60 protein-coding genes, 1 pseudogene and 2 other annotated features (1 of these 63 running past the window's edge) are annotated in these 57,671 nt (G+C 35.4%); of the genes and pseudogenes, 53 read left to right on the top strand and 8 right to left on the bottom strand.

What is annotated here, in order from left to right; all coding sequences use genetic code 11:
• The 5 genes from GYV61_RS08455 to pnuC all read left to right on the top strand — a co-directional run.
• Window positions 1-35: the 3' end of a carboxymuconolactone decarboxylase family protein gene (locus GYV61_RS08455; RefSeq protein ID WP_174795484.1), read on the top strand. 373 nt of this gene lie to the left of the window's left edge; 35 of the gene's 408 nt are visible here — the last part of the coding sequence; its start codon lies beyond the left edge, outside the window; it ends in the stop codon at window positions 33-35.
• Between the two features lie 156 nt (window positions 36-191).
• Window positions 192-899, top strand: a complete 708-nt coding sequence (locus GYV61_RS08450) for an AzlC family ABC transporter permease (RefSeq protein ID WP_174795483.1) — start codon at window positions 192-194, stop codon at window positions 897-899.
• Complete coding sequence (locus GYV61_RS08445; protein ID WP_174795482.1) at window positions 886-1,209, top strand: AzlD domain-containing protein; 324 nt, start codon at window positions 886-888, stop codon at window positions 1,207-1,209. The genes GYV61_RS08450 and GYV61_RS08445 overlap by 14 nt, the downstream gene beginning before the upstream one ends.
• 141 nt (window positions 1,210-1,350) lie before the next feature.
• Window positions 1,351-2,511 (top strand): cation:proton antiporter, encoded by a 1,161-nt coding sequence (locus tag GYV61_RS08440; protein WP_174795481.1) that lies wholly within the window; start codon window positions 1,351-1,353, stop codon window positions 2,509-2,511.
• A 144-nt stretch (window positions 2,512-2,655) separates the two neighbouring features.
• On the top strand, window positions 2,656-3,369 hold the full coding sequence (gene pnuC, locus GYV61_RS08435) for a nicotinamide riboside transporter PnuC (RefSeq protein ID WP_122026136.1): 714 nt from the start codon (window positions 2,656-2,658) through the stop codon (window positions 3,367-3,369).
• A 33-nt stretch (window positions 3,370-3,402) separates the two neighbouring features.
• On the opposite strand, the gene GYV61_RS08430 is transcribed toward pnuC, so the two are convergent.
• Entirely contained in the window at window positions 3,403-3,723 is a 321-nt protein-coding gene (locus tag GYV61_RS08430; RefSeq protein WP_255525005.1) for a TipAS antibiotic-recognition domain-containing protein, read from the bottom strand.
• A gap of 151 nt (window positions 3,724-3,874) precedes the next feature.
• Here GYV61_RS08430 and GYV61_RS08425 point away from each other — a divergent pair, with 151 nt between their 5' ends.
• The 5 genes from GYV61_RS08425 (at window position 3,875) to GYV61_RS08405 (ending at window position 7,545) form a co-directional block, all read left to right on the top strand.
• Window positions 3,875-4,384 (top strand): dihydrofolate reductase, encoded by a 510-nt coding sequence (locus GYV61_RS08425; protein ID WP_174795480.1) that lies wholly within the window; start codon window positions 3,875-3,877, stop codon window positions 4,382-4,384.
• Between the two features lies 1 nt (window position 4,385).
• A complete protein-coding gene (locus GYV61_RS08420; protein WP_046324926.1) occupies window positions 4,386-4,574 on the top strand; it encodes a hypothetical protein in 189 nt (62 codons plus the stop codon).
• 60 nt (window positions 4,575-4,634) lie between these two features.
• Window positions 4,635-4,873: a binding site (T-box leader), on the top strand.
• Between the two features lie 45 nt (window positions 4,874-4,918).
• Window positions 4,919-5,767: a MetQ/NlpA family ABC transporter substrate-binding protein gene (locus tag GYV61_RS08415; protein ID WP_174795479.1), complete on the top strand. Its 849-nt coding sequence runs from the start codon at window positions 4,919-4,921 to the stop codon at window positions 5,765-5,767.
• A 19-nt stretch (window positions 5,768-5,786) separates the two neighbouring features.
• On the top strand, window positions 5,787-6,851 hold the full coding sequence (locus tag GYV61_RS08410; protein ID WP_174795478.1) for a methionine ABC transporter ATP-binding protein: 1,065 nt from the start codon (window positions 5,787-5,789) through the stop codon (window positions 6,849-6,851).
• Window positions 6,844-7,545, top strand: coding sequence for a methionine ABC transporter permease (locus tag GYV61_RS08405; protein WP_046324923.1), 702 nt, complete (start codon window positions 6,844-6,846; stop codon window positions 7,543-7,545). Before GYV61_RS08410 ends, GYV61_RS08405 begins: the two co-directional genes overlap by 8 nt.
• Window positions 7,546-7,607: 62 nt before the next feature.
• Here GYV61_RS08405 and GYV61_RS08400 read toward each other — a convergent pair whose 3' ends face one another.
• A complete protein-coding gene (locus GYV61_RS08400) occupies window positions 7,608-7,889 on the bottom strand; it encodes an HU family DNA-binding protein (RefSeq protein WP_046324922.1) in 282 nt (93 codons plus the stop codon).
• 160 nt (window positions 7,890-8,049) lie between these two features.
• Window positions 8,050-8,910 carry a glycosyltransferase family 8 protein gene (locus GYV61_RS08395; RefSeq protein ID WP_174795477.1) on the bottom strand — a complete coding sequence of 287 codons (861 nt, stop codon included), beginning with the start codon at window positions 8,908-8,910 and terminating at the stop codon, window positions 8,050-8,052.
• 208 nt (window positions 8,911-9,118) lie between these two features.
• Between GYV61_RS08395 and GYV61_RS08390 the strand changes: the two genes are divergently transcribed.
• From GYV61_RS08390 to citX, 21 genes are all read left to right on the top strand, one after another.
• On the top strand, window positions 9,119-9,763 hold the full coding sequence (locus GYV61_RS08390) for an SLAP domain-containing protein (RefSeq protein WP_174795476.1): 645 nt from the start codon (window positions 9,119-9,121) through the stop codon (window positions 9,761-9,763).
• Window positions 9,764-9,815: 52 nt separating this feature from the next.
• Window positions 9,816-10,298 carry a nitroreductase family protein gene (locus GYV61_RS08385; protein WP_174795475.1) on the top strand — a complete coding sequence of 161 codons (483 nt, stop codon included), beginning with the start codon at window positions 9,816-9,818 and terminating at the stop codon, window positions 10,296-10,298.
• Between the two features lie 169 nt (window positions 10,299-10,467).
• Window positions 10,468-11,463, top strand: a complete 996-nt coding sequence (dhaK, locus tag GYV61_RS08380) for a dihydroxyacetone kinase subunit DhaK (protein ID WP_174795474.1) — start codon at window positions 10,468-10,470, stop codon at window positions 11,461-11,463.
• A 14-nt stretch (window positions 11,464-11,477) separates the two neighbouring features.
• Window positions 11,478-12,062 (top strand): dihydroxyacetone kinase subunit DhaL, encoded by a 585-nt coding sequence (dhaL, locus tag GYV61_RS08375; RefSeq protein ID WP_110446154.1) that lies wholly within the window; start codon window positions 11,478-11,480, stop codon window positions 12,060-12,062.
• Window positions 12,059-12,430 carry a dihydroxyacetone kinase phosphoryl donor subunit DhaM gene (dhaM, locus tag GYV61_RS08370; protein WP_174795473.1) on the top strand — a complete coding sequence of 124 codons (372 nt, stop codon included), beginning with the start codon at window positions 12,059-12,061 and terminating at the stop codon, window positions 12,428-12,430. The genes dhaL and dhaM overlap by 4 nt, the downstream gene beginning before the upstream one ends.
• A 258-nt stretch (window positions 12,431-12,688) precedes the next feature.
• Window positions 12,689-13,408 carry an MIP/aquaporin family protein gene (locus GYV61_RS08365; protein ID WP_110446153.1) on the top strand — a complete coding sequence of 240 codons (720 nt, stop codon included), beginning with the start codon at window positions 12,689-12,691 and terminating at the stop codon, window positions 13,406-13,408.
• 352 nt (window positions 13,409-13,760) lie between these two features.
• Window positions 13,761-14,717: a glycosylasparaginase gene (locus GYV61_RS08360; protein WP_174795472.1), complete on the top strand. Its 957-nt coding sequence runs from the start codon at window positions 13,761-13,763 to the stop codon at window positions 14,715-14,717.
• 27 nt (window positions 14,718-14,744) lie between these two features.
• Window positions 14,745-15,383, top strand: coding sequence for a copper homeostasis protein CutC (locus GYV61_RS08355; RefSeq protein ID WP_174795471.1), 639 nt, complete (start codon window positions 14,745-14,747; stop codon window positions 15,381-15,383).
• 198 nt (window positions 15,384-15,581) lie between these two features.
• Window positions 15,582-15,831 (top strand) — a binding site (T-box leader).
• A gap of 92 nt (window positions 15,832-15,923) precedes the next feature.
• Entirely contained in the window at window positions 15,924-17,297 is a 1,374-nt protein-coding gene (gene brnQ / locus GYV61_RS08350) for a branched-chain amino acid transport system II carrier protein (RefSeq protein WP_174795470.1), read from the top strand.
• Window positions 17,298-17,421: 124 nt separating this feature from the next.
• Window positions 17,422-19,449: a copper-translocating P-type ATPase gene (locus GYV61_RS08345; RefSeq protein ID WP_238786770.1), complete on the top strand. Its 2,028-nt coding sequence runs from the start codon at window positions 17,422-17,424 to the stop codon at window positions 19,447-19,449.
• Between the two features lie 185 nt (window positions 19,450-19,634).
• Window positions 19,635-21,038: a class II fumarate hydratase gene (locus GYV61_RS08340; RefSeq protein ID WP_174795469.1), complete on the top strand. Its 1,404-nt coding sequence runs from the start codon at window positions 19,635-19,637 to the stop codon at window positions 21,036-21,038.
• A gap of 30 nt (window positions 21,039-21,068) precedes the next feature.
• Window positions 21,069-22,463, top strand: a complete 1,395-nt coding sequence (locus GYV61_RS08335) for a flavocytochrome c (RefSeq protein ID WP_174795468.1) — start codon at window positions 21,069-21,071, stop codon at window positions 22,461-22,463.
• 404 nt (window positions 22,464-22,867) lie between these two features.
• Window positions 22,868-23,797 carry an L-lactate dehydrogenase gene (locus GYV61_RS08330; protein ID WP_174795467.1) on the top strand — a complete coding sequence of 310 codons (930 nt, stop codon included), beginning with the start codon at window positions 22,868-22,870 and terminating at the stop codon, window positions 23,795-23,797.
• A gap of 20 nt (window positions 23,798-23,817) precedes the next feature.
• Window positions 23,818-24,528, top strand: coding sequence for an RraA family protein (locus GYV61_RS08325; RefSeq protein WP_174795466.1), 711 nt, complete (start codon window positions 23,818-23,820; stop codon window positions 24,526-24,528).
• A 5-nt stretch (window positions 24,529-24,533) separates the two neighbouring features.
• Window positions 24,534-26,000: a DASS family sodium-coupled anion symporter gene (locus GYV61_RS08320; protein WP_174795465.1), complete on the top strand. Its 1,467-nt coding sequence runs from the start codon at window positions 24,534-24,536 to the stop codon at window positions 25,998-26,000.
• The gene (locus tag GYV61_RS08315) at window positions 26,001-26,795 is read left to right on the top strand and encodes an alpha/beta fold hydrolase (RefSeq protein WP_174795464.1); all 795 of its coding nucleotides are present in this window, start codon (window positions 26,001-26,003) and stop codon (window positions 26,793-26,795) included. It abuts the gene before it with no gap.
• A gap of 20 nt (window positions 26,796-26,815) precedes the next feature.
• Window positions 26,816-27,871 carry a [citrate (pro-3S)-lyase] ligase gene (gene citC, locus GYV61_RS08310; RefSeq protein ID WP_174795463.1) on the top strand — a complete coding sequence of 352 codons (1,056 nt, stop codon included), beginning with the start codon at window positions 26,816-26,818 and terminating at the stop codon, window positions 27,869-27,871.
• Window positions 27,861-28,157 (top strand): citrate lyase acyl carrier protein, encoded by a 297-nt coding sequence (citD, locus tag GYV61_RS08305; protein WP_174795462.1) that lies wholly within the window; start codon window positions 27,861-27,863, stop codon window positions 28,155-28,157. The genes citC and citD overlap by 11 nt, the downstream gene beginning before the upstream one ends.
• Complete coding sequence (locus tag GYV61_RS08300; protein WP_174795461.1) at window positions 28,158-29,072, top strand: aldolase/citrate lyase family protein; 915 nt, start codon at window positions 28,158-28,160, stop codon at window positions 29,070-29,072.
• Entirely contained in the window at window positions 29,062-30,600 is a 1,539-nt protein-coding gene (citF, locus tag GYV61_RS08295) for a citrate lyase subunit alpha (RefSeq protein ID WP_143444014.1), read from the top strand. Before GYV61_RS08300 ends, citF begins: the two co-directional genes overlap by 11 nt.
• Before the next feature lie 89 nt (window positions 30,601-30,689).
• On the top strand, window positions 30,690-31,247 hold the full coding sequence (citX, locus tag GYV61_RS08290; protein WP_174795460.1) for a citrate lyase holo-[acyl-carrier protein] synthase: 558 nt from the start codon (window positions 30,690-30,692) through the stop codon (window positions 31,245-31,247).
• On the opposite strand, the gene GYV61_RS08285 is transcribed toward citX, so the two are convergent.
• Both GYV61_RS08285 and ybaK read right to left on the bottom strand, forming a co-directional pair.
• Window positions 31,244-32,188, bottom strand: coding sequence for a sugar-binding transcriptional regulator (locus GYV61_RS08285; RefSeq protein WP_046324900.1), 945 nt, complete (start codon window positions 32,186-32,188; stop codon window positions 31,244-31,246). The genes citX and GYV61_RS08285 overlap by 4 nt on opposite strands.
• 132 nt (window positions 32,189-32,320) lie before the next feature.
• Window positions 32,321-32,821, bottom strand: a complete 501-nt coding sequence (gene ybaK / locus GYV61_RS08280) for a Cys-tRNA(Pro) deacylase (RefSeq protein ID WP_046324899.1) — start codon at window positions 32,819-32,821, stop codon at window positions 32,321-32,323.
• Between the two features lie 63 nt (window positions 32,822-32,884).
• Between ybaK and prmA the strand changes: the two genes are divergently transcribed.
• The 16 genes from prmA to GYV61_RS08200 all read left to right on the top strand — a co-directional run bounded on the left by prmA (window position 32,885) and on the right by GYV61_RS08200 (window position 49,093).
• Window positions 32,885-33,841 (top strand): 50S ribosomal protein L11 methyltransferase, encoded by a 957-nt coding sequence (gene prmA, locus GYV61_RS08275; RefSeq protein WP_174795459.1) that lies wholly within the window; start codon window positions 32,885-32,887, stop codon window positions 33,839-33,841.
• Window positions 33,842-33,872: 31 nt separating this feature from the next.
• Window positions 33,873-34,226 carry a hypothetical protein gene (locus GYV61_RS08270; RefSeq protein WP_194240838.1) on the top strand — a complete coding sequence of 118 codons (354 nt, stop codon included), beginning with the start codon at window positions 33,873-33,875 and terminating at the stop codon, window positions 34,224-34,226.
• A 20-nt stretch (window positions 34,227-34,246) separates the two neighbouring features.
• Entirely contained in the window at window positions 34,247-36,487 is a 2,241-nt protein-coding gene (locus GYV61_RS08265) for a RelA/SpoT family protein (RefSeq protein WP_110446137.1), read from the top strand.
• Window positions 36,487-36,924, top strand: coding sequence for a D-aminoacyl-tRNA deacylase (dtd, locus tag GYV61_RS08260; RefSeq protein WP_174795458.1), 438 nt, complete (start codon window positions 36,487-36,489; stop codon window positions 36,922-36,924). Before GYV61_RS08265 ends, dtd begins: the two co-directional genes overlap by 1 nt.
• Before the next feature lie 270 nt (window positions 36,925-37,194).
• Window positions 37,195-38,481, top strand: a complete 1,287-nt coding sequence (gene hisS / locus GYV61_RS08255; RefSeq protein WP_174795457.1) for a histidine--tRNA ligase — start codon at window positions 37,195-37,197, stop codon at window positions 38,479-38,481.
• A 2-nt stretch (window positions 38,482-38,483) separates the two neighbouring features.
• Entirely contained in the window at window positions 38,484-40,334 is a 1,851-nt protein-coding gene (gene aspS / locus GYV61_RS08250) for an aspartate--tRNA ligase (RefSeq protein ID WP_174795456.1), read from the top strand.
• A gap of 166 nt (window positions 40,335-40,500) precedes the next feature.
• Complete coding sequence (locus tag GYV61_RS08245; protein ID WP_174795455.1) at window positions 40,501-41,985, top strand: BglG family transcription antiterminator; 1,485 nt, start codon at window positions 40,501-40,503, stop codon at window positions 41,983-41,985.
• Window positions 41,945-42,409, top strand: coding sequence for a PTS sugar transporter subunit IIA (locus GYV61_RS08240; RefSeq protein WP_174795454.1), 465 nt, complete (start codon window positions 41,945-41,947; stop codon window positions 42,407-42,409). Before GYV61_RS08245 ends, GYV61_RS08240 begins: the two co-directional genes overlap by 41 nt.
• Before the next feature lie 78 nt (window positions 42,410-42,487).
• Complete coding sequence (locus GYV61_RS08235) at window positions 42,488-43,432, top strand: ketose-bisphosphate aldolase (RefSeq protein ID WP_110446131.1); 945 nt, start codon at window positions 42,488-42,490, stop codon at window positions 43,430-43,432.
• An 18-nt stretch (window positions 43,433-43,450) separates the two neighbouring features.
• Window positions 43,451-43,903: a PTS sugar transporter subunit IIA gene (locus GYV61_RS08230; protein ID WP_174795453.1), complete on the top strand. Its 453-nt coding sequence runs from the start codon at window positions 43,451-43,453 to the stop codon at window positions 43,901-43,903.
• Between the two features lie 18 nt (window positions 43,904-43,921).
• Window positions 43,922-44,236, top strand: a complete 315-nt coding sequence (locus tag GYV61_RS08225; RefSeq protein ID WP_110446130.1) for a PTS fructose transporter subunit IIB — start codon at window positions 43,922-43,924, stop codon at window positions 44,234-44,236.
• Window positions 44,237-44,246: 10 nt separating this feature from the next.
• The gene (locus GYV61_RS08220; protein WP_174795452.1) at window positions 44,247-45,335 is read left to right on the top strand and encodes a PTS fructose transporter subunit IIC; all 1,089 of its coding nucleotides are present in this window, start codon (window positions 44,247-44,249) and stop codon (window positions 45,333-45,335) included.
• Window positions 45,336-46,322 (top strand): aldose 1-epimerase family protein, encoded by a 987-nt coding sequence (locus tag GYV61_RS08215; RefSeq protein WP_174795451.1) that lies wholly within the window; start codon window positions 45,336-45,338, stop codon window positions 46,320-46,322.
• Entirely contained in the window at window positions 46,303-47,028 is a 726-nt protein-coding gene (locus tag GYV61_RS08210; protein ID WP_174795450.1) for a D-lyxose/D-mannose family sugar isomerase, read from the top strand. The genes GYV61_RS08215 and GYV61_RS08210 overlap by 20 nt, the downstream gene beginning before the upstream one ends.
• The gene (gene xylB, locus GYV61_RS08205) at window positions 47,028-48,518 is read left to right on the top strand and encodes a xylulokinase (RefSeq protein ID WP_174795449.1); all 1,491 of its coding nucleotides are present in this window, start codon (window positions 47,028-47,030) and stop codon (window positions 48,516-48,518) included. Before GYV61_RS08210 ends, xylB begins: the two co-directional genes overlap by 1 nt.
• A gap of 74 nt (window positions 48,519-48,592) precedes the next feature.
• Window positions 48,593-49,093, top strand: a complete 501-nt coding sequence (locus GYV61_RS08200) for an NUDIX hydrolase (RefSeq protein WP_174795448.1) — start codon at window positions 48,593-48,595, stop codon at window positions 49,091-49,093.
• 52 nt (window positions 49,094-49,145) lie between these two features.
• On the opposite strand, the gene tpx is transcribed toward GYV61_RS08200, so the two are convergent.
• Entirely contained in the window at window positions 49,146-49,640 is a 495-nt protein-coding gene (tpx, locus tag GYV61_RS08195; protein WP_174795486.1) for a thiol peroxidase, read from the bottom strand.
• A gap of 84 nt (window positions 49,641-49,724) precedes the next feature.
• Window positions 49,725-50,909 (bottom strand): aminotransferase class I/II-fold pyridoxal phosphate-dependent enzyme, encoded by a 1,185-nt coding sequence (locus GYV61_RS08190; RefSeq protein WP_174795447.1) that lies wholly within the window; start codon window positions 50,907-50,909, stop codon window positions 49,725-49,727.
• A 144-nt stretch (window positions 50,910-51,053) separates the two neighbouring features.
• Between GYV61_RS08190 and msrB the strand changes: the two genes are divergently transcribed.
• Window positions 51,054-51,485: a peptide-methionine (R)-S-oxide reductase MsrB gene (gene msrB, locus GYV61_RS08185; RefSeq protein WP_046324884.1), complete on the top strand. Its 432-nt coding sequence runs from the start codon at window positions 51,054-51,056 to the stop codon at window positions 51,483-51,485.
• A 35-nt stretch (window positions 51,486-51,520) separates the two neighbouring features.
• Here the strand turns inward: msrB and GYV61_RS08180 are convergent.
• Window positions 51,521-52,541: pseudogene (locus GYV61_RS08180) on the bottom strand (IS30 family transposase).
• A gap of 586 nt (window positions 52,542-53,127) precedes the next feature.
• On the opposite strand from GYV61_RS08180, the gene GYV61_RS08175 reads away from it, so the two are divergent.
• From GYV61_RS08175 to GYV61_RS08155, 5 genes are all read left to right on the top strand, one after another.
• Complete coding sequence (locus GYV61_RS08175; RefSeq protein WP_174795446.1) at window positions 53,128-53,277, top strand: hypothetical protein; 150 nt, start codon at window positions 53,128-53,130, stop codon at window positions 53,275-53,277.
• 1,149 nt (window positions 53,278-54,426) lie between these two features.
• Window positions 54,427-54,567: a hypothetical protein gene (locus GYV61_RS08170; RefSeq protein ID WP_174795445.1), complete on the top strand. Its 141-nt coding sequence runs from the start codon at window positions 54,427-54,429 to the stop codon at window positions 54,565-54,567.
• A complete protein-coding gene (locus GYV61_RS08165) occupies window positions 54,564-54,713 on the top strand; it encodes a hypothetical protein (RefSeq protein WP_174795444.1) in 150 nt (49 codons plus the stop codon). The genes GYV61_RS08170 and GYV61_RS08165 overlap by 4 nt, the downstream gene beginning before the upstream one ends.
• A gap of 56 nt (window positions 54,714-54,769) precedes the next feature.
• Window positions 54,770-56,185: a glucuronate isomerase gene (uxaC, locus tag GYV61_RS08160; protein ID WP_174795443.1), complete on the top strand. Its 1,416-nt coding sequence runs from the start codon at window positions 54,770-54,772 to the stop codon at window positions 56,183-56,185.
• A gap of 48 nt (window positions 56,186-56,233) precedes the next feature.
• Entirely contained in the window at window positions 56,234-57,529 is a 1,296-nt protein-coding gene (locus tag GYV61_RS08155) for an MFS transporter (RefSeq protein ID WP_174795442.1), read from the top strand.
• Window positions 57,530-57,671 lie beyond the last annotated feature (142 nt).

Raw genomic sequence — 57,671 nt, 5'->3', positions numbered from 1 at the left:
GAATTGATTTCACTAAGTCTCATAAGAGTGAATAAAGTTATGATAAAAACTAGTTGCTGTTAACAAGTACACTAGTTTTTTAATTTCAGACCTTTAAAATGTAAACGAATGGGCTTTTTTAGCATTAAAGACCAGAATATTTGAATTTAGGTTAATTAATATTTTGTATTAATGATTAAAGAAAGTGTTATATGGGAAGTTCATTATCAAAACGTGCTGCTGTGTCTGATACTATTCCAACTGTTTGTGGTTATCTGGGAATTGCAACTGCTTTTGGCGTGATCGGTCGAGCCACTGGTTTTTCGACTATTACTGTAATTTTAATGTCGCTTATTATGTACGCTGGCTCGGCGGAATTTACTACTGTTAGTATGCTGGCGGTGGGTAGTCCAATAGGTTCAATTATTTTTGCCGCATTTATGGTCAACTCAAGAATGATTTTAATGAGTACGACTGTTGTGCCCTATTTTAAAAAAGATAGTTTGGGTAAGGGCGTTTTAATTGGTACGCTTTTAACTGATGAAAGCTTTGCTTTAGCTATGAATAAAATTAATTATACAAACGGGAAAATGAATTTTACCTGGTTTAATACCGAAAATATCATTTCTTATGCAGCCTGGGTTAGTGCAACAATGATCGGTGCGGTGCTGGGCAATTTTATTAAAAATCCCCAAAAATTAGGACTAGATTTTGCAAATGTGGCAATGTTTATTGGGTTATTATATTTGCAAATAAAGGGTGATAAAAATCTAGATAAGCTGCTGCAAGCAATAGTAGTTTTATTGACATTGGCGTTAACATACGGTTTAACGATATTTTTGCCCGCCAATTTAGTTATTATTGTTGTTACGCTTATCGGATGTACATTAGGGATGGTAATAAAACGTGTCTTCTTCTAACTATATATATTTAACAATTATCGGTTGTGGAATTGCAACTTGGTTATCCCGGGTACTGCCTTTTTTTCTATTAAAAAAATTTTCTTTACCAAAAGTGGTAGTTGAGTTTTTATCATTTGTGCCAATTGTCATAATGTCAACTATGTGGTTTTGCAATTTATTCATAGCTCAACCAGGACAATTACCCAAGGTAAGAGTAGATTTTTTAATTGCTTCGGTACCAACTGTGGTAGCAGCAATTATTAGTAAATCTTTGCTAGTGATTGTAATTGTAGGCATAATATCTTTAACAGTCCTACGCTTAATTTAGAAAATTTAAGTTAAAAATGGTAGAATATTAATATTATAAATATTTTGGTTGGAGTTTAAGGCTTTCAAGAATTGTTCTTTGGTTTGGGTTGCCAAAGCAATTTGTGAAGGCCTTTTTTTGCTGGAGAAAGTGGGAGTGCAAATGAGGTTTTTAGGTATGCTGAGCGTTATTTTATTAGCCACGTTAATTGGAGGACAATTTAGTGCCAGATTAAAATTGCCGGCAGTTGTTGGTGAATTGCTGGCTGGAATAATAGTTGGTCCTGCAGTTCTTAATCTTGTGCAACCTACAGAAATTATAAAAGTATTCTCCGATATTGGTGTGATTTTTTTAATGTTTTTGGCTGGCCTTGACAGTGATCTGAAAACTTTGAATAAGTTACTGCGTCCCAGTGTATTGGTGGCTGGATTTGGCATGATTGTACCAATCATTATTGCTTATGTCACTGGCATTATTTTCGCATTTTCACAAGCGAAAAGTTTATTTTTAGGCTTAACGTTTTCAGCCACCTCCGTTTCGATTTCAGTTGCGGTTCTGCAGGAAATGGGGCGCTTAGAAGGAAAAGAGGGCATGACAATTCTGGGCGCTGCAGTAGCAGATGATCTGCTCTCAATACTACTATTGAGTATTGTTAGTGGACTGACGGGTGTATCTGAACCCGGCTCAAATAAGGGTAAAGATTTAATTCTAAGCCTACTGACCCAAGCAGCATTCCTGATACTTTTAGTTTTTGTTAGTGTTTACGTTATACCCCGTTTGATAAATTTAAGTCAGCGTCTGACACTGCCGGTCCCGGAGACATTAGTGGCAATGATTATTGTAGTATTGGCTTCTTGGGGGGCTGAGAAGGTAGGTCTTAGTAACGTGATTGGAGCCTTTTTTGCCGGACTGGCATTGAATCGTACTTCAGCGCAAAAAACTCTCAAAAAGAATTTTACGGTAATTGGCTACAGCAGCTTTATTCCTATCTTTTTTGTTAGTATTGGCTTAAACATGAGTATTAAAGGTATTTTAAATGACTTTATTTTGTTTTTTGTCTTAGTAATTGGCAGTGTTTTTTCCAAATTGGTGGGAGCTGGTTTAGGAGCCAAAATTGCTGGTTTTAGTAATTCTAGTGCATTACTAGTGGGAACCGGAATGGTTTCGCGCGGTGAAATGGCTCTTGTGGTTGCGCAAATGGGCTTAACCAACCATTTACTTGCACCTGCGGCTTATTCAACTGTAATCGGAGCAATCATTATGACCACTGTAGTCTCGCCTTTTCTCCTAAAATGGTCAATATCAAAAATGGCTCAGAAATAATGAAGCTTCAAAATACCAATTACTAAGGCTATAATCATTTGCCTAGCCATCTAGTCAAATCTCTTAAAATTGCTTAAAAGTTATGATAATATGGAAAACATGTTTTTTTCATTGTTAAATTTAAGCAGAAGGTAGGAAGGTCGAATGAAAATTCAGCCAGGAGCTGAAATATTTAAATTAAGATGGTATATTAAGCAAATGCGGGGTTGGAGCTTTAAAACCTATTTATTGTTAATGTTGGGAATAGGCATTATCATTGGTGCTACTGTGGCATCGCCCATCACCCAAATTTCTTTGTTAACGATGATTGCTGCCATTTTGGGCTTTACGTGCACCCTTGCTATTACTAATGCTAGGCAAATTAACGGCATCTTGGGTTTAGTTTCCGCTGCAATTTATATTATAATTTCTGTCTATGCGAAAAATTACGCTAATGTGATTTTGCAAACTATTTATATTTTGTTATTAGATCTGCCAGTCTTAATGTTATCGTCATGGTCTAAAGATACGGAAAAACATATTCATGGGTTGACGCTGAAAAAATGGCTTATGACAGTTAGCTTTTTTACTATAGTTTTAGCTTTACTTTATCTGTTGGACACTAAAATTTTTATTAGTCCACGTCCTGTAATTGATGCAACTGCGGGTGCAATAGGGATTACCGGCTCGCTTCTTTGTATGTTGCATTTTCGCGAGCAGTATTACTTTTGGACTGTGCAAGGAATTTTTTCAATTATTTTATGGGGAGTTACTGCCTTTCAAGGTGATGCTAATCTCACATTGTTCTTAACATATATTTTGTATTTAACCAATGATTTACTTGCTTTTACTGATAAGCATGTCCACTGGTTTCATTAACAAAAAAGAAGTCTTTTGTGTACAAGACTTCTTTTATTTTTCCAAATGTTCTTTCACAATTTTACTTAAGATTTTAGTTGCACCCTTACCGGCCTTATCATCGTAATAATATTGATAGCGCGTATCATTATCATAGGCATTAACAATACCCAAGTGAATTTTAGTAGAATAATTTGGCATGATGATCTGCAGCCATTTTTGGTGATTTTTAAAAATAGCAGCACTTAAAACTTTTTCTTGCTTGGGATCATTAACAACTGCTTGTAAATCTCGTACAAGATCGGCTTCTGTTTCTTTCATTTTATGATATTTTTCTTCAGTTAGTTGATTTGTTTTAGCCATGTTTCCCTCCAAAGAATTATTCAGATACTTAAATTACTATAGCAACAAAATAGGTAAAAATCACATAAAAATACGTAGATTTAATTCCAGATAATTGGTAAAGCTAAGCAGATGCTAAGAAATCCGCTAAATAAAGCGCTATAATAAAGAGAGAGGCGAATTAATGATTACTTTTGTTTGGGCAGAAGATCAAAAACACCAAATTGGTATAGATGGACATTTACCTTGGAAATTGCCTGCAGATCTACACCACTTTAAAAAAATTACTTATGGACATCCAATTATCATGGGTCGCAAAACTTTCGTGAGCTTGCCTCATCTTTTACCTGGGCGCAAACACGTTGTTTTGACGACCAGCTTAACATTAAAAAATAAATATCGTGATAATAACCAGGTTTCAATTATTAAATCTGTCAAAGAATTACAGGACTGGATCAAGGAGCATAAACAGCAAAACCTCTGTGTGATAGGTGGTAATTCGGTTTTTAACGCTTTAAAAAATCAGGTAGATTGTTTAGAAAAAACTGAAATAATAGCAACTTTTAAAGCTGATGTCACAATGACGAAAATTAATTATGATGACTTCATTTTAGTCAAAAAAGAATTTCATCAGCCTGACAACGTTAATCTTTATCCTTATAAATTTCTAACATATATGAGAAAGGAGAAATAACATGAAACAAGTTATTACTTCAACGATCACTTTTATAATCTGTATTATGATCTTAATTAGCAGCTTTTTTCTGGCAGAAAACTTAAATCATAACTATTGGTGGCAAGTAATTGGCATGGCCATTGTCACTTTTGCTGTTGGACAATATTTTTTCGCAATAATAAAATCATACCAATCGACCAAAAAATAATTTACTTTTTTGGTTGACAGAATATTTTTTCAATGTTAAATTAATAAACAATTAAATAATTAATACATCTTGAAAAGCAGAGTAGCTAAGTTTTTGTTAATAAAGAGAGCTGACGTTTGGTGAGAGTCAGTTAACAAGACCTAGTGAACATGGGCTTGAAATGATGACTGCTGGTGATATTTAGCTAGTGGCGGAATTGCATCCGTTATAATTGCAAGCTATTGTTAGATAGCTGTTGAGGTTTATTACGTGAGTAATAGACAAATTAAAGGTGGTAACACGAAGCACTCGTCCTTATTTGAGGAAGAGTGCTTTTTTTATTGAAAAATTGGGAGGTTTTTCAGATGACAAAAAAGAGTCGCAATATAATTATCGGAGTGATTGCAGCAATTATAATTATTGCTGTCGGCTGGTTTAGTTTTGGTAAAAAAAGTGGTGACCAAAAGAGCAATCACGTTGTTACTGTAGGTATTGTTAGTGAAACAAAGCCAAAACAAGTTATTTGGAACAAAGCTGCAAAATTGGCTAAAGAAAAATATGGAGTCACAATCAAGATAAAGAACTTTACTGATTATAATCAACCGAATAAGGCAGTTAAAAGTGGTGATATTGACCTTAATTCATTTCAACACTATGCATTTTTGAAAGCGTGGAACAAAGCAAATCACGGTGGTGTAGTTGCAATTGGTAGAACCGAAATTAACCCTATTAGACTATATTCTAAGAAGTACCACAAATTGAGTGATATTCCAAAGGGCGCAACTATAGCTGTGCCTAATGATGCAAGTAATGAATCTCGCGCACTTTTCGTTCTTAAAAATGCTGGTCTGATCAAGTTACGCAAAGGCAAGATTTTAGTTTCTGCTGCTGATGTAATTAAAACTTCTAAGAATATTAAAGTTAAAGAAGTCAGTGCCGATCAATGTGGTCGAGTAATTAATTCAGTTGATGCCGCCGTTGTTAATAATGACTTTGCGGGTCCTGCTGGTCTAGGTAAAAAACAGACAATTTTTGTTGAGCCTGTTAACAAAGATTCTCTGCAATGGGTAAACATCATTTGTGCAAAGAAAGGTCAGGAAAAGAATAAGGATTACCAGGCAGTGGTAAAAGCATATCAAACAGCTGAAACTAAGCGTCTGGACAAAAAATATTATGGTGATATGACTAAACCTGCTTGGGACGTTAAGTTTTAATGATCGGAGAAGATTGTAAATGGGTATTATTGATTTAGAACACGTTAGTGTGGATTTCCCTAGTAAAAAAGGCAAAATTGTTCAGGCTGTCCATAATGTCAGCCTAACAGTTGAAAAGGGTGATATCTATGGCATTGTAGGCTTTTCCGGAGCAGGTAAGTCTACACTAGTTAGAACTGTCAACCTTTTACAAAAACCAACTGCAGGCAATATTAAGGTAAATGGTACTGACTTTGTCAAAGATGGTAAGCAAGTAATTGCTAATAAGGATTTACAACTAGCTCGCAGGAAGATCGGCATGATTTTTCAAAATTTCAACCTATTAAACGAAATTAGCGTAGTTGATAACGTGTCTTTTGCCCTGAAACATTCCGGCTTAAAAGAAAAAGAAATTAAAGAAAAGTCATTAAAATTGTTGGACCTGGTGGATTTAAAAGATAAAGCAAATTCATACCCAGCTCAACTTTCTGGGGGTCAGCAGCAAAGAGTTGCTATTGCCAGGGCTTTAGCAAACGAACCAGATATATTGATTTCTGATGAAGCTACGAGTGCACTTGATCCTCAAAATACATTGCAAATTTTAACTTTATTAAAGAAGTTACAAAAAGATCTTAACCTAACCATCGTACTGATCACACATGAAATGGCTGCAGTCAAAAAAATCTGTAACAAAGTAGCGCTAATGCAATCTGGTCAGGTGATCGAAAATGGCAATCTCCGTGAAGTAGTCTTGCATCCGCAAAAAGATTTAACTAAGAGTTTTGTTGGTGGATCTTTGGAAGTTATTAATACTCTAAGGTCTCTTAAGATTAATAAATTAGATAACGACAATGAAGCTATTTATCAACTTGTTTATAGTATGGCTAACGTTACTAAAACTATCATTATTGATTTATACCGTAAGGTCGGGGTTGAAGCTAGTATGCTCTATGGTAATGTAGAACTGCTTGATGATGAGCCAATTGGAACTCTGCTTGTTCAAGTTAAAGGTGATAAAACAAAGCAGCAAGAAACAGTAGATTATTTGAAAAAAGAAAAAGTCGCTGTTACTCGTTTGAACGAAAAGGGGGATCTTTATGAGTAGTTGGTTTAGCAGAGTTTTTCCCAATGTTGTGCAACTGGGCTGGCTAGGTGATACTGGCTGGGGAACCAGCATTTTTCAAACATTATATATGACTTTTTGGTCCGGAATATTTGGGGGAATTTTAGGTTTAATTTTCGGTGTAATTTTGGTTCTGACCAAAAGTGATGGAATAAGACCTAATAAATTCTGGTTCAATGTTTGCGATAAAATAGTTTCAATTTTTCGTGCTATTCCGTTTATTATCTTGCTAGCGTTTATAGCACCAGTTACTCAAAAAATTGTCGGGACTCAGATTGGTATAAAAGCGGCTCTGGTTCCATTAACATTGGGCGTTTTTCCTTTTTATGCCCGTCAAGTTCAAGTGGCTTTAGAAAGCGTTGATCACGGTAAAATTGAGGCAGCACAGAGCTTGGGTGCAACGATTTGGGATATTATTTTTAGTGTTTATTTAAATGAAGCGAGATCAGAACTTGCTCGTGTTTCTACCGTTACAATTATTAGTTTAATTGGTTTGACTGCAATGGCAGGAGCTATTGGTGCAGGTGGCTTGGGTAATACAGCAATTTCATATGGATACAATCGCTTTAACAATGATGTAACACTTGTAGCAACGGTACTAGTCATCATTTTGATATTTATCATTCAAGTGATCGGTGACTTTTTCGCTAAGAAGTTAAATCATCAAAGTCGCTAAAAAATATAAAAAATAAAAACAACGAGGTAAACTCGTTGTTTTTTTCGTATTTAAATATAGAGCTATTTAACTGCATCTTTCAAAGCTTTACCAGGTTTAAACGCAGGAACCTTAGTTGCAGGAATAGTTAAAGTTTCGCCAGTTTGTGGGTTTCTACCTTTTCTAGCTGCACGATTACGTACTTCAAAAGAACCAAAACCTATAATTTGTACTTTTTCACCTTTAGCCAAGTTATCCTTGATTGATCCGATTAAAGCATCGATGACTTTTTCTGCCACGTTTTGCTTAAGTTCTGCTCTTGCTGCAACCTCTTTAGTGAGTTCAGATTTGTTAATTGAAGCCATAATTCTTCTCTTTTCTATAAAAATTTATACTTATTCAATGCTGTTAAATAGTTCGTATTTTTCTATACTAATCCACCTAAAGCATTGTGTCGCTTGATATCCGGCAACTTTTATTATTTTAGCACAGATAATGCTACCTTCAATAGTAAAAAGCTAAATGTTAACTTAATTTTTGTTGGTCTAACAAGCGGTTGACCATTTGCAGATAGTTCAAATAAAGAGGTTTGAAGCGAGAATGCTTTTCTTTTTGCCAAGGCTTGGGTTTACCGCAAAAATGCAAAATTGAAGTGTTTTTCATGACCCATTCTGTGTTAATTTCACCAGTGCTTCTAGTCAAGTAAACTGAAAAAGCTCTTGCATCATAGTTCCACCGTGTTTCAGGAATTTTGAGTATATCCTCGCCATATAAGTAGTTTAGAATATCCTGATCAGGCAAAATCAAAGTGTCATGATGTTGTTCAATTGCCTGAGTAATATCTTCAATTTTGATCTTTTTTCTCATTTGGTCCAAATCCATTAACATTATTCCTGAGTTGAAGTATCCAGTTGAAGTCCCAAGTCTGATATTATTGATTGAACTCATAATGTCTGTTAAACCCTCATGAACCGAAGCAGCAAACATTTTACCTTCAAGATCTAATTGCCATAATGGCACTACTGAGTTTATAACTAATATGTCCGGGTCGAGGTAAATAATTCTATGTAAGTTTGCAGGTAAAATTTTGCTTGAAAGTAGCCTAAAGTACATTTCCTTGGGGTAATCATGCAGGTTTAGCAACGAATTTGGAAATTTGATTTTTTTGTTCATAGTTAGAGTCGATACTTTAATTCTGATTTTTGTACCAAACTTTTTAAGTTTATTTAGAGCATGTTGATCAATATTATCATAAATTAACCAGACATGGAATTCCTCAGTCATATTGTTAAGTCTGAGGGAATACATCATCACTTCAAGTGGTTTGATATAGTTTTGGTCAATAGTAACCAATATTTCGATCGGTTCTTTTAGAGGATTATTCATAAAGTCTTCCTTTACCAGTTTTTTGTTTATTTTCACTATTTATTAGTATAAAGCAAAACATGTTAAGATACCTCATAATATAAGTTGTAAAAATAACTTAGTGTGCAAACGTTATAACTAAATTACTTATCTTAGATTTTGCCAAAGAAATTATTTATTCAAAGTAGTAGAATGTATATAAATAAAGTTTTAGCAAAGAGGTATTAACATGAAGAAAAAATTATTGCTAAGTTTAACTGGAATTGCTGCTTTAGTATTGGGGCTATCCGTTAGTAACCCAGTTGCAGCTGCAAGTTCGTCAATTCAAGGACAGAATCCTGCTACAGCTAAAGAAACAAATACTGCGACTCAAAGTGATAGCAATAAGGAACAAACTAGCCCAAACGAAACATCTGCTGCTGGCAATTCCTCCAAAAATACTAATAATTTAAATAAAGTTTTAAAGTATTTGCAAAAAAGTGTCATATTAAAAAAGCCGGCATATATTTATGATAATAAAGGCAAAAAGATAAAAAATAAAAAACTAAAAAAAGGAACAATTGTATATGTTTCCGGCCTTAATACTGCTAAAGGACACAGCTTTTTACAGCTAAGTACTAAAAGTAAGAAAAAACAATATATTAAACCGGGAAATGTTAAAATTCTTAAAATTAAAGTTTACAAGGTTAAGACAAATGCCAAAGTTTACGACAAAAAGGGTAGACTAGTGGTAATAGGAAATAAATATCCGTTTGTTAAAAAAGGAGTAAAAATTCCGGTCTATTATGTGAGGAAAATCAATGGCCAAAAATTTGCGGGAATTTCTAATACCCAATTTCTAAAATGGTCTGATTTAGTTCATAAAACTAATTAAAAATTGCTTTACAATGATGGTAGTTAAAGAATTTACAGAAAGAGGTACTAAAATGACTGATGCAGTTTTAAAAAGAGTAGCTATTAGGAAATATACGGCTGAAAAAGTCTCTGAAGACGACGTAAAAGCATTGATAGCAGCATTTCAAGCTTCGCCTTGTGGTATGCACCAAGCTGATGTGATGCAGATGACAGTGGTTGAAGACGAGAATTTGCTATCTGAAATTGAACAGGTAACAAGCAATGCTTGTTATAATGCCCCTCTACTCTTTATTATTAATGTCAAAAAAGGGAATGAATTTGGTGAAAGAGATGCTTCAGTTGCTGCAGAAAATTTGATGGTAGAGGCAGCAGCACTTAACCTAGGTTCGGTTTATCTAATGAACGCAGCAAGTGTCCTCAATTCTGCTGAAGACTTAGAACAGAAGTTGGAAGTTCCAGAAGATTTTGAAACTAGTGTCATTGTGGCCTGTGGCCATGCTGCAGAGCAGCCAGATGATGACAGATCGAATAGATATAAAGTTATTAGAAAATAACTGCTTTAAAAGACTTAATATTAAAGCTGTAGTCCAAATTTTAAATGATGTGGCTACAGTTTTTTTGACAAAGAAATTAAATTTATTAAAGCCAGAATGGTTTATGGCTATCTTACTTGATATAATAATTATGTAAGCGTTACATTTTTTTACTTAAGGAGCAAGTTTCATGAAAAAGATTATTAATGATCCAGCAAATGTTGTACCAGAAATGGTTGAAGGAATGGTCAGATCATATCCCCAATATATTGCCAGAGTTAAGGATACTGAAGCTGTTATGAGAGCAGATAAAGATTCTATGACTGGCAAAGTCGGTATTGTAAGTGGCGGAGGTTCAGGTCATGAACCTACTCATGCTGGTTTTGTGGGCAAAGGAATGCTTAGTGCAGCTGTTTGCGGACAAGTTTTTACTTCCCCAACACCAGATCAAATATATGAGGCTATTAAGGCGGTTAATCAAGGTCAGGGCGTTTTTTTAGTAATTAAAAATTATTCAGGCGATGTGATGAATTTTGATATGGCTAAAGATATGGCTGATATGGACGACATTAAGGTCAAGTCAATTGTGGTAGATGATGATATTGCCGTCGAAAATAGTACATTTACCCAAGGAAGACGAGGAGTAGCCGGAACTTTGTTCATGCACAAGATTTTAGGAGCAATGGCTCAAAATGGTGCCAGTCTAGACGAGATTGATGCGACAGCCAAAAAGGTATTGCCTAATATTAAAACAATCGCGGTTGCTTTGTCTGCTGCTACCAATCCTGAAACAGGTAAACCCGGTTTTGTTCTCAAAGATAATGAAATCGAATACGGTGTTGGTATTCACTCAGAGCCTGGATACCGGCGTGAACAGATTAAACCTGCTAAAGATTTAGTAACGGAATTAGTGGGCAAATTAAATGATGAAATGCATTTAGACCAAAATAAGAAATATGCTGTGTTGGTAAATGGTATGGGCGCTACACCTCTAATGGAACAGTACATTTTTAGTAATGATTTACTTAACAAACTAGCAGAGTTCAATGTCAAGCCAGCTTTCATGAAAGTGGGTAATTACATGACTTCGCTTGATATGGCAGGTATTTCACTCACAATATTTGAATTAGCTGATGACAAGTGGCTTGATTATCTCAATCAGCCAGTAGAAACAATCGCTTGGTAAAAGGAGAAGTTAATATGGGCTTAACAGTTAAAAATGTGATTGAATGGATGAATAATTTTTCTGCTAAAATTGAACAGAATAAGCAATTTTTAAGTGATCTGGATACTGCGATTGGCGATGGTGACCACGGTTTTAATATGAGCCGGGGTATGACAGCGGTTAGTCAAAAATTAAGTACTGAGCCCAAAACCATCACAGATGCTTTTAAGCAAATCGCTATGACTCTCATTTCTACAGTTGGTGGTGCCTCTGGTCCACTTTATGGAACTGCTTTCTTGGAAATGGCGAAGAAAAGCAGCACAAGTTCAGACATAGGAGACTTACTGGCTGCTGCATTGACAGGTATTAAAAAACGTGGTGGTGCTGAACCTGGTGATAAAACCATGGTTGATGTGTGGACCGCATTAGTTCCAGAAGTTAAAACCAATAAGCTAACACAGGAAAAAATCGCTTCAGCTGTAGAGGCAACTAAAGACTTAGTTGCCAAAAAAGGTCGTGCTTCATATTTAGGCGAAAGATCAAAAGGCCATGTTGATCCTGGATCGCAATCAAGTGGGTACCTTTTTGAGGCGTTACTTGAAACAGAAGGTATCTTATGAGTTTAGGCATTACTTTAGTATCCCATGTTCCAGAGATTGTAACCGGTTTGTCTGAGCTATTGGGACAGGTTGCAAAAGATGTGTCAATTACCACTGCGGGTGGAACTAACGCTGATGATATTGGCACCAGTATGGACAAAATTTTGCATGCTTTTTCTGAAAATAAAGCTGATGAAATATTGGCATTTTATGATTTAGGTAGTGCCAAAATGAATCTTGAACTAGCAACGGAAATGACTTCTAAAAAGATTCATCTATATGATGTAGCCTTTATCGAAGGGGCTTATACTGCTGCTACTTTAATTGAGGCGAGGGTCGAGTTAACGGAGATAGAAGGACAGCTTAAGCCCCTAGCCCTAAAGAAATAGAATAAATACCAGATTTATATTGAATAAAAATAACATTAAGCGTATCTTAACTTAATTTTAGACGAAAAATTCAGAAACTCTTTTAAATCTTATGTTATAAAATAACAACAAATTGAGATTTTTTGGAAAGATAGTTTTATTTAAAGAAAGGGTTTACATAAATACAATTTTATAATATATTGAATCTGGGAGTAATTTACTACTAAACATTATTTTGGGTTTCAAAGGAAGTCCAATAATCGAAGTAGGAGATTAAAAATGAATAATAGCTTAACAATGCAAGTAGTGGGAGAGTTCCTCGGAACTATTATCTTGGTATTGCTTGGAGATGGCGTTTGTGCCGGTGTCAATTTGAATAAGTCGAAGTCAAAGGGCAGTGGCTGGATCGTTATTTCTTTTGGCTGGGGCTTTGCCGTGACATTTGGTGTGTTCTGTGTTAGCTGGCTTTGTCCAGGTCACTTTAATCCGGCAGTGTCACTAGGTATGGCAATTGCCAATAAGTTGCCATGGTCTTCCGTTCTGCCATATATGCTGGCACAGACAGCTGGAGGCTTTATTGGTGGTATCTTGGTATGGCTAACCTATTTTCCTCACTGGCAAGAAACAACTGATCAAGATGGTATTTTAGGGTCGTTTGCTACGACACCAGCTATAAGAAATTACGGTTGGAATTTCTTTACTGAGACGATTGCTACCTTTGTTTTGGTATTTGGCTTGTTGGGATTGACCAATACAAAATTAGCTCCAGGATTTAATCCATTGTTAGCTGGATTTTTGATTACAGCGATTTGTTTGTCTTTAGGAGGACCGACTGGAATCGCGATTAATCCAGCCCGTGATTTGGGACCTAGACTGGCTCACCAATTTATGCCGATTGCCAATAAAGGTGGTTCAGATTGGGCTTATAGCTGGGTTCCAATCTTTGGCCCACTTCTTGGCGGAGTAATTGCTGCATTATTATTCAATGTTATTGTATAAAAAAGCATAAGCTTTTGATAACACCTTCAAATTTGTAAAGTTTGGGGGTGTTTTTTGTATCTAATCCATTTTCCTTATCCGGTCTGATTTTATTAAAGAATAAGTTTTCTAGCTTAAAACAATTCAAATTAAAATTGCAGAGCTTGAACGCTCATGTACTAAATATTTTTTATTGCTTTATTAAGCTTAATCTTCTAGCATTATTTAAATTCATTTTTATAAAAAATTGTTTATCAGCAACGATTCTCACTAGATCAGGCTATATTCTACTGAAAATTGTGTTAGGTGCTTGTTTTTTGCTGCTTTAGTTTAGTATTATTAGCATTAAATTGAATTAAAAAAGGCGGTTTAAATGAATAATTGGGCTGTAATATCAACTTGGAGTATGTCGTATGACGGATTGGTGAAAGCGGCAGACCTGTTGAAAAAGGATAAAAGTGCTGGGGATGCTGTTGAAAATTTGCTAAGAAAAGTCGAATCATATCCCCTTTATAAATCCGTGGGATATGGCGGACTTCCTAACGAAGACGGAGTTGTTCAAATGGATGCTGCATTCATGGACGGTGACACCTTGGCACAAGGTTGTGTAGCTGCAATTGAGAACGTAAAACATGCTGTTTCAGTTGCTCGAAGACTAAGCTTAAATAAGACCAACAGCTTTTTAGTCGGAGAAGGAGCGACTAAATATGCAATGCAGAATGGCTTTGAAATGACTAATATGTTGACTGAAAGGGCCAAAACTATCTGGCAGAACAAGGTAAAACAGCAACTTCAATCAGACCTGCATCCTTATGATGGTCATGATACCGTAGGAGCAATAACTCTCGATCGAAATGGTTCGCTGGCAGCTGCTACATCAACTTCTGGCTTATTTATGAAAAAAAATGGTAGAATCGGCGATTCACCTCTGTCCGGATCTGGATTTTATGCGGATAGTCACATTGGAGCTGCGACTGCAACTGGCCTAGGAGAAGACATCATGAAGGGCTGCCTTTCATACGAAATAGTCCGTAAAATGGCAGAAGGAAAGTCTCCCCAAGAAGCCTGTGATGCTACAGTTTATCCGTTTTGTAATGATTTAAAGAAGCGTTATGGTCAAGTAGGCGAAATTTCCCTCATTGCCTTGAATAAAAAAGGCGAGTGGGGTGTAGCTACTAACGTGGAGTTTCCTTTTTGTATTGCTGCTAAAAAGCAAGAACCTCAGATATTAATGGCAAATCCGGGGCTGCACAATAACACCAAAATTGAACCAATTTCTCAAACCTGGTTAGATGACTATCAAAAGAAAATTAACGCTCCTGTAAAGTAATCATTGCTAAGAAGAAAGTGAAGTTAAATGTTAAAAGAAGCATGTGTAGAAAATTTTGCTAAAGTTCCTTATGTGATTAATAAAGGTGCTGACAGAATTGAACTAAATAATAATTTAACATTAGGTGGCACCACGCCTTCTTATGGAGTTATCAAAAAAGCAGTTACTTATGCCTTTAATTTTCACATACCAGTTATTGTGATGATTAGGCCAAGGGGTGGAAATTTTTGTTATTGTGAAAGTGAAATTGAAATAATGGCCAGTGATTTAGAAATAGCAGCTAAATTAGGTGCTCAAGGAGTGGCTTTTGGCTGTTTAACCTCCCAAAATCATTTGGATAAAGCAAAAATGGAGCGTCTTATATTTCTAGCCAGATCTTTAGATATTGATGTTGTTATGCACATGGCTTTTGACGCAATACCTTTAACTGAGCAAGAAGATGAACTAAACTGGTTAGCGAATAAAGGTGTCAAGAGAATTTTGACACATGGCGGAGAGTTATCAACTCCTGTTTTAAATACCATTTCTCATCTAAAAGAAATTATTAACTGGGCAAACGGCAAGATAGAAATATTACCAGGTGGTGGCATTACCGCCAAAAATAGCACTTTAATTGCTGAAAGATTGCAGGTAGACCAGTTACATGGTACAAAAATTGTTGAATGAAATTAATTTTTAACATAGGTCAAAGTCTGATTACTGAGAAATATTTGCACATCAAAATATACAGCCACTTTAAGCAATAAGACATTAGTTTTATTTGTCTACAGCAGCTGGATAAGAAAATTTAGGTAGTGCTTTTATTATTTTGACTAAAATATAGTTGACAGGAAATAAGTCATTGATTAAAATATCTTTAATATTGATAAAGCGATGAAAAGATAAGTAAGTTTGCAAGTAACGTTTTAGAGAGTCCTGTTGCTGAAAAGGGACCGTGATGGTAAGCTGAAAGTAACTTTGAGCTATATGGTGAAAGTTAGTAGCTATTATTGGGTACACCCATTAACGTGTTAGCGTATCGCAGTATGCCGTACGTGAAGTGACTGTGTTTTTGTCATCTTTAATGATAATTATTGCAGTAATATAGGTGGTACCGTGCTTAAGCACCCTTGATTTTCAAATCAAGGGTGCTTTTTTATTACCTAAATAAATTCATCAAGGCCCTTTATCTATATTAAGTGTTTATATTTTTCAGGAGGAACTGTAATGGAAGAAATCGAAAGAGATGTTAATACCAAGCCTTTATCTTGGAAACAATATTTAGTAGTTGCATCATTGCTATTCGGTCTATTTTTTGGTGCCGGTAATTTAATTTTTCCACTTCATTTAGGCCAGCTTGCAGGAGCAAATTGGGGAATGGCCACTTTTGGCTTTTTAGTAACGGCTGTGCTTTTGCCACTATTAGCCGTTTTAGCTATTAGTGCTAGTCATGCTAAGGGGGTTTACGATATTGGCAAACCTTTGGGAAATAGTTTTGCTCTCGCGTTTATGGTTTTAATCCATTTGACCTTAGGACCATTATTTGCCACACCGCGGACCGCGAGTATTTCCTTTTCAGTTGGCTTGCAGCCGGTATTGCCGAAATCAGCTACTAAGCTGGCACTTTTAATATTCTCGGCAATATTCTTCATTTTGGCTTTTATTATTTCTTATAAGCAATCTACGATTTTGACCAGTATCGGCAAAATTTTAAATCCTTTGTTTTTATTGCTGTTATTTTCAATTTTTTTATTAGCTGCTATTTCTCCAATGGGTGCTGCCAAAAATCAAAATGTTACTGCGGCTTATCAAAGTGCACCTTTCTTTAATGGTTTTTTGGAAGGGTACAACACTATGGATGCACTGGCTGGATTGGCTTTTGGCTACACAATAGTTTCAGCCGTACGCCAACTTGGAAAAACTTCGGCGAAAAGTAACGCAAAAGTGACTGCCAGAGCCGGTGTGATTGCCACAAGTGCAATTGGTGTCATTTACGTTGGTTTAATTTGGGTTGGAGCAACGACATTAAATCAATTTAAAATTTCTGCTGAAGGCGGTACTGTCTTTAACCAAATAGTGACTTATTATCTGGGTGACTTTGGTCATGCGCTACTTGCTACGTTAGTTACACTAACCTGTTTAACTACAGCTGTCGGTTTGATTGCCGCTTTCGCGCAAGACTTTCACCGCAGTTTTAGTAAAATTAGTTACCATGGCTGGCTGACAATTATGACTATTGTTTCCTTCATTACTGCTAATTTTGGTTTGGACAAAATTATTTCCTGGTCAACACCAATGTTAATGTTTTTATATCCAATAGCTATGGTATTGATTATATTGTCGATTTCTGGTTCTTTATTTGACCATGATCCAGTTGTTTACTTCTGGAGTATCGTCTTTACTTTTATTCCAGCCATTTTGGATATGATTGCGTCTTTTCCTGCGCTAGTTAGCAAACAAGCATGGGCACTACAATTAAGAGCATTCCAATTACAATTTCTTCCTTTTGCTGACATAGGTATGGACTGGGTTATTCCGGCAGTTATTGGATTAGCAATCGGTTTTATTGTTCACTTTTATCATAAGCAAAGAACTAATTAATTGTGTAAATATTGTTCGATTTCTCAAGCGCATCTTTTGACAACAACTGTTTATAAAAGTAGATTAAAGAAAAAGCAATTTTGTTAATGTAAAGGTAGGATTGAGTATTTTGGATAATATGAACATGAATCATAGTAAAAATATGAATCATTCAATGGACGCCAACTCTTCGATGAAAATGGGTAGTCATGACATGATGATGCATGGCGGTCATATGATGCATATGGGTAATTTGAAAAGAAAGTTTTGGCTTTCATTAATATTATCTTTGCCAATTATCTTTTTGTCCCCTGCAATGGGAGTCCATTTGCCATTTCAATTTTCTTTTCCAGGTTCTGAATGGGTTGTAGCCATTTTTGCCACAATTCTTTACTTCTATGGCGGTGAGCCCTTCTTGTCAGGTGCATTTTATGAAATAAAAGCAAAAAAGCCCGAAATGATGACTTTGATTTCTTTAGGCATCACTACTGCTTATATTTATAGTATTTATGCTTTCGTTGAAAACAATTTACTAAACAGCAAAGTTCATGTAATGGATTTCTTTTGGGAATTGGCAACTTTAATTTTAATTATGCTTTTAGGACATTGGATTGAAATGATGTCCGTGATGAATGCGAATAGCTCAGTTCATGATTTAGCAAAACTTCTGCCAGATAAAGTTCACGTTCAAAATAATGGCCGAACAGAAGATGTGGCAATTAATGCTGTCCAAAAAAATGCTGTCATCTTAGTCAAAGCCGGTGAAAGTATTCCTCTTGATGGTGTGGTATTAAACGGTTCAAGTCAAGTAAATGAATCACTTGTGACTGGAGAATCCAGTGCAGTTACGCGCAAAGAAAATGACAAGGTAATTGGTGGCTCAATAAATGGCTCTGGTACTTTAACTGTCAAAGTTACTAGCTCCGCAAATTCAGGTTTCTTGGCCAATGTTAATAAGTTAGTGCAATCTTCTCAAATGAATAAATCACGGCTGCAAAACTTAGCCGATCGGGTTTCCAGCTGGTTATTTTATGCTGCTCTTATTTTTGGTATTATTGCTTTAATCGTTTGGACTAGCTTACGCGGAATTTCTGGTGGTCTTGAACGGATGGTAACTGTATTAGTTATTGCTTGTCCTCATGCACTCGGTTTGGCTATTCCTTTAGTAAATGCTAAGAGTACCTCAATCGGTGCTAAAAATGGCTTATTGATCAGAAATCGCAACGTGATCAGCGTCAGCTCTAAAATTAATTATTTGCTTTTAGATAAAACTGGCACTCTGACGGAAGGCAAGTTTCAAGTGCGCAAATGTGACAGCTTGAATAAGTCGTACAGTGCAGATGAAGTAATTAAACTGATCGCTTCACTTGAACAAGATTCTAATCACCCGATTGCGCAAAGCATTTTACAGTTTGCTAAGGAAAAAAATATTGAGCTCTATCCATTGTCAAATAGTAAGACTTTGGATGGTAAAGGTGTTTCTGGAACTTTAAATGGAAAGGAATATCAACTTGTAAATGAAAAAGCTGCTAGAAGTTTGGTGAGTCATTTCCCGGAAATTGATGCTTTAAACTACACTTCCAGCTATTTAGTTGCAGGAAATGAACTTTTAGGTTATGTAGCAGTTGGTGATGAAATAAAGAAAAATGCAGCAGCTTTGATTAAGCAAATTAAAGATCTTAACATTACACCGGTGATGCTAACCGGCGATAATGAAAAAGTTGCTCAGAGTATTGCGCAGAAACTAAAAATTTCCGAGATTCACTCAGGCTTAATGCCAGCTGACAAACAAAAAATTGTCGCGCAACTTCAGGAAAAAGGAAACAAAGTCATGATGGTGGGAGACGGCATCAATGATGCTCCTAGCTTAGCTAAAGCTGATATTGGTGTAGCTATTGGTGCAGGAACTGATGTTGCTGTGGACTCAGCTGATGTTGTTTTAGTGAACAGTGAACCACTTGATATTATCAGTTTCCTCAACCTTGCTCAGCATACTCAAAGAAAAACCATCGAAAACTTATGGTGGGGAGCAGGCTACAATATCATAGCTTTACCACTGGCAGCGGGTATACTTGCACCATGGGGAATTTTACTTTCCCCAGCAGTCGGTGCGATTTTAATGTCTTTGTCAACAGTTATCGTAGCTATTAATGCTGAAACACTAAAAATATAAATAACTAGTTAAGGCACTCAATAAGAGTGCTTTTTTGCTAAAATAAAATAAATTTTAAAATTTTAAAATGATACCCCTTTTATTTTAAAATATTGAAAATAATACTAAAAACCTGTATTATAAGTGCAAGAGAATATTACTGCTTTAATAGCTTAAATACTAACATTTGAAAAAGGAGATTTAGTATGAGTAAAGAAGAATACCGTGTTGAAAGTGATACAATTGGTCCTGTTAAAATTCCTAAAAATGCACTGTGGGGTCCTCAAACTGAAAGGAGTCGTAACAATTTTCCCAGTGGCGAATTAATGCCACTTGCAATTATTCGTGCTTTTTTACATTTAAAAAAAGCTGCAGCCGAATCAAATGTAGAAGTTGGCGCTGAACCAGCAGAAAAAGGACAAGCTATTGAGGAAGCGATTGATCAACTATTAAAATTAGATGATCATGAATTGCGTCAAGATTTTCCGTTACACGTATTACAAACCGGTTCTGGTACTCAGAGCAATATGAATGTTAACGAAGTAGTAGCAAATTTAGCTAACAAGATGCATCCCAATTTGAATATTTTGCCTAATGATGACGTTAACAGAGGACAATCTTCAAACGATACTTATCCCACAGCAATGAACATTGTGGCAGTGGAAGCTTTAGATAAACTTGAACCGGCTGTGCAACACTTAATTGACGAACTCAAAATTAAGCAGGACAAGTATTGGAAAACCGTCAAAGTTGGCCGTACTCACCTGCAAGATGCTACTCCGATAACTTTCGGTCAAGAGGTTTCTGGCTATATTTCAGCTTTAAAACATGATTTATCTTATATCAAAGAGCTTAAGCCAACATTATATGAACTGGCAATTGGTGGTACTGCTGTTGGGACAGGCCTTAATGCTGCACCAGGAATGACTGTCAAAATTGCTGACAAACTATCTCAAGTTTATGGCCATGATTTTAAAGTTAATACCAATAAATTTTGGGGTTTAGCTCATCATTCTGGCATAGATGTTGTCCATGGTGCTTTAAAAACTTTGGCTGCCGACATGTTTAAGATAGCCCAAGATATAAGATTCCTGGCATCAGGTCCAAGAGCAGGCTATCATGAACTTAATATTCCGGCTAATGAACCGGGTTCTTCGATTATGCCGGGCAAAGTTAATCCGACACAAGCTGAGGCCGTGACTATGGCAGCTGCAAAGGTTTTTGGCAATGATACAACTATCACTTTTGCTTGTTCTCAAGGTAATTTTGAAATGAATGTCTATAAAACTGTCATGATCACAGCTTTTCTGGATTCTTGTGACATATTAACCGGTACCATTAACGGTTTTGCTGATAAAATGATTGCCGGCTTAACGGTAAACGCTGCAAAAATGGACGATTTACTTGCAAGTTCTTTGATGACAGTGACGGCTTTGTCACCTCATATTGGCTATCATGCAGCTGCTAAGATTGCACAGACTGCAGATAAAGAAGGAACAACGCTTAAAGAAGCAGCCCTTAAAAGTGGCAAATTAACTGAAAAGGAATATGATGAATGGATGGATTACATGGAGATGACCAATATCTCTCAGACTAATCCTGAAAAATAAATCTTTTAAATTTCTGTAGAGGAGAAATCAATGGGTAAATTTGTTTTTACGCCTAATAAGGCTTCTGAAATACAAGAAAGTTACGACGCAATTATAATCGGTGCAGGTGGTGCAGGCTTAACTGCAGCAATTCAGGCTCATGAATTAGGATTGAAGGTTGCTATCTTTGAAAAGAATTCTGATTTAGGTGGGAACACAAACAGAGCTTCTTCTGGAATGAATGCTTCTGAAAGTCTTGTTCAAATAAAACAGGGAATTATAGACGATAAAGAAGACTTTTACCGTGAAACTCTTAAAGGTGGAGGAATGATGAATGATCGTGAACTTCTACGCTACTTTGTCGATCATTCTGCTCTTGCAATAGATTGGCTAATGGATCACGGTATAGAGCTAACTAATTTAACTATTACTGGTGGGATGAGCAAGAAGAGAGCTCACCGTCCAGCTTCAATGGCCCCAGTCGGCAATTATTTGGTTACCGGTGCTTTAAAGCAAATCCAAGAAGATAAAATACCAGTTTTTAATAATGCAAAAGTAACTAAGCTTTTACAAGATTATAAACAACAAGTAACAGGTGTCCAAATTGTTACTCCAAAAGGAGAAGTAAAAGTAAGTGCAAACGCTGTGCTATTGGCTTCAGGTGGCTTTGGCTCGTCTAAAGAATTAATTAAAAAATATCGTCCTGACCTGGTAAATTATCAGACTACCAATCAGCCTGGTGCTACTGGCGATGGTTTAAAACTTGCTAGTCAAATTGATGCACAACTAGAGCAAATGGACTTTATTCAAGTGCACCCAACTGCACAAACTGATACTGATCACGTCTACTTGATCGGAGAAGGCTTAAGAGGAGAAGGAGCTATTCTCGTTAACAAATCTGGTAAAAGATTCGTCAACGAGTTAAGTACACGTAAAATTGTTTCTGACGCCATTAGCAACTTAAATGAGAACGGTGCTTTTTTGGTGTTCGATCAAGTTATTAGAAACAACTTTATTGCTGTTGAATTTTATGATCACGTAGGATTGGTTAGTCACGGAGAAACAATTTCTGATCTAGCTCAAAATATTGGTGTCACAGCTTCGAACTTGAATGAAACTATTACTAATTGGAATGAGTCTGTCACCAATAAAACAGATAAAGAATTTGGCAGAACAACAGGAATGGAGCATCAAATTGCGCAGGGACCATTCTTTGCAATTCATATTAACCCGGCTATCCACTATACTATGGGCGGTATCCATATCAATCCCAAAACCGAAGTTTATGATACAGACGGTAACATTATTAAAGGCCTCTATGCTGCGGGAGAAGTTTCAGGTGGATTACACGGAAATAACCGAATTGGTGGCAACTCGATTGCTGAAACTGTCATTTTTGGTAGGCAAGCAGGAATACAAATGAGCAAGTTTGTCAAAAACCAATAACTATAATTTAACTAAATTGGCGCTTAAAAAAAGTGTCAGCCGTTGATGATATTGTTAGGTATTTTGTCAGATTCCACGCTTTGTAAGCTGGCGTTTTGCCAATGATTTGTCTACTGTTTTTTTTATTTTACATAAGCAAAATTATGTTTAGCAATTTTCAAGCTCTTTGTCGTCTAGCAGCGACGAAGGGCTTTTTTATTTTAGGTTTTTAGGTAAACGGGTATGCCAAAAATACTAATTTTTACCTTATTAACAAACTGAATTTTAAATATGTAAGACTGTTTTTATTTTTAAAAAATTAAAAAATAAATTATTTATTTTAAATATTGCAAATAACAGAAATAAAATTTATAATGTGGATGTAAAGGATTACATTTTTAAAAAATTCGAAAGGAAATGACTTAATGAATAAGAAAGTATTATTGGTTGGAGACGGAGCTGTAGGTTCAACTTTTGCAAATGACTTGTTGCAACATACTAGTGTTGACGAGCTGGTAATCTGTGATGTGGTCAAGAATCGTCCGGTGGGAGATTCAATGGATTTGGAAGATATACTGCCTTTTACAGGCGAGTGTAATATTCATTCTGGTGAATACTCTGATGCAAAAGATGCTGCTGTGGTGGTAATTACAGCAGGTGTTCCCCGCAAGCCAGGAGAAAGTCGGCTTGATCTTGTGAATAAAAATGTTAGCATCTTGAAAAGTATCATTCAACCAGTAGTCGAATCGGGCTTTGATGGTATTTTCTTAGTTTCTGCTAATCCAGTTGATATATTGACAACTTTAACCCAAAAACTATCTGGCTTTCCGAAAAACAAAGTAATTGGGACAGGTACATCACTAGATACTGCTCGTTTAAAGGTTGATTTAGCCAGAAGATTAAATGTTCCGGTGGCTGGGGTTAATTCCATGGTTTTAGGTGAACACGGTGATACTTCATTTGAAAACTTTGATGAGTCAACTGTGGGCGGTAAGCCACTAACAGAATTTGCTCATATTGATGATAATATTTTGAACCAAGTTGAACTGAATATTCGTCAAAAAGGTGGAAAAATAATTGAAAATAAAGGTGCAACTTTTTATGGCATTGCGATGATGTTAACGCAAATTGTTACCGCAATATTGACTAACCGTTCAATTGCTTTGCCTTTATCTGCACCAATTAATGGTGAGTATGGCATTAAAAGCGAACTTTATTTAGGCACACCTGCAGTAGTTGACGGGTCTGGAATCAGCCAGGTGATTGAGACTGAACTTTCAGAGTCTGAAAAGGCAAAAATGGTGGATTCGGCTACCAAAATGCAAGAAGTACTAAATAATATTGCTTTAGATTAATTAAAAAGAAGGCATGAATAATGCAGGTTGGTAAGAGAATTTTTTTACAAAGAAAGCTTCCCGCAAAAGAAGTAGTTTCTGCATATAAAAAGCTGCCCTCATCAAATGTGGCTGACTGTATGAATAGAACAGGTGCAATGTCGCCCAGAATCAGGCTGATGTCGCACCCACATGAAGAAATGTGTGGTCCAGCTTTTACAGCTCATAATCGCCCAGGTGATAATTTAACTATTTATGCAGCTTTAAAATATTGCCAAGAGGGTGATGTGGTGGTCATCGATAATGAAAATGATAATACCAGGGCAGTTATTGGTGAAGTAATGATGACATGGCTGCGGGATCAAAGACATGTAGCTGGTGTAGTAGTTGATGGGCCAATAAGAGACATTGATAGTTTAAGCAACTGGGATTTGCCTATTTATGCTGTAAGTACCACTCCAGATGGCCCTTATAAAGAAGGACCAGGAGAAATTAATGTACCGGTTTCTTGTGGTAACGTAAGTGTTAACCCAGGTGACGTCATTTTAGGCGACGCTGACGGTGTTATCAAAATTGCTCTGGAAGAAGCAACTGAATTGTTGCCGATTGTTCAGAATTTTCATGAAAAGGATGAGGCAAAAGCAGCTAGTTTTCATGACGGTTCAGGAAATATAGATTGGCTTGATGATGAATTAAAGAATAAGAATTATAAAATTATCGACGATTTTTATCGCCCGGAAAATTATAGGTAATTACTATGAAAACACTTGAAAAAGTTAATTATAAGGGCTTTGTTTTACCTTTAGTGATTGGCATTATCCTGTGGGGCATCACACCTCTGCGTCCAGCTGGCTTGTCTGCTTCCGCATGGGAGATGTTTGCCATTTTTGTAGCAACTATTGTTGGCTGTATTACAAAGCCTTTGCCAATAGGTGGCACTACTTTGATTGGACTGATAGTCACAGTTTTAGTTGGTTTGGCTCCAATCAAAGATGTTGTAGATCCCAAAACTGGTAAAGTAACTTCTGGTATTCTCAGCGCCTTTAGTAATTCTGCTTCTTGGCTAATTGCTATGGCTTTTATCATGGCATATGGTATTAGCAAAACCGGTTTAGGTAATCGAATAGCGTATTGGATGATTGAGAAATTTGGTAAAAAGTCCATTGGTATTGGCTATGCTATTACCGGTTTGGAATTAGTTTTAGGAGCTTTAATACCATCAAATAGTGCACGTACAGGTGGTGTAGTTTGGCCGGTGACAGAATCAATCTCTAAAGATTATGATTCTGATCCTAATGATCCTTCAAGAAAGAAAATCGGAGCTTATCTTAGTTTTACAGCCTTCCATGCCAACATTCTGTCAACTGCTCTGTTTATTACAGGTGCTGCTCCTAATATGGTTGCTTCTCAAATGGCGGCACAGAAAAATTATAATATGACCTGGATCAGCTGGTTTACAGCTGCGATAGTTCCTGTTCTAGTTGCAACTATTATTATTCCAGTTGTGATTTATAAGATTTTTCCTCCAGAAATTAAAGAAACTCCCAATGCTAAAAAATGGGCCAGTGACCGTTTAGCAAAAATGGGACCAGTGACAAAGCCTGAAATGATTATGTCAATAGTATTTTTGCTAGCTATAATTTTATGGGTTTTATCCGGAATCTTCAAAATTCCTCAGTTAGATTCTACTTTTGTGGCCTTTTTGGCTGTCGGCTTGTTGCTGCTAACCGGGGTTTTAACTATGAAAGATGCTTTAAACCAAACTGGAGCTTGGAATATTCTAATTTGGCTGTCAATTTTAATATTTATGGCAAGTAAACTTATTTCTTTTGGTTTCATTGACTGGTTCTCCAAGACTATTCAGACTAGTCTTCGCGGTATAAGCTGGCAAATAGTATTAGCCGTTTTAGTGATCTTGATGTTTTACACCCACTACTTCTTTGCAAGTGGTACTGCACATATGACAGCATTATACCTGCCATTCTTATCTGTTCCTGTTGCTACAGGAGCTCCATTAGGATTATCAGCTATGCTCTTGGCGTTTACCGGAGCAATTAATGCTTCAACCACTCACTATGCTAACGGACCGGCTTCTATATTAGCTACAACTGGATACATTAAGCAGAGTGAATGGTGGAAATATAACTTTATTTTAGGAATTCTCTATTTACTGATTTTCGGCGTAATAGGCACTTTATGGATGAAAGTTATTGGAATTTGGTAAATGCTTAAGGCAAACAATTTTATAACTAATGATGGTATTCGAATAACTTATTACGATACATTAAAAAGTGGTCAGCCTATTTTAGCGGTTCCTGGCATAGGTAGTTCTGCAACATTATGGCAAGAAGCTGTAAGGCTTTTTACAGAGGATTACCGCTTTATCATAATTGATCCACGAAATCAGGGACGTTCTCAAAGAACATTTAAGGGACAACGTATTAGTCGTCATGCAGCTGATTTAGCTGAGCTCATTAGCAGATTAGATTTAAACAATATTATTGCTATTGGTAATTCTATGGGAGCCGCAAACATTTGGGCTTATGTTTCACTATTTGGCTCCCAGAGATTGCAGGCAATTGTTGACTTAGATCAACCTCCAAAAATGATTCAAGACAGCACTTGGCACTATGGGTTTAAAGATTTAACTTGGAAAAATTATCCGGATTATTTAAAGGCAGATCTGGGCAATGGTATTTATGCTCATATCAATGATGAGATGTTTAAAAAGGCCAAAATTGAAGCCCAAAAATATCCGTATAATGCTGAAGAAAATTATCTTTGTCGAATAGATCATGCTGAGCAGGATTGGCGGGACGTTTTAGTTAGCTTAAAAGTTCCTATGCTCGTTTTAGCAGGACAAAATTCACCCTTTTTTGATTATCATTTTGCCTATGCTACAAGAGAATTGAATCCTAAAATTGACACAGGAATAATAGCAAATTGTGGTCACTTAATTCAGGCGGAACAGCCTCTGAAAATGTATAAAGAAATCATGAAATTTTTGCAAGAATTTTAGCTAAAGTGAGAACCAAATAAATGGATAAAACAATAGAGCTCAATTTAAATTTTCCAGACACAAAAACAAGATGGGAAAATTTCTTAATTAATCAGGGAATTACAGATTTCAGTTCCCGCGAAGTTGACGTTCTTGATCATACTATTGGTTTAATAGATGAAGATGGCCATTTGGTTGGCACTGGTAGTATTGCGGGCAAAGTTCTTAAATACATAGCAGTGTCAAATGATGAAGCTGTTCCCGGGGCACGCTTTAATCAAATAGTGTCGGCTCTGCAAGAATACCTTTTTGGTCAGAAAATTTATCATTCATTCGTATTCACCAAGGCAAAATATTCGTCTAGTTTCGGCCATTTGGGCTTTAATGAGTTGGCTCATACTGTTACTGCGGCTTTTTTAGAAAGTGGAACACCAAGTATTCAAGACTTTTTAGCCAAGATGCCTAGAATTAAAAACCAAAATCAAAAAGAAGTTGCGTCAATTGTAATGAATGCTAATCCATTTACTTTGGGCCACCAAAAGTTAGTAAAACTAGCAAGTAGTGAAAATGATTTGGTGTATGTTTTTGTAGTGGCTACAGATGCTTCTTTATTTAAAACAGCTGAAAGAATGGATTTAGTAAAAAAAGGAACTGCCAACTTTAAAAACGTGGTGGTAGTCAGTGGTGGGGATTACCAAGTTTCACGCTCGACATTTCCAGCTTATTTTTTAAAGTCACCTGATGAACTAATTACAACACAAACGGCGATTGACGCTTTAATTTTTAAAAATATTATTGCACCCGAATTGACAATTAAGAAACGATATCTGGGTACTGAGCCATTTTCAAGGACAACTAATTTCTATAATCAAAGTTTACAAAAAATACTTAGTCCCACTATTGAGGTTAAAATTGTGCAACGCTTTCGTGATAACGAGAAAATAATTACGGCAACTAGTGTGCGCCAATTGATCAAAAATAGTGATTTGAAAGATATTTCCACTCTAGTTCCACCAACTACAATGAATTTTATAAATGAAAATTATCAAATTTTACAAGAAAGAATAAAGAAAGGAATGAACATTGATGGAAATTAAAACTGTTGGAGTAGCAGGAACATTAGAATCTTCAGATATTCAGATAATGATTTCTGCTGGTCAAAATGGAATTGAAGTTGATCTGGATTCAGAGGTAGCTAAATCATACGGTGATCAGATCAAAAAGGTAATAACTGAAACCCTAAATAAATTTGGTATTACTAACGCAAAAGTTAAGGCTACAGACAAAGGAGCTCTTGATTGCGTAATTGCTGCAAGAACATTAGCAGCTGCACAAAGAGCAACTGAAACTACTGATCAGCCGAGATTGGAGGTATTGCAATAAATGACTTATGTTAAAAATCGTTTGCGTCGCACAATGATGTTTGTACCAGGTAATAATCCTGCAATGGTTAAAGACGCTGGCATTTATGGAGCTGACTCTATTATGCTGGATTTAGAAGATGCAGTTTCGTTAACTGAAAAAGACGCAGCCAGAATGTTAGTATTTAATGCTATTAAAACAGTTGATTTTGGTGGCGCTGAAATAGTCGTTAGAATTAACGGTCAAGACACTCCTTTTTATGACGAAGACGTAAAGGCAATGGTGCGCGCTGGAGTAGATGTTATTCGCCTGCCTAAAACTGAATCGGCCGCTATGATTAAAAAATTAGTAGCGGATATAGAAAATGCTGAAGAACGATATGGAGTGCAAAAGGGCTCAATTGGTGTTATGGCAGCGATTGAGAGTGCAAAAGGTGTTCTTAATGCTCCTGAAATTGCAACAGCTACACCATTAATGATGGGCTTAGCCGTTTCTGGTGAAGACTATACTGCTGATATGCACACACACCGTTATCCGGATGGACGTGAGTTAGAATTTGCCCGCAACATGGTATTGCAAGCTGCTAGAGCAGCCGATGTTTATGCTTTCGATACTGTGTTTTCTAATATGAATGATACAGAAGGATTTTACCGCGAAACCAAATATATCTATGAACTAGGTTATGATGGTAAGTCTTTAGTTAATCCAAGACAAATACCTATGGTTAACAAGGTATTTAACCCTACCAAGGAAGAAATTGAAAATGCTCTTTCTGTCCAAAATGCTATCCAAGAAGCAAAGGCAAAAGGCTCAGGCGTTATCTCAATGAACGGTAAAATGGTCGACAAACCGGTTGTTGAGAAGGCTAACCGTGTTATTGCAACAGCTAAAGCATCGAATTTAATTGATAAGGAGGGTAATTACATTGGAGAATAAAGTAAAACGCAATTTGCCTGATGATTTGATGACAAAAATGAATCTTAAACCATTTGCATCTGTGGAAATAGGTAACCCTGAAGTGAAAAGAGTGGCCCCTAAGGTGCAAGTTACTACGGGAGAATCAAAAGTGGTTGATTCTTTAGCAGATGTTATTAAGAAAACTTTAAAAGATGGTATGACTATTTCTTTCCACCATCATTTTAGAAATGGTGATTTTGCTTTTAATAAAGTAATGAATCTAATTATTAAAATGGGTTATCAAAACTTAACATTAGCTCCATCTTCCTTAACCGGTGTTATGAATGACACGGTGATTGAAGCAATAAAAAAGGGTGTTATCACAAATATTACTTCATCAGGAATGAGGGGCAGCTTGGGAGATTTTGTTTCCCATGGTGGTTTGAAAAACCCAGTGATTTTCCGTTCTCATGGCAATAGAGCTCGTTCTATTGAAGAAGGAGAAATCAAAATTGACGTGGCATTTTTAGGTGTTCCAAATGCTGACCTAGCTGGTAATGCCAATGGTCAAGAAGGGGACGCAGTTTTTGGATCTCTGGGCTATGCTTTGATTGATGCACAATATGCTGATAAAGTAGTTTTGCTGACTGACAATATAGTTGATTATCCAAATACGCCTGCCTCAATTAAACAAACTCAAGTCGATTATGTTGTGAAGGTTGATCAAATTGGTGATGCTGATAAGATTGGTTCAGGAGCGACTCGTTTTACCAAAGATCCTAAAGAACTGAAAATTGCACAAACTGTTAATAAGGTGATAACAAATTCACCATATTATAAACAAGGATTTTCTTTCCAAACTGGATCAGGTGGTGCTGCATTGGCAGTAACCAGATACTTAAGAGAATCTATGTTAAAGGATGGGATTAAGGCATCATTCGCGCTAGGCGGTATAACAAAGCCTACGACTGATCTCCTTGAAGAAGGCCTGGTCAAGAAAATTATGGATGTTCAGGACTTTGACAAGGGTGCTGCAGCTTCAATGGCTCAGAATAAAGACCAACAGGAAATTGATGCCTCCTGGTATGCTGATCCTCATAATAAGGGTGCCGTAGTAAATAACTTAGATGTGGCCATTCTCTCAGCTTTGCAAATCGATACCAATTTTAACGTTAACGTAATGACAGGTTCCGATGGCGTTATTCGTGGCGCTATTGGTGGTCACCAGGATGCTGCTGCAGCAAAAATGACTATTATCACCGCTCCGTTAGTACGTGGACGCAACGCTACAGTAGTCCCAGAGGTTGAAACAGTCGTTACACCAGGAGATTCAATTGATGTTTTAGTGACTGAAAGAGGAATTGCAATTAATCCTCGCCGTAAAGACTTAATAGCTGCCTTTGCTAAGGTTCCTGAACTCAATATTGTTGATATCAAAGAACTGCAAGAAATGGCACAAAAACAGGTTGGAACACCAAAGCCATTAGAATATACTGATCGTGTTGTTGCTTTAATTCAGTATCGGGATGGTACTATTATTGATACAATTAAGCAAGTAAAAGATTAACTAATTATTTTGCTAAAGTGTGAGAATGAGGGTAAGACTTGTTCTCACACTTTTTAGTTCTAATATAAAAAGAGAAAGAAGATGATAAAATGGTAAAAACAATATTTGCTGAAGGAGAACCACAGAGTATTACAGAGGTATTAGCTAATAAGGATGAAAGGGTAGAGTTGCAACAAACAATATTTCACAAGTTTCCTGAATGTACGCTGCTGGATGTTAAATTAAACATTCCCGGCCCTATTAAAAACAATCGCTATTTAAAAGAAATTTTTGCTTCAGGTATTCTAAATTTAGAAGAAATTTTGCAAAATAGCCAGTTACATTTTACTTTGTATGAACATTGGGAGAGAGCAGCAGGTTCAGAAAACTTTTATCTCGTTAATGCTGATTATCGTTTAGTTAAAAAAAGGGCAGTTGAATTTGAAAATAAACAAAAAATTAATCGGCTATTTGATGCCGATGTATTAATTAAAAAGCAAAAACAGGCAATATCCCGCAAAGATCTGGACTTGCCTGTTCGCAAATGCTTTTTATGTTCAAAACCCGCTAAAGAATGCGCTCGCTCAAGAACACATTCAGTGGCAGATCTGCAAAATTATATTACAAGCTTATATAATGAAGAGTTCTGTAAAAAATCCGCAAATTAAAGTGCCTCATTTTTGCGTAAAACTCTTTCAGCTATACCCGAAGTGGTAATTAAATGCGTTATTATGCCAGATCTAAGAGCCCCCAATAGTGCATCTTCCTTAAACCGGTTTTTAACAATTACAAACCGATCAGGAACTGCAAAAATGTCGGAAAGACTGATGCCAGATATATGAGGCTCAATTGGACTATAAAAACGACCTTTAATATCATAAGGTCTGCCAAAAATAATTCCTGCTAACTGATTTTTTTCAATTCCAGTAAACAGTTTATCAGCATAATAATCCATAAAAAATTGCCCTGATTCCAGTGATTGCATGGTACCAATACTTGCAAATACCAGATCAAGTTGTGAAAAATATTTTTCAATATATTGATAATAAGGTTCTTGCTGAATTTTTTTGACGAGTCTCGGATCAATTGCATAAAGAGGTGCGGGGAAGGTTAAACTTTTTGCATTAAATTTGTCAGCAGCATGTTGAATAAGCGGCTGCTTGCGTTTACTAGAATTTACCACTTGACCTAATAGTTGAATAAATGTCAGGTCAGCGCGAGTTTCGGCTGAAAAATCATCAATAATGTCTCTTAAAAGTGTCCCCCAAGTTAATCCCACGACGTGAGCAGAATTAATATAGTTTTGAATTTGTTTGGCGGCAAAATTGACAATCATTTCATTGTCTTGATTTTTAGTTTCTTTATCTTCTAAGATATAAACTTCTTTCAGATCGAAAAGTTTTTGAAACTCCCGTTCAAGATTTTGCGCTCTTTTGGGACTTTGATAAATACTAATTTTTACAATACCCTTGTCTTCCGCTTCGTCTATTGCTTTTGCAATAAGATAACGAGAAAGGTTGTATTTCTTAGAAATTTCAGCAATATTTAACTTACTTAAAAAATAGTCATGTGCAATATTTGCAATTTGCTCATCTGTTAACAATGTCATTTGGTTATTCCTATTCTTCATACTCTACATTTATTTTAATTATATTAGAAAAAGCGCTTTAATACTATAACCTAAACAACTTTTTAAAATAAAATATTTTTCAGAATATCAGAAAAATATATTTATTTTTTCTTACTCTAATAAATCGCAAAACTTCGCATGTGTAATTTTTTGCAAATCTTGTGGTTTTAAAAAGACGCTGCGGCCAATTTTACCACTTGAAACTGCTATCTCGCTTTCTTTAGACATGCTTTTATCAAGAAAAATAGGAAAATGATGTTTGAAATAAATACCAATAGGCGTGTTGGCACCGTGAGCATAACCTGTAGTTTTTTCCAAATCTTTTAAAGGTAGCATTTCACATTTTTTGTTCCCAGAATTTTGCGCTAGTTTTTTCATGCTTAAATGTTCTGTTACTGGTACAACCCCTACCAGAACTTTAGTGTTATTTCCAGAACAAACGAGAGTTTTATAGACCAAATGTTCCTTCTCGTTTAAAATGGATGTATCCATTTGTGCTACGCCACCTGAATCCTCGTGGGTGGCGAATTCTGCTTGACGATATGGAATCTTGTTCTTGTCTAAAATTTTTTCGACAAGTGTTTTTTCAATATTATTTTTCTTTTTTGACATATTGATCACCCTTTTCATGATAGCATTACAAAAAGGGAAAATAAAAAGGAAGTTTAAAAAACAATGAAATTATTGATTATTAAAATTGAAACCAGTCACGAAGTTGAAGATGCTTTAAACATATTTAGTAATGATGTCTTGCATTGTTTGGGTACTGAGACCCGAAAACGGTCTGACTTTGAACATGCTGGCTGGAAATCTGACTCAACAATGATTAAGCTTGATGAAATAAATGATTTACCAGAAGATTTACAGTTTTTAGCTTATTTTGATAGTGATCAAGATAAAGAAAAATTGATTGAAGAATACAAGCAAAAGTTATCTGAATTAAAAAGCTATGGTTTAAAAATAGGTAAAGCAGAAATAAGTACATCCTACATTAAAGATGAGGACTGGAATACTGTTTGGCAAAAGTTTTATCATCCAATTGATTTTTCCCGCCATTTGGCAATAGTACCTGAATGGGAAGAATATCAGCCGGCTTTTAAAGATCAAAAGTTAATAAAATTAGATCCTGGTTTGGCTTTTGGCACTGGCTCGCATGAGACAACGCAGTTAGCCCTAATTGGACTTGAGCAAACGCTTATAAGACCCATAAAAGTTTGTGATGTTGGCACCGGTTCAGGAATCTTAGCTATTGCTTCCTCTTTTTTGGGAGCCAGTTCTGTTCTGGCAACTGATATTTCAGACGAAGCAATTACTGCTGCTAATGAAAATATTTCTTTGAACGATTTAACTAATATTAAACTTAAAAAAACCAGCTTATTAGACAATGTTCAGGGTAAATATGATATTATAGTTGCTAATATTTTAGCTGAAATACTCCTTGATTTGATTCCGCAGTTAAATAAGCATCTCTATGAGGGTGGACAAGTCATTTTTTCAGGAATAGATTGTTCTCAGGCTGCCAAAATAAAGAAAGCTTTAAGCGAAAATGGCTTCCAGGTTGTCCTATCAATGCAAAGTGGCCGCTGGATAGGATTAATTATTGAAAGAAAAGATAACAAAAATGAGTTATAATAGATAATTAAATTAGTAAGGGATTAGCAAGTTGATTGACAAAATAAAAAATATACCTGTAATTAAGAAGTTAAATAGTTATGAGGTGACACCAGTCATTTACTGGAGCGTTTTAGTCATGATCCTGCCGTTATTATTTAGTCTTTTTTCAATAGGGACTATTTGGCGTGTAAGTTTATTATTTATATTAGCTAACAGCTTTATCAGTTACCATGTTGGTAAACTAATTAAAAAACGCAATCTCAAACATTATTGGCTGTTATTAATGCCTGGGTGTTTTTGTTTAATCGTTTTAATTAAATATGCCAATTACAACTTTCTGTTTGGGTTAATCTACCTCATTTTAGAAATTTTTGGCGTAATGGATAATCAAATTTATGCATAGTATTAGAAGGGTCGATTTATATGTCAAAGTACATTGAAATGACACATGAGCAGGTGATAGATACCTGTAAAAAATATATGAATGATGATCAAATTGCATTTGTCGAAAAAGCTTATGAATTTGCTGCAAACGCGCATAAAGAACAAAAAAGAGCTTCAGGACAACCCTATATTGTTCATCCTACTCAGGTTGCCGGTACACTTGCTAATTTGAGTCTTGACCCTGACACTGTCGCTGCAGGCTTTTTGCATGACACTGTAGAAGATACGCCAGTTACAAATGATGATATAAAAGAAAAATTTGGCAAAGATGTTGCCTTTATTGTTGATGGTGTTACTAAACTAAATAAATACCAGTATAAATCACACCAGGAATTTTTAGCTGAAAACCACAGGAAAATGCTAATAGCAATGGCTAAAGATATCCGGGTAATTATGGTTAAACTGGCTGATAGACTTCATAATATGCATACTTTAGAGCATCTGCGTCCCGATAAACAACGCAGAATTGCTTCAGAAACAATGGATATTTATGCACCTTTAGCAGATCGTCTGGGTATTGGAACAGTTAAATGGGAACTTGAAGATATGAGTTTTCATTATTTGAATCCTAAAGCTTATTATCGCATTGTCAATTTAATGAGCCTTAAGCGTAGTCAAAGAGAAAAATACATTCAAGATGCCATCAAGACACTTAAGGAAAGCTTGGACAGTCTGGGAATTAAATATGAGATATATGGCAGACCTAAGCACATCTATTCTATTTATAAAAAGATGGTTAACAAACATAAGGATTTTAATGAAATCTATGATTTGTTAGCTGTACGGGTTATCGTTAAAACGGTTAAGGACTGTTATGCAGTGCTAGGAGCTGTTCATACGAAATGGAAACCAATGCCTGGCCGTTTCAAAGACTATATTGCTGTTCCCAAGGTAAATGGCTACCAGTCTCTTCATACGACTATTATTGGTCCTGGCGGCCGACCACTTGAGATACAAATTAGAACTGAACAAATGCATGAAATTGCTGAATATGGTGTTGCCGCCCACTGGGCTTATAAAAGAGGTAATTTTAAGGGTGTAGAACAAACCAGTTCAAATGAAAAATTGGATATGGTGCGCGAAATTTTAGAATTAAAAGATGAAACTCAGGATGCTGATGAATTTATGAAAAGCGTTAAGAGTGAAATCTTTTCTGATCGCGTTTATGTTTTTACTCCCAAAGGTGAAGTTTATGAACTGCCAAAAGGGTCAGTAACCTTGGACTTTGCTTATGAAATTCATACTCAGGTTGGCAGTCATGCAGTAGGAGCTAAAGTTAACGGTAAATTGGTGCCTTTAGACTATAAGCTGAAAAACGGCGATGTCATTGAAATTATGACACAATCTAATGCGACGCCATCTCGTGATTGGGTTGATTTGGTTAAGACTTCCCGTGCTCGTAATAAAATTAGGCGGTATTTTAGAAACCTTGACCGGGACCACAGCATCGAGCAGGGTCAGCAAATGGTTGCCGATAAATTGCGTGATCAGGGACTTTCACCAAAAGAATTTATGTCTAAAGATCATATCGAGCCACTTTTGGAACAAATTAATTATCATACTGCTGATGAGATGTATGCCTCAATAGGCTTTGGTGATCTTTCCGCCATTGGTGTAGTTAATAGGCTGACAGCTGATATACGCCATGAAAACGAGAAAAAGAAGCAAAAGCAGCTAGAAGAAGAAATTCTTAACTCTGGGCAAAAATCTGTCTCGGAAACTACAACCACTAAAAAAGATTCTAAAGCAATGAAAATCAAGCATAAAAATGGTGTCATGATTCAAGGAATTAGTGACTTGATGCTTCATTTAGCTAAGTGTTGTAATCCCGTCCCAGGAGATGAAATTGTTGGTTACGTTACTAAGGGCCGCGGGGTGACTATTCATAGAACAGATTGCCGTAATATCGTTAATAACGATGATAGCCAGGGCAGATTGATTGAAGTTCAATGGGAAAATGTTGAAGAAAACAGTGCCCAAGCATTTAATGCCAATATTGAAGTTTTTGGTTACAATCGCGGAAAGCTGCTTACTGACGTCATCACTAAATTAAATACACTAACGCCAAATATTAATAATATTTCAGGTAAAGTTAATGAAGATAACATTGCTCATATTTATGCGACAGTTGCGGTTAATAATTCTGCACAATTAGACGGAATTTTATCAAAATTAAGAGATATTCCTGATGTTTACCAAACAAGGAGGGCTGATAATTAATGCGAGTTGTCGTCCAAAGAGTAAATAATGCCAGTGTCAAAATTGCAGGCAATACGGTTGGCCAAATTAATAAAGGCTTGTTATTGCTGGTTGGCTTAAAAGAAGGCGATGGAGTAGAGCAGATTAAAAAGGCCGCTAATAAGATAGCCAAAATGCGAATTTTTGAAGATGAAAATGGCAAAACCAATTTGGCAATTAAAGATGTTGGCGGACAAATCTTAAGCGTGAGTCAATTTACTTTATTAGCTGACACTAAAAAAGGTAATCGACCAAGTTTTATCAAAGCTATGAAACCACCAAAATCCGCGGAATTATGGGAGCAGTTTAATGAAGAGCTCAAAAAGCAGGGCTTAACTGTTGAAACCGGAGAATTTGGTGCAGATATGCAGGTTGATTTACAAAATGATGGTCCTTTTACTATTGTGTTGGATCTGTAAAAATTAGGCTTAACTGCACTACAGGTTGACTTTTTGCCTGGAAAACTATAAGCTAAAAAAGAATTATCAATGACAAAGACTGAAGTATAGTTTTTAATTTCAGAGACCGTCTGTTTTGCTGAAAAGACGGAAAATAAACTAACTGTGACCCCTTTACCAGATAATAAGCGCATCGCGAGCGTTATTCGCAGCAGGTAAAAGGTGGTACCGTGCTAATTCAGAGCGCCCTTGATTTATTCAAGGACGTTTTTTTATTAAAAGGATGATTAAATGAGAGTTCAAAGACCTAAAGGGACAGTTGATATTTTGCCAGACGAATCTGGTTCATGGGAAAAAGTAGAACAAATATTGCGTGATTTTTTTAAACAAGCAAATTACCGGGAAATTCGGACACCGAGTTTTGAAAATTATAGCGTTTTTGCTCGTTCAAGTGGTGAGACATCGGATGTCGTTGAAAAAGAAATGTATGACTTTAATGATAAAGGCGGCAGGCATATTGCTTTAAGGCCCGAGGGAACAGCTGGAGTAGTTAGAGCTTATGTAGAAGATAAACTTTATGCTCCTGAAGTGGTTAAGCCCTTAAATGTCTACTATATCGAGTCCACGTTTCGGTATGAAAGGCCTCAGGCAGGCCGCCAGCGTGAGTTCCATCAAATTGGTATAGAAAGTTTTGGCTCGGATAATCCTTTAGCTGATGTAGAAACAATCGTTTTGGCACATGATTTATTAGCCAAACTGGGTGTCAAAAATTACGAATTGCATATTAATACCTTAGGAAACGCCAAGGTTCGTCAGGATTACCATGACGCTTTAGTTAATTACTTTACACCTTTTAAAGATCAGCTTTCAGATGACTCAAAAAGGCGGTTAGAAAAAAATCCTTTACGTATTTTAGATTCCAAAGATGAACAGGATAAGCAATTTTTACCTGGTGCTCCAAGAATAATTGACTATTTAGATGAAGAATCAAAAGCAAATTTTGATCAGATTTTAGAAATGCTGGATCAATTGGACATTAGCTATGTGATAGATAATGACTTAGTTCGCGGACTTGATTATTATACTGGCGTAATTTTTGAATTTATGGTCGAAGATAAAAGTATTTGGGAATCTACCTCAACCATTTTAGGCGGTGGTCGTTATGATAACTTAGTTAAGGAATTTGACGGACCAGCCACACCCGCTGTTGGTTTTGGTATCGGAGAAGAACGGTTAATGCTGGTATTACAAAAACAAAACCCAGCATTGTTTGCAGATCAAGGCATTGATTTCTTCATTACTAATATCGGTCAAGAAACACAAATAAAAACTGTTGAAATTGCTCATTTGTTGCGTAAAAACGGACTAAAGGTACAATATGATGTTGACCAAAAGAAATTAAAGGCTCAATTTAAGAAGGCTGACAGAGCAAATGCAAAATTTGTTATTACTCTTGGCGCCAAAGAATTATCCGACGGAGTTTTAAATGTTAAGCGTCTTGCTGATGGGCAAACTTTCAGGTTCAGTTTTGGTGATCTTGAAAATATGAATGCAGTAATGAAACAATTAAAGGAATAAAAATGAAGCAAGTAGAAAAAAGAACTGATTATTGTGGTAATATTACCTCCAAATATCTTAACCAAGAAGTAAATTTATATGGTTGGGTTCAACGGGTGCGTAACCTGGGTAACTTGGTATTTATTGATTTACGCGACCGTGAAGGTATAGTTCAGATAGTCGTTAACCATGATTCGGGTCAAGACTTGATGACTACCGCTGACGCACTGGGAAATGAATTCGTTATTCAAGTTAAAGGAAAAGTAGTCAAACGCTCCAGTATTAACCCAGATATGAAGACTGGAGAAGTTGAAGTTGATGCTCAAGAAATCATTATTTTGAATAAAGCAAAGAACCCACCTTTTGAAATAAAAGATGATGTTGAAGTTGCTGAACAAACCAGATTAAAATATCGCTATTTGGATTTACGCAGACCAAGCCTGCAAAACGCGATTATTTTGCGCTCAAAAATATTGCAAGCCACGCACGAATTTTTTGATCAAAACGGCTTTATCGATATTGAAACACCAATATTAGGAAAATCTTCTCCCGAGGGAGCGCGAGACTATTTAGTTCCTTCCAGGATTTATCCGGGTAGTTTTTATGCATTACCGCAATCTCCTCAACTTTTCAAGCAGTTATTGATGGGAGCTGGCTTTGATAAATATTATCAGTTGGCAAGATGTTTTAGAGATGAAGATTTGCGCGGTGATAGACAACCCGAGTTTACTCAAATTGATATGGAAACGTCTTTTACTGATGAACAACAGGTGCAGGACTATACCGAGGGCCTGTTAAAGAAAATTATGAAAGATGTAATGGGGATTGATTTAAAAACACCTATTGCACGCATTTCTTGGACTGATTCAATGAATAAGTATGGCACTGACAAGCCTGATATTCGTTTTGGCATGCTGATTCACGATTTAAGCTCTGTGTTTAAAGATAGTGATTTTAAAGTATTTTCTAGTGCTATTGCTAATGGTGGTTTTGTCAAAGGAATTGCAGTTAGAGGCGGCGCACAAAAATATTCTCGTAAGCAAATTGAGAAAAAGCAAGACTATATTAAGCGCTATCATGCAAAGGGTCTGGCTTGGGTTAAATTTGAAGATGGAGAATTTTCTGGACCAGTTTCACGCTTTTTAACTGCTGAGAATAAATCCGCATTAATTAAAGAGTTTAATTTAAAAGGTGGGGAATTAGTAGTATTTATTGCTGATAAATGGAAAGTTTGCTGTGATTCACTTGATCACTTACGTCGTGAATTTGCAAAAGAAACTGATATTATACCTAAGCACGTATTTGATTTTATTTGGGTAGTGGACTGGCCATTATTTGAATACGATGAAGGCTTCGGTAGATGGATTGCTGCACATCATCCTTTTACAATGCCTGATGACGAAGGCATCAAGCTTCTTGATACTGAACCGCATAAGGCTCATGCGCGTAGCTACGATATAGTTATGAATGGTGACGAGCTTGGTGGGGGCTCAATACGTATTCACAAACGGTCAATTCAGGAAAAAATGTTTAAGGCTCTCGGCTTTACTAAAAAGCGTGCCTATGAACAATTTGGTTATTTGCTAGAAGCCTTGGACATGGGATTTCCACCTCATGCTGGTCTAGCCATTGGACTTGACCGTTTTGCAATGCTTCTTGCAGAAAAAGACAATATTCGTGATGTACTAGCATTTCCAAAAAACGCTAATGCATCTGAACCAATGATGCATGCTCCTGCACCTGTATCTGATCAGCAGTTAAGTGATTTAGGCATAGTTGTTGAAGATAAGTATCATGATGATGTTGCAAAGATTGAAGCTAACTTAAGTGCACAGGCTGAAAAAGACGCCGCTCAAAATACTACTTGGGATTAGCAGATTTAAAAATATATTTTTAATTAGAGCACAAGAACTGTGAAGAAATTTTCACAGCTCTTGTGCTTTTTTATTTGTCCTCATTCAATTTTGCTTGAGGACATTTTCTTATGATGTAGCGCTTTCACAGACTTATATAATAAAAAATGTCGGAAGGAGAAAAGGAATGGTTAAAGATTTGAATCAGTCCATAATCAACTATTTAAAAGTAAATCATGGTTTCAATTCTTCGGCTAAAATTTCACAAGAGTTACACGTCTCACGTAAAACAATAATTAGGAGGATCGATCAGCTAAATAAAAATTTCCCAGAAAAAATAATTGTATCAAAACGAAGTCAAGGATTTGAGTTAGTCTATCAAAATTATTTAAAGTATGATCACAGGAATTCAACTACATTTTCACAAATTAATGAACGTCAAGAAAATATTTTAACCAGACTTTTGATTGCGTCTCCTAAAGCGATTTCAATAACGGATATTATTAATAGTATATATGTTAGTGAAGCGGTAATTCAAAATGATGAAAAAATAATTGCTGCGAAGATTAGAAAATGGAATTTGTCATTAGTCCGCAAACAACGCTTTTTAAGCATCAAAGGTACCGAAAAAAATATTAGAAATGCAATTATTGAAGTCGTTTTACATGTTAACAACACAACAGAAATTAGTAGTTTACGTAATAGCATTGGAAAATATGACGATCAAGATTTTGACTTTGCATTAGAGCAATTGAAACTTGCCGTGAAGTCTTTAAACAATAATCTTCCATATCCCTATAATATTAATTTTTTTACGCATATTTATATTCTTTTAAACAGAGCCAGAACCTATAAGTCAGTAAATTATTCAGTTGAATCAAAATCAAGCATAAAAAGAAAATCGCGGGAAAATCCGGAAATTTTTAAGATATGTCATAAAATTATTCAAAATATCGAAAACTATTTAAATGTACGGCCTCTGACATTAGAGGTTGAAACATACTATCTATTTGAGTACCTGATTTCATCTCGATTAGGTGATAAAAAAAGTGAAATAACATCCGATGATCATAGATTAGCGGAGCAAGTTTCTGAAAAATACATTACTTCAGTTTCACATTTTTTAAAAACCAATTTTAGCAGATACATATTGAATGATATTAAAAATCATATTTTTTCAATGATTATTCGCTTGAAAATGCAAGTTTCATTACCAAATGCTTTATTAAATGATATTAAATTGGAATACAAGCCAGTCTTTGAGGCTACTAAATTAGCTTCTGAACAAGTAAGTCATCAATTTCATTTACCAACGATTTCTGATAATGAAACAGGCTTTATATGTCTTTACTTTGTTAAGTATTTGGAAGCTCAACCAGAAAGAAATAAGAAGGTACGTGTTTACATTATTTGTACTACAGGCATTGGCACATCAGAAATAATCTCGACCAAAATAAGAAAATTAATGCCAGAGTTAAAAGTTATCGGATTAGGTTCCAGCTTTGAGATAAAAGACATATTAAAAAAGTATAAAAATATTGATCTAATAATAAGTACAGTACCAATAACGATCAAGACCAATATACCTGTTGAATTGGTCAGTGCTTTTCTAACAAAAGAAGATGAAAAAAATGTCAGACAAGCAGTTCTCAGAATACAAAAGCAACAATGACTTTTTTATAAAAATGAATATTCACCAAAAAATAGGGAAAAAAGACCTTTTTTCGCTTATTTCACAAACTGTTGCATTTCAAAAAGGAACATCACAGGTGGGGATTTTGAAAAGTATGCAAACGAGAGAAAACCTTAAAAATACTGCTTTTGGTTATGGCATAGCATTTCCTCACATTATTTTAGAACAGGAGGTAATACCTACTTTAATAATTTGTAAGTTAACACGAAAAATAGATGAGTGGAAATGTCCGGACAATACGGCTGTAAATATTTGTTTAGTTTTGGTAATCAGCCGGAAATCTAAAAGCAATGATCAGAGAATCAAAAGAATGACTAAAATATTTCGCAAATTTGCGGATAAAAAATTCGTTATCAGAATAAGTCAGTGTCAGACAGCACAAGAAATCGAAAGATATCTATAAAGGAGAAAAACAATGAAAAGTGGACCATAAAAAGTTTGTTTTTCAGAAAATATAATTTATTAATTTTTGGAGGTAAAAATGGTTTTAGTAACAGGAAAAAGATTATTAGATGTAGCTCATAAAAATCACTTCGCAATACCAGCATACAATGCAGGATCAGGACAACTTTTCACAGCAACTCTGGAAAAATGTATTGAAGATCAAACGCCTTTTATAATGGCAATTCATCCAACCGAATTGGCATTTTTGCGTGATAACTTTGTAGGACAAGTTTTACAGGGCATCAGTAAAACTGATTTACCGATCGCTTTGCACTTAGATCATGGTGCTACCTATGAAGACTGCATACACGCTATTCATCTTGGTTTTACCAGTGTTATGATCGATTGTTCTATGAAGCCATATGATGAAAATGTAGCTATTACCAAAAAAGTAGTTGAAGCAGCTCACGCAACTGGAATATCAGTTGAAGCTGAAATTGGAACAATAGCTAATACTGGATATGACGTCAATGGCCATTTGACAAATGATGTGCATTACACCACACCTGAAATGGCAAAGGACTTTGTTGAAAAAACTAATGTTGATTCTTTGGCAATAGCAATAGGCACTGCTCATGGTCTTTATCCAAAAGATGTACAGCCTAAATTAAAGCCAGAAATTGCCAAACAAGTTTCTGAGGCTGTAGATGTACCCCTAGTTTTACATGGAGCTTCAAATAATCCTGATGATAAAATTCAAGAAGCTATTGACAATGGCATTAATAAAATAAATATCTCAAGTGATATCAAAATTGCATTTGCAACCGGTTTGCGGCACCTACTGGACAATAGTGATCCTAACGAAATGCGTGAACCAAAGCTGATGTTTCCTGAAGCAATGATTGAAGAACAAAAAGTAGTGCATCATAAGAATGAACTTTGCAAAGCAGTTAACACAACTCATTTATATTTTGAGCATGAAGAACCGGTTGAAGTACCATACAAAGTAGAAAACTTCCAAACCGAAACATTTAAAGCATAAAAACATTTGGCTTTACATATGGAAAATATTACTTCTGTTTTAGATCCTAAGGTTATAAAGATTGGCCTTAATGCTAAAAATAAGCATGAGGTTATAGTTCAATTAGCGGAACTGCTTAAAAAAGCCAATTATATTGATAAAGTTGATCCTTTTGTCAAAGATATTTACTTACGAGAAAAAGAAGGGCTAACCGGAATTGGTCAAGGCATAGCAATCCCTCATGGAAAAAGTGATGATGTTAAACATATTGGCGTTGCTATTGGTATTTTGAGCCATGGAATTGAATGGGAATCGTTAGATAATGAAAAAATTAGGATAGTGATTTTATTTGCTGTAAGCAATGATACTAATTCAGCAAAAAATCAATTAAAATTATTGTCAATATTTGCTGGCAGATTAGGACATAAGCAAGTTGTTGACAAATTAAAAAGGGCTCAATCCATTCAGGAAGTGATTGATGCTTTTAAATAATAAAGGAGATGTTGATGGATGAAAATTGTTGGTATAACAGCTTGTTCAGCTGGTATTGCTCATACGTACATAGCTAAAGAAAAAATTGAGCAGGCAGCTAAAGATTGCGGAGACACAGTTCATATAGAAACACAGGGAACTATTGGAACTGAAGATGCATTAACGCCGGAGGAAATTAAAGAAGCTGATGTTGTTTTGTTAGCAGTTGACGTAAAAATAACTGGAAGAGAAAGATTTAAAGGTAAAAAAGTCGTCCAAATTTCAACGGATACTGCGATACAAAGTCCAAATAAACTAATGAAAAAATTACATTCAGCTTTAAATATTAAATAGAGGTTTGAAAATGGCTGAAAATAAAATTATAGTCAAAATTAAAGAACCTGCCTTAACAGCAATCTCATATTTGATTCCCGTTGTTGTTGCGGGTGGATTGTTATTAGCAGTTGGTAATATCTTTGGTGGTAAAAACATTACCAACTTTACAGGTACGATCGGTGTATGGGATGCTTTCAGTACTGCAGGAAGTTTAATTCTAGGTCTTCTTCCAGTAGTTGTTTCTACAGGAGTTTCTTTTGCGATTGCTGACAAACCAGGAATTGCTCCAGGATTTCTGGTCGGTCTCATTTCAAATATGATTAAAGCCGGCTTCTTAGGCGGTTTAATCGGAGGATATGTTGCTGGCTGGTTCACAATTTTAATTGTTAAGACAATAAAGGTTCCTAATTGGGCTCAAGGTTTAATGCCAACGCTAATTATTCCGTTTTTGTCATCAATCTTGTCTGCTGCTGTCATGTTTTATATTTTAGGCGCGCCAATTGCTGAAGGCCAAAGAATCCTTACCAGATATTTGACGCAACTGCCTTCAAGTCAAAAATTCTTTTACGGTGCGATTATTGGAATTTTAGCATCAGTTGATTACGGTGGTGCTATTAATAAAACTGTTTTTGCTTTTGTGTTAGCTATGCAGGCTGAAGGCGTTAATGAACCAATCACTGTTTTAATTTTAGCTTCTATGGTAACACCTTTTGGTTTTACTTTTGCTTATTTCCTTGAAAAACTCTTTCACAAGAAGATTTATACTCAAACCGAGGTTAATACTCTGAAAACAGCATTTCCAATGGGTTTATGTGAAATAACAGAAGGCAGTTTACCAATTGTTCTAAACGATTTATGGAGATCAATAGTTTCAACTGCTTGTGGTGGTGCTATTGGAGGAGGACTTTCAATGCTATGGGGTGCGGATTCAAAAATTCCTGCTTCTGGATTATTTGCAGTCCCAACCATGTCAAAGCCTGTTCAATTCTTAATTGCTCTTCTTATAGGTAGTTTGGTTACCGGAATAGTTTTCTTTCTTTTAAAACGACCAGTTAGTGTAGAAAGTGAGAAGAAAGAAGAAAAAGATGTTGATTTAGGAGATATTAGTATAGGATAAATGAGAAGCAAGAATTCAAAAAAATATATTGGCAATCAAGCACAACTTAATTCTGTCAAATATATTCAATTTCTTGAAGGAAAGGCTACTGGATTAAAAGCTTATGAAATAGCTACAGCCAGTGGCTTTTCAATTACAATTGCATTAGACAGAGGAATGGATATAACAGAATTAAAATTAGACGGCAAGAATATATCTTTCTTATCGGCAACGGGTCTTGTAAATAGTACTTATTTTAATGAAAACAATGACAAAGGCTTTTTGCGCAATTTCAATGTTGGTTTCTTAACAACAGGCGGTTTGACATACATGGGAAGCTCTGATAATCAGCGCGGTTTACATGGTACTGTTAGCAATACACCGGCATATAATTTCAGCTATAAGATTTTTAAAGATAATATTCAAGTTGAAGGTAATATTGCTGATTCACAGATGTTTGGGCCTAATTTAATTCTACACCGTAAAATTACTGTTTATACAAACAAGACAAGTATCAGTATAGATGATGCTTTAAGAAATGCTGGAGACGAAACTGTCCCTTACATGCTTTTATACCATAACAATTTTGGCTATCCTTTTTTAACGCCCGAAACAAAAATATTTTTTCAGCCTGATGAAAGTTGTGATCGTAAGTATCATAAAATTAAAGGTGAATACCCTTTTAGACTGAAAGAACCTGAAATGGGCAAACCTGAGCAAGTGTATTTTCATACGTTAAAAAAATCTGAATATAGTTTAATTAGTCCAGAAACAGGCCTTTCTTTAAAAGTTAAATTTAGTAGTAAAACACTCCCCGTATTGAATGAATGGCGTTTGGAACGAAATCAAAACTATGTTTTAGGATTAGAGCCAGGTACAAATGATGTAAATGGCTTTATTCAGGCTAATAAAAATAACAAATTAAAATACATAAAACCGGATGAAATAGTTAAATTTAACTTGAAATTTGATTTTAGTGAGGTCAAAAATGAAAAGATCACAAATTAATAGAATTCTGCAAAAAGATATTTCTTTTGCAAAAGAAAAACAAGTGTATTTTCCAAAATTTGCAAGTTGGAATATTGATAATTGGACTAACTTAGAGGAAAAATATCGCGAAATTGTAGATAATATGCTAGGCTGGGATGTAACTGATTTTGGCAGCAATGATTTTACTAAATACGGCTTGGTTGCATTCACATTTAGAAATGGTAATTATGATCATACTGATGTTTACCCTAAACCCTATTGTGAGAAGATTTTATTCTTAGAAGAAGGGCAAGAACTACCATACCATTTTCATAAATTAAAAGAAGAAGATACTATTAATCGTGGTGGAGGAAATTTATTAATCAGAGTATGGAATTCAACTGAAACAGGTGAGTTTGATCGAGAAAAAGAGGTTAAAATAGTTAAGGATGGAGAAAAACTTGTAGTTCCAGCTGGAACAACTATCAAATTGGAGCCGGGTGAAAGTTTGACTGCTACACCTGGAATTTATCATAAATGGAATGTTGAAGCAGGAACTGGTAAAGTTATGGCCTGGGAAGTTTCTAAAACAAATAATGATAATTTGGATAACAATTTTTATAAACCTATTCCTCGAATACCTGAAATAGAGGAAGATGAACTCCCTTACCGCTTGTTATTTGGTGATTATCCCATTTGGTCCAAAAAACTAAATTTTCAATTTAACCCTTATAAAAATAAATAATGGAAAGATATGTATTAGGAATAGACTTAGGCACTAGTGCAGTGAAAGTTAGTTGCCTAGATCATTCAGGAAAAATAATAGATCAAGAAAAAGAAAATTATCCAGTCTATAATTCAGCTGAAGGTTTTAGTGAGCAAAATCCTAACGATTGGGTTCAAGGCACTTTAGAAGCCATTAAAAAAATCATGATCAAGATAAGAAATCTTGCAAAAATCGATGGAATATCATTTTCTGGACAAATGCATAGCCTGGTAATTTTGGATAAAAATAAAGAAATTATTCGACCAGCAATATTATGGAACGATGGCAGGACAGCAGCTGAAGCTAAGTATATAAACGAAAATTTCGGTAAAAAAATAGTAGAAATTACTGGCAATAAGGCTACTGCTGGTTTTACTTTGCCTAAGTTATTATGGTTACAAAAAAATGAACCAAATAATTTTGCTAGGATTAGATACTTCATGATGCCCAAAGATTATGTCAGATATAAAATGACTGGCAAAATAAACACTGATTATTCAGATGCTACGGGAACAATAATGTTGGATATTGCACATGATTGCTGGAGCAATGAAATTTTGAATTTTTTTAAAGTTCCTAGATATTATTGTCCCGAACTGGTAAATTCTACAGATTTTATTGGATTGCCCTTGCATGAAGTTTGTGGAAAGACAGGTTTAAATCAGGACGCGAAAATATTTGCTGGGGGAGGGGATAATGCTGTAGCTGCGATTGGTTCTGGTATTCTGAATTCACAAAATATACTGTGTAGTATTGGTACTTCAGGAGTAGTTTTGGCTGATGAGAAAAGTCCTCACACACCCTATGAAGGAACTTTGCAAATGGAGCACCATGCAATACCTGAACACTTTTATTCAATGGGAGTTACTTTAGCAGCGGGTGAATCTTTAAGTTGGTTTAAGAATACTTTCTTTCCTCAGAAATCTTTTAGTGATTTACTTTTGATGGCGCAAAAGTCAGATTTAGGTGCAAATAAATTATTTTTCACGCCCTATATTAATGGAGAAAGGACTCCCTATTCAGATTCTTTCATTCGTGGAAGCTTTACAGGAATAAGTAATACATCAACGAAAAATGATTTTTGCCGAGCCGTCATAGAAGGTATTACCTACAGCTTACAGGATTTAATATCAATTTATGAGCAAAATAATAAAACTATTTATAATATTATTTCTATTGGTGGTGGTGCAAAAAGTAAATTTTGGCTGAAACTACAGGCTGATGTCTTCGGTAAAAATATTGTTGCATTAAAGAATGAACAGGGACCTGGAATTGGTGCCGCTATGATTGCAGCAATGGGGTGCCGTTGGTTTAAAGACTGGAATAGCTGCATCAATGTATTTGTAAAATATAATGAAATTATTGCGCCAGATCCACATAACACCGCACTTTATAAAAAATACTATCATTTATATCATAAGATATATAATTCTATTGCTCCTCTGGCCAGAGCTGCAACTAGGCTCTAAATAAAATTGCTTTGAGTATTAAATGATGAGAGAATTATTATTCAGTTATTATTTTTATACTAGGAGGATAATTTATGACGGATAAATTTCATCGTGCTTTCGGGTGTTATGGTATTATTGGTGATCAACAAAGTTTAGTTGTTATCAAAAAAGAGGGTGGGCCTTATATAAATCGGTATGACTTGCCGGGCGGTAGTTTGGAAGATGGGGAGCCATTAGACCATACGGTTAAGCGAGAAGTTAAGGAAGAAACTGGATTAATTGTGCAAGACTATGACCAAATTGGTGTTACCTCATTTAGATATCCTTGGGACTATGAACAATGGCATTTTAATCAACATATCTGTGTTTTTTATAAAATCAATAAGTTTTGTGGTAATTTACAAACTACAGTTAAACAGTTTACGGGGCAAGATTCTTTAGGGGCTGTATCAGTTCCTCTAGAACAGCTCAATCTGGCAAATTCATCGCCTTTGGCATTAAAAGCAAAAGAGATTTTGTTAAAGCCGGATAAGGTTGACTTAGCAGACCAAACTTTTGCTAATTGGATTGTACTAGATCACCCAGTTTTTTAAACTAAAAAAGCGGTTAAGGAAAATTTCCTTAACCGCTTCTGTTTATTCATATTTACCGCAAATTCTGTAAAAATGCAAGTGCTTTTGCATAGTTAGGTTCATTGGTTAACTCATGAATAAGTTCTTGGTACAAGACTTTTCTATTTGCATCTACAATCCAGATACTTCTAGAATCAAATTTCGTATCGTCAATAAATAAACCCATTTTTTTGCCAAAGTCAAAACTCTCATCTGACAAAAGCTCCATTTTTGATACACCCTCTGCAGCACACCAATTTTTCTGTTCTTCTGGAGTATTGGTGGAAACAGTATAGAAATTAATACCATCAAAGTTATCGACTTCGCTGTTAAAGCGTTTAGTAGAAATACTGCAAACGCTAGTATTGATGTTAGGGACTACACTAATCAGTGTAACCTTATTAACCAAATCAGTGCTTGATGCAACTGCACCATCAGACTTTTTTACCTTAAAATCTGGTAGTTGTTCACCAATTTTGATTGGTTCTCCATTAGTTGACAGCGGCTCACTTTTCATTGTTACTTGCATAATCATTACCCTTTCTCAAAAATAAAAACAATTACCATTTCAAGTTTAACCTATCAAAGAATAGTAACTCAATAAATCAGCTTTTTAATTGCTTTGAGTATAACTACTGATACGTTTAATAGCTTCTTTTAAGTTTTCTTCAGATGAAGCATAGGATAAGCGCACATATCCTTGACCGCCAGCACCAAAATAACTGCCAGGTGTTACCCCAACTTTGGCTTTTTCAGCTAAATCACTGGCAAACGCCACATCATCACAGCCAAACTTACTGGGAATTTTAGCAAAAATATAAAATGCCCCTTCAGGAGTAGCCATAGTGTAGCCATTTTTCTCAAGTCCATCCTGAAGCAGATGCATGCGTTTTTGATATTTTTCTCGCGCGGCAACATAGTCCTGATCTCCATAATTCAAAGCCTCTGTGGCAGCTGCTTGAACATTGTCAGTCACTGCGGAAATTAAAAATGAGTTCACCTTTATCATTGATTTCATTAACTCAGCAGGTCCAGCTATATAGCCTATACGCCAGCCAGTCATGGCAACACTTTTTGAAAGCCCCGATAATAAAACAGTTCTTTCAGGAATGAATTGTGTCAATGAATAATGCTTTTTTTGACCATAAATTAATTCAGCATAGATTTCATCACTGACAGCAAAAATGTCGTATTTAGTAATGACAGCTGCTAATTCTTGCAAGTTTTTCTTTGAATAAACTCGTCCTGTTGGGTTAGACGGATCAGTGATAATAACAGCCTTTGCGCCTTTTCCTTCATTTTCCAAAGTTTCCGTTAATTTTTTTGGAGTTAAAAGAAAATGATCATTAGAAGTATCTACTTGAACTGGAATTCCGCCAGCCATTTTAATGATTCCAAAGTAGACCCCCCAAACAGGGGTAGGTACGATTATTTTTTCACCAGGATTAAGTAAAGTCATGGCGGCGATATTCAATCCTTCAGAAACTCCAACCGTAGCACAGATTTCACTTTTGGGATCATATGTAACACCTAAGCTTTTTGCTAGATATTTGCTAACAGCTTCCAGGTATTTTTCTTTTCCAGCTTCAGGAGCATAATGAGAGTCATCATTTTTAATGTCCTCAATTGCCGCTCTTTTTATGTGTTCTGGGGTATTTAAGTCAGGTTCACCAATAGTCAATTTTATAATTCCAGGTATTGTGGAAATTTTTTGATTGAAGGATCTGATCGCTGGATTAGGTATACTACTAATTTTCGAATTAATTTTTGTTGATAAATTTTTTGCTAATGTTGGCATAAAAAGAACCTTCCTTTTTTTATTGAAACCATATTATAACCCAGTATGTTTCTAAATAAAATTAAGAAAAAGTGTTTTTTATAAAGTTTTAGTTTAGTGTGTTATCCCAAATTTTGTTATAGTTAATTAAGGAGCGTGAGATAAATGGATCAAGATCAAAAAGCCAAAAGGCTAAAAGAACTAACACCAGACCAATTTCAAGTTACTCAAGAAGCAGCAACAGATTATCCTTTTAGAGGAAAATATGATGATTTTTACCAAAAAGGAATCTACGTTGATATTGTCTCAGGAGAGCCTTTGTTTTCAAGCGAAGATAAATATGATGCGGGTTGCGGGTGGCCTAGTTTTACCCGGCCAATCAAGAAATTGGTTTATCACCGTGATCAATCACACAATATGGAAAGAACTGAAGTTAAGAGTCCAGAAGGTGATTCACATTTGGGACATGTCTTTGATGATGGACCCAGTGATAAAGGAGGGCTCAGATATTGCATTAACTCCTCTGCTTTAGACTTTATTCCTTTTGATCAATTGGAACAAAGAGGATATGGTGAATACCGTAAACTTTTTAAATAATAAAAAACGAAAATTGCAATTTTAAGTTGAACACCCTACTTGATCTGATAGATGCAATCTAATCTTCTTTCATATAATTCATCGGGTGTGTGGTAGGCTAAGATTTTGCGGGGCAGGTTATTGCACCATTCCTCAATGCCATAGATTTGCCTTAAGTCATAATCCTTGATGGACTTGCCTTTGGGAATGAAGCGGCCGGTTGTGCCGCTCAACCTCGCCCTTCTCACAAGAAGTATAAGGGTGCGCGTAGTAGACCAGCGTCTGCGCTGCTTCTTCTAAACTGGGCTAAATCCGCAAACTCAGAACCATTATCGGTGGTAATGGTCTTAAAGACTTCGTGCCAGTGTTCCTGGTATTGGCTGCGCAATGTTTTAAAGGCCGCCATCACGCTGGCAGCCGTCTTATCCTTAATCGGGATAATCATGAATTTGCGGGTCATGCGTTCATACAGGGTCAAGAGAGCCTGGTCATCTTTAGTTTTATGTCCTAAAACTAAGTCGCACTCCCAGTGGCCAAACTCGCGGCGCTGGTTAATAGCAGCAGGCCGTTCACTAATACTGCGGCCCAATCTGCGTTTATGCTGGCGTACCTGTTTAGCTTTCGTCTTGCGGCTTAAGCATTCGGGCAGATCTGTCGTCTTAACCCATAATAAACCACGTTCTACATAATGATAAAGCGCCTTGGTGCAGACCGTTTCATTCCGGGTAAAGGCGCCGCTGGCTAAGGCGCGACCGGCGCAGGCATCAAGCGACCAGTCCTGCTTGAAGAAGTGCTGTTCAACGTACTTAATGAAGCGAGTTTTGGCTAGAAAAGCTTGCTTACGGCTGCAGTTTAAGTGCCTTATCTGGTAGCGTCTTTGCGTTTCCTGAGCATCGTAGCGGTAACGTTTGCCGTGTGATAGAGTGCAATCTGACCGCGTTCAAGCTCGTACTTGAGAACAGTTGAGGGCACGGGCAATTTGACGCAGGGACTGGCCTTGGCTGCGTAAAACTTGGATAATTACGCGGTCTGTTGGCCCTTTTGGTGAGTAGATATGGTAGAATTAAGGGAGTTCATTGGAAACTTCTTTCTAGAATTAGGTTGGTAATTACATTCTATCAGAGAAGTCCAATGGACTTTTTTCATTTTCTAATCACGGCAAGTGTTCAACTTCATTTTACAATTTACCAAATAATAAAAATTAGAATTTGCTTCAATAAAAGACGACTATCTAGTCGTCTTTTTATATAAAATAAACCACTAACTTTAATTAATTGAAACTTAATAGTTATCTAAATCCTTTGTCAAATGATTTATAATTTAAAAATTAAAATTAGTAAAAACGTTAAAAATCATAATTTTAAAACTAAAAAAAAATATTTTTTAATAAAAAACTATAATTAGTATTATAACTATATATATAAAAAATAGGACTTTTTTAGTTGAAAACTATTTGAATTTTACATTTTTTAAATTTCATTTAAATTATAAAAATAAAAAATACTATATAACATAATTGCTCTTGTAAAGTTTATTTCTATTTATTTCATATTGACATTATTTAAGAAAGCGAATACATTATATATAGAAATTGATATATTAGTATATCAAAATCTGATATATTGATTTTGAAATTTTTTTAGTTGGAAGGGGGACTGCTTTAATGGTTAAACTGACTGATAATTACTTGCAACAAGCAGATAAATATACTACGGCAGGTATTAAATTGCCACAGCATGATCAAGAAGTAATTAATAAGAACACACAGAGATCACCAGTAGGTGTTCATTTTGGCGATGGAAATCTTTTTTGATGTTTTCATGCCGAGGTTGCTCAAAAATTATTAGATCAATGAAAAACTCAGTTTTGGAATAGTTGAAACTTATGATGATCAAATAATTAAGAGTATTTATCACGCCTATAGTAGTCGGATTTTAAACGTTACGTTGAAAAGTGATGGCTTTTTTCTAAAAAACTATTGGCTAGTGTTTGTGCAAGCGCTTATTTTAACCTTGATAATGAAGGAGATTGGCAATAATTGACGAAGGTTTTAAAAATCCAACACTACAATTTGCTACTTTTTCTGTTATTAAAAAGTGATATGGGCCAACAGACATTACTTTAATAGCAATTTACCTGATTTGGCTCAAAGTGATAATAATGTTGGACTTAATAAGCCTCAGACTAATATCGAATCTGAAGCTTACTTGTTATATATGCGTTATGAAAATATTGAATTCCTATTGCTATGATCTCAACTTATAATTTTTCTCAAAATGATGAGAAACTAAAAAGCTATTATGACTGTTGCACAAGAATGGAAGAAAATGGTTTAGTAGAAGATGATTCATCAGTTATCTTAAAATTGTCATTAAGTTGCATCTTCTAAAGTATGATTGACTGAATTAATCCTAATTCTGATAAAAAAGCTGCTAAACTTTTACAAAATAATTGTTTTAATGATTTTCAATTAATTCATACTTCTAAACATCCAAATATTGTTCCATTTGGTATTACCAAAGAAGCTCATTATTAGTAAACGAAGATTACTTTTCTAACGGTCGATCCCATTAGAGGAAGCGGCGTTTTATTGACCAATCGTGAAACTTTTAAATGACTCTAATCAAATGAAAGTTACCGCTTGCTTAAAGCCAATTACATTCAGCGTTAGCTATTTTTGGTTGCTTATTAGAATTAATTTAAATTTTAGGTTATAAAAAAGATTTGCTTGTAGTGAAAGTTTCAAAATTATAAATCCTAAAAATTTTATTTTTCAATTGATCGATAAACGATTACCAAACTAAAATATTCCAGATACTTTCCAAAGAATAGCTAGTGATGCCTCATAAAAATTAAAAATCTTTATGTTGTTACTATTCAAAATTAAATTGATAATTCAAATTTCAGTGTAAAAGAACTAAAAATTATACTGTTAATTATGGCTGGATGATGTCGCTATCTAATGGGAATTGATGATCAAGGTAAAAAGTTTACTTTAAGTCGGGACTTTATGTTAGATCAATTAAAACCACCTGTTTCTAAACATGAAAAAGGTAGTAAAGAAGATATTCATAAACACTTGGAGACAATTTCGAGAATTTGAAAATAATTGGGAATAATCTCTATTCTATTGGTTTAGGTTCAAAAGTTGAAAACTACGTTAGCAAAATGATTACCAAGACTGGTGCTGTCAGTCAAGCAATTAAACAAACAGTTGAAGAATATAGAAAGAATATTTATAATGTTTGATTTTTCAACAAACTGCAAGAAGTTATTCACTATTAAGAAAAAGTAAAGGGGAACAGATGACATTTTTAGATAAAGATTTTTTATTAACCACTGATACTGCAAAGATATTGTTTCATGAACATGCTGAAAAAATGCCAATCATAGACTATCACTGTCATTTAGATCCTAAAGATATATATGAAAATAAGAATTATCCTAATTTAACAAGGATTTGGTTGAATGATAATAAATTTGGAGATCACTATAAATGGCGTTTGGAACGAACTAATGGAGTATCAGAAAAATTCATTACTGGAAATGGTGATGAATATCAAAAATTAATTGAGTGGGCTAAGACTGTTGAGAAAGCAATTGGAAATCCATTATATGAGTGGACTAACTTGGAACTAAAGCGATTCTTTAAAATTGAGTTGCCTTTTACTGTAAAAAACGTTCCTGTTATTTGGGAAAAAACTAATCAGCTTTTACAAACAGAAAATTTTAAGCCTCGTAATCTAATTAGAAGTGCAAATGTTAAAGTAGTTTGTACAACAGATGATCCTGTCTCTGATTTACATTATCATAAGTTGCTGGCACGAGATGAAAAAGAAAATGGTTTTAAAGTATTGCCAGCAATGAGACCTGATAAATTAATCTGTATTAACCAAGGGAACTTTAATACGTATTTGAATGAGTTAAGCTCTAGATCGGGTGTAAAAATTACTGACTTTGATTCTATCATAACCGCTTTGAATCAGCGCTTTCAATACTTTGATTCAATGGGTGGTCGTTTATCAGACCATGGTTTAAATAATTATTATTTTGTTAAATTAGATAAGAATAAAGTCAATCAAATAATACAAAAAGCCCGAATAGATAATAAGTGCCTCAATGATGAAGAAGTTTATGGATACCAGACAGCAGTTCTGGAAGCATTGATGCATTTAAATAAAAAGTATAACTGGACAATGCAGTATCACATTAACGTATTGCGTGACGGCAATCCAACAATGTTTAAAAAATTAGGTGCTAATACCGGTTTCGATTCGATGGGCAGCCAACCAGGGATTGCAAATGAAATAATGAAATTATTTGCGGATAACGAAGACAACATTCCTAAAACAATGCTATATTCTTCTAATCCAAATGATTGGATGGAGTTGGCAACTGGCATGCAATCCTTTCAAGGTGAAGGTATTCAAAAACTACAGTTAGGTTGTGCCTGGTGGTTTAATGATACGCGAGAAGGTATGCGAAAGCAGCTTAATATTATGGCTCAACAAAGCCTATTAGCCAATTTTGTAGGTATGTTAACAGATTCAAGAAGTTTTTTATCATATTCACGTCATGAATATTTTAGACGCGTATTATGTGAACTTATTGGTGAATGGGTAGCTAGAGGACAAGTAATTGATGACTATGATTATTTAGGCAAAATTGTAGAAGATATTTCTTACAATAATGCTGCAAATTATTTTGGATTTTTTAAATAAAATTTATTAAATTTTAAGAAAAATATTTATAACTAGGAGATGATTTTCATGGTTCAGAACGATGATTCTGAAAATGATAAAAGTGAATCAGCAGTAGGAGATATAGCAAATGCTGCAGTAAAAGATGAGGAACAACCTAAAGTTCCGCTTATGGTGGCTTTTGCGATGTTTTTAGCACCTTTATGTTGGTTTGGACCTATTGGATCAACACGTAGTGTTTTGATTCCACAATTATTTGCCCAACTAGACCCATCAAAAAAAGTTTGGGCAGTAGGTATTTTGGCAACTGTAGCATCAATTACAGGTGCAATTTCTAATCTGCTTTTTGGAGCTTTTTCTGATGTTACTCGGTCTAGATTTGGTAAGCGTAAGCCGTATATAGTTATTGGCACTATTGTTATTGCTGCTTCTTTATGTGTAATTGCTAATATGAAATCGATCACTGCTATCATATTAATTTGGGTTATAGCAGCTGTAGCAGAAAATGCAATCGCCGCAGCTATATATCCACAAATTTCAGATAGAGTTGCACCGAAATGGAGAGGAACAGTTTCAACATTTTATGGTGTTGGTTTTACTATTGCTCAACAAGGTTTTGCTTTACTTGCAGCTCAATTTTTAGGCAACGTAAAATTTGGTATTTACACTATGGCCGGATTTACAGTAATTTTGATGATTATTCATGAACTGTTAATACAAGAAAAAGGCAATCTTAATGAGCCTAAAGTAAAATTTGATAGAGATTCTCTTAAAAAGTATTTCTTTATACCAACTCATGGTGCACGAGATTTTTATTTAGCTCTTGTAGGTAAATTCTTTATGGTAGTTGGTTCAACTATCGTAACGACATTTTTATTGTTTCTTTTTACAGATTATATTGGTCAATCTACCAAAGCTGCTGCAAATTCCATTTCTATCTTTTCAACTATTATGCTAGTAATTGGTGTGTTTTTTGCACTTATAGGTGGGCCTTTAGCAGATAAGTTAAAAAAAGTTAAAACTCCAGTAGTTATCGCCACGATTGCATTGGGTGTAGCGGCTTTATTCCCATTATTTGCAAAAACAGCTTGGGCAATGTTTACCTATGCTGTGATTGCTGCTTTTGGTAATGGGTTATATAACTCGGTTGATGGAGCTCTTAATATGGATGTTTTACCTTCATCAGATACAGCAGGCAAAGATTTAGGATTAATTAATTTAGCAAATACATTGGGTCAAATGTTGGGTGCTATGGTTGCTTCTGCAATTGTTTCAGCTTTTGGCTATGGTGCTATATTTATTTTTGCAGTATGTATGGAAATGATAGGTGCAATTTGTATTGCTTTAATTAAAAGAGTTCATTAAATGAAACCAGGAAGAAAAATTATGTCAAATATTAATAAATCGAATCAATTTTCGCAAGAATTTTGGACAGTCACAGCTGGTGATCTTTCGCAGAAGCGTACGCCTTTAAATACGCCGCAATTACAGGACAACGTTCAAAAGG

Source organism: Lactobacillus melliventris (genome assembly GCF_013346935.1).
GTDB lineage: Bacteria > Bacillota > Bacilli > Lactobacillales > Lactobacillaceae > Lactobacillus.
This window is presented reverse-complemented; position numbering and strand designations above follow the sequence as displayed.

Excerpts from the sequence above, each read along its gene's own strand:
- GYV61_RS08450 (WP_174795483.1), top strand. The coding sequence starts at position 192 with ATGGGAAGTTCATTATCAAAACGTGCTGCTGTGTCTGATACTATTCCA.
- GYV61_RS08440 (WP_174795481.1), top strand. The coding sequence starts at position 1,351 with ATGAGGTTTTTAGGTATGCTGAGCGTTATTTTATTAGCCACGTTAATT.
- pnuC (WP_122026136.1), top strand. The coding sequence starts at position 2,656 with ATGAAAATTCAGCCAGGAGCTGAAATATTTAAATTAAGATGGTATATT.
- GYV61_RS08425 (WP_174795480.1), top strand. The coding sequence starts at position 3,875 with ATGATTACTTTTGTTTGGGCAGAAGATCAAAAACACCAAATTGGTATA.
- GYV61_RS08420 (WP_046324926.1), top strand. The coding sequence starts at position 4,386 with ATGAAACAAGTTATTACTTCAACGATCACTTTTATAATCTGTATTATG.
- GYV61_RS08415 (WP_174795479.1), top strand. The coding sequence starts at position 4,919 with ATGACAAAAAAGAGTCGCAATATAATTATCGGAGTGATTGCAGCAATT.
- GYV61_RS08410 (WP_174795478.1), top strand. The coding sequence starts at position 5,787 with ATGGGTATTATTGATTTAGAACACGTTAGTGTGGATTTCCCTAGTAAA.
- GYV61_RS08405 (WP_046324923.1), top strand. The coding sequence starts at position 6,844 with ATGAGTAGTTGGTTTAGCAGAGTTTTTCCCAATGTTGTGCAACTGGGC.
- GYV61_RS08400 (WP_046324922.1), bottom strand. The coding sequence starts at position 7,889 with ATGGCTTCAATTAACAAATCTGAACTCACTAAAGAGGTTGCAGCAAGA.
- GYV61_RS08395 (WP_174795477.1), bottom strand. The coding sequence starts at position 8,910 with ATGAATAATCCTCTAAAAGAACCGATCGAAATATTGGTTACTATTGAC.
- GYV61_RS08390 (WP_174795476.1), top strand. The coding sequence starts at position 9,119 with ATGAAGAAAAAATTATTGCTAAGTTTAACTGGAATTGCTGCTTTAGTA.
- GYV61_RS08385 (WP_174795475.1), top strand. The coding sequence starts at position 9,816 with ATGACTGATGCAGTTTTAAAAAGAGTAGCTATTAGGAAATATACGGCT.
- dhaK (WP_174795474.1), top strand. The coding sequence starts at position 10,468 with ATGAAAAAGATTATTAATGATCCAGCAAATGTTGTACCAGAAATGGTT.
- dhaL (WP_110446154.1), top strand. The coding sequence starts at position 11,478 with ATGGGCTTAACAGTTAAAAATGTGATTGAATGGATGAATAATTTTTCT.
- dhaM (WP_174795473.1), top strand. The coding sequence starts at position 12,059 with ATGAGTTTAGGCATTACTTTAGTATCCCATGTTCCAGAGATTGTAACC.
- GYV61_RS08365 (WP_110446153.1), top strand. The coding sequence starts at position 12,689 with ATGAATAATAGCTTAACAATGCAAGTAGTGGGAGAGTTCCTCGGAACT.
- GYV61_RS08360 (WP_174795472.1), top strand. The coding sequence starts at position 13,761 with ATGAATAATTGGGCTGTAATATCAACTTGGAGTATGTCGTATGACGGA.
- GYV61_RS08355 (WP_174795471.1), top strand. The coding sequence starts at position 14,745 with ATGTTAAAAGAAGCATGTGTAGAAAATTTTGCTAAAGTTCCTTATGTG.
- brnQ (WP_174795470.1), top strand. The coding sequence starts at position 15,924 with ATGGAAGAAATCGAAAGAGATGTTAATACCAAGCCTTTATCTTGGAAA.
- GYV61_RS08345 (WP_238786770.1), top strand. The coding sequence starts at position 17,422 with ATGAATCATAGTAAAAATATGAATCATTCAATGGACGCCAACTCTTCG.
- GYV61_RS08340 (WP_174795469.1), top strand. The coding sequence starts at position 19,635 with ATGAGTAAAGAAGAATACCGTGTTGAAAGTGATACAATTGGTCCTGTT.
- GYV61_RS08335 (WP_174795468.1), top strand. The coding sequence starts at position 21,069 with ATGGGTAAATTTGTTTTTACGCCTAATAAGGCTTCTGAAATACAAGAA.
- GYV61_RS08330 (WP_174795467.1), top strand. The coding sequence starts at position 22,868 with ATGAATAAGAAAGTATTATTGGTTGGAGACGGAGCTGTAGGTTCAACT.
- GYV61_RS08325 (WP_174795466.1), top strand. The coding sequence starts at position 23,818 with ATGCAGGTTGGTAAGAGAATTTTTTTACAAAGAAAGCTTCCCGCAAAA.
- GYV61_RS08320 (WP_174795465.1), top strand. The coding sequence starts at position 24,534 with ATGAAAACACTTGAAAAAGTTAATTATAAGGGCTTTGTTTTACCTTTA.
- GYV61_RS08315 (WP_174795464.1), top strand. The coding sequence starts at position 26,001 with ATGCTTAAGGCAAACAATTTTATAACTAATGATGGTATTCGAATAACT.
- citC (WP_174795463.1), top strand. The coding sequence starts at position 26,816 with ATGGATAAAACAATAGAGCTCAATTTAAATTTTCCAGACACAAAAACA.
- citD (WP_174795462.1), top strand. The coding sequence starts at position 27,861 with ATGGAAATTAAAACTGTTGGAGTAGCAGGAACATTAGAATCTTCAGAT.
- GYV61_RS08300 (WP_174795461.1), top strand. The coding sequence starts at position 28,158 with ATGACTTATGTTAAAAATCGTTTGCGTCGCACAATGATGTTTGTACCA.
- citX (WP_174795460.1), top strand. The coding sequence starts at position 30,690 with ATGGTAAAAACAATATTTGCTGAAGGAGAACCACAGAGTATTACAGAG.
- GYV61_RS08285 (WP_046324900.1), bottom strand. The coding sequence starts at position 32,188 with ATGACATTGTTAACAGATGAGCAAATTGCAAATATTGCACATGACTAT.
- ybaK (WP_046324899.1), bottom strand. The coding sequence starts at position 32,821 with ATGTCAAAAAAGAAAAATAATATTGAAAAAACACTTGTCGAAAAAATT.
- prmA (WP_174795459.1), top strand. The coding sequence starts at position 32,885 with ATGAAATTATTGATTATTAAAATTGAAACCAGTCACGAAGTTGAAGAT.
- GYV61_RS08265 (WP_110446137.1), top strand. The coding sequence starts at position 34,247 with ATGTCAAAGTACATTGAAATGACACATGAGCAGGTGATAGATACCTGT.
- dtd (WP_174795458.1), top strand. The coding sequence starts at position 36,487 with ATGCGAGTTGTCGTCCAAAGAGTAAATAATGCCAGTGTCAAAATTGCA.
- hisS (WP_174795457.1), top strand. The coding sequence starts at position 37,195 with ATGAGAGTTCAAAGACCTAAAGGGACAGTTGATATTTTGCCAGACGAA.
- aspS (WP_174795456.1), top strand. The coding sequence starts at position 38,484 with ATGAAGCAAGTAGAAAAAAGAACTGATTATTGTGGTAATATTACCTCC.
- GYV61_RS08245 (WP_174795455.1), top strand. The coding sequence starts at position 40,501 with ATGGTTAAAGATTTGAATCAGTCCATAATCAACTATTTAAAAGTAAAT.
- GYV61_RS08240 (WP_174795454.1), top strand. The coding sequence starts at position 41,945 with ATGTCAGACAAGCAGTTCTCAGAATACAAAAGCAACAATGACTTTTTT.
- GYV61_RS08235 (WP_110446131.1), top strand. The coding sequence starts at position 42,488 with ATGGTTTTAGTAACAGGAAAAAGATTATTAGATGTAGCTCATAAAAAT.
- GYV61_RS08230 (WP_174795453.1), top strand. The coding sequence starts at position 43,451 with ATGGAAAATATTACTTCTGTTTTAGATCCTAAGGTTATAAAGATTGGC.
- GYV61_RS08225 (WP_110446130.1), top strand. The coding sequence starts at position 43,922 with ATGAAAATTGTTGGTATAACAGCTTGTTCAGCTGGTATTGCTCATACG.
- GYV61_RS08220 (WP_174795452.1), top strand. The coding sequence starts at position 44,247 with ATGGCTGAAAATAAAATTATAGTCAAAATTAAAGAACCTGCCTTAACA.
- GYV61_RS08215 (WP_174795451.1), top strand. The coding sequence starts at position 45,336 with ATGAGAAGCAAGAATTCAAAAAAATATATTGGCAATCAAGCACAACTT.
- GYV61_RS08210 (WP_174795450.1), top strand. The coding sequence starts at position 46,303 with ATGAAAAGATCACAAATTAATAGAATTCTGCAAAAAGATATTTCTTTT.
- xylB (WP_174795449.1), top strand. The coding sequence starts at position 47,028 with ATGGAAAGATATGTATTAGGAATAGACTTAGGCACTAGTGCAGTGAAA.
- GYV61_RS08200 (WP_174795448.1), top strand. The coding sequence starts at position 48,593 with ATGACGGATAAATTTCATCGTGCTTTCGGGTGTTATGGTATTATTGGT.
- tpx (WP_174795486.1), bottom strand. The coding sequence starts at position 49,640 with ATGCAAGTAACAATGAAAAGTGAGCCGCTGTCAACTAATGGAGAACCA.
- GYV61_RS08190 (WP_174795447.1), bottom strand. The coding sequence starts at position 50,909 with ATGCCAACATTAGCAAAAAATTTATCAACAAAAATTAATTCGAAAATT.
- msrB (WP_046324884.1), top strand. The coding sequence starts at position 51,054 with ATGGATCAAGATCAAAAAGCCAAAAGGCTAAAAGAACTAACACCAGAC.
- GYV61_RS08175 (WP_174795446.1), top strand. The coding sequence starts at position 53,128 with ATGGTTAAACTGACTGATAATTACTTGCAACAAGCAGATAAATATACT.
- GYV61_RS08170 (WP_174795445.1), top strand. The coding sequence starts at position 54,427 with ATGGGAATTGATGATCAAGGTAAAAAGTTTACTTTAAGTCGGGACTTT.
- uxaC (WP_174795443.1), top strand. The coding sequence starts at position 54,770 with ATGACATTTTTAGATAAAGATTTTTTATTAACCACTGATACTGCAAAG.
- GYV61_RS08155 (WP_174795442.1), top strand. The coding sequence starts at position 56,234 with ATGGTTCAGAACGATGATTCTGAAAATGATAAAAGTGAATCAGCAGTA.